Origin of the sequence: Pseudomonas sp. QD4 (genome assembly GCF_049199125.1) — a bacterium.
Lineage (GTDB): Bacteria > Pseudomonadota > Gammaproteobacteria > Pseudomonadales > Pseudomonadaceae > Aquipseudomonas.
Map to the genome: position 1 here is coordinate 324,562 of NZ_JBLZOM010000005.1, position 56,017 is coordinate 380,578.

A 56,017-nucleotide genomic window follows, 5' to 3' on the forward strand; every position below is an offset into this window, starting at 1 on the left:
CCCCCTCCGCCCCCCCCCCTCCCCCCCCCCCCCTTTACTGGCCAGTCGGCGGCGCGGCGGGGGCGGGGCCCCCCCCCCCCCGCCCCCCCCCCCGCCCCCCCCCCCCCCCCCGCCCCCCGCGACTGCATCTGAGAAGGCCGGACGAGTTACTGGACGATTTCCACCAGGTCGACATCGATCTCGCGCTTCATCAGGCTCTTCTCGACTTCACCGGTCAGTTTGACCCGGGTCTTTTCGTTGAACGCCACGGGCGGCAGGTCCTCGTCATCGATCTCGACGGTGATGGTGCCGCTGGCATCCTTGAATTCGTACTTGTCGTCATTGTTCAACTTCTTGGTCACGTGGCCCTGCAACACCACCGGCGTGTCGTCTGCGGCGTCGTTGGCCGCGGCAACGGTGGTGACCGCGTGCGCGCCCGGGCCGGTGTAACCGACAGCCAGAGCAGCGGTGCTGAACAGCGGAGCAAGCAGCAGAACGAGGTAACGGGTTTTCATGGCAGTGATCCAGTGTGGGTTTCGATGGAGCCAGGTTAACCAGTGATGCTGAATTGAAACTTAATCCACCGATCGGTTTACCCCGCCCATAAAAAAGCCCGGCACTGGCCGGGCGTTTTTTAGCGGATGACGCTTACTCGTGGTACTGCGCCGACAGCTCATGCACCGCACGCAGGAAGGCGCCGGCGTGTTCCGGATCGACTTCCGGGGTGATGCCGTGGCCGAGGTTGAACACGTGGCCGCTGCCTTTGCCGTAGCTGGCGAGAATGCGCCCGACTTCAGTGCGGATCGCTTCCGGGTTGGCGTAGAGCACGGTCGGGTCCATGTTGCCTTGCAGGGCGACTTTGTTGCCGACGCGCTCACGGGCGTTGCCGATATCGCAGGTCCAGTCCAGGCCCAGGGCATCAGCGCCAGCGTCGGCGATGCTTTCCAGCCACAGGCCGCCGCCTTTGGTGAACAGGATCACCGGAACCTTGCGCCCCTCGTGCTCGCGGATCAGGCCGCTGACGATCTTGCGCATATAGGCCAGGGAGAACTCCTGGTAGGCCGCCGCCGAGAGGCTGCCACCCCAGCTGTCGAAGATCTGCACCGCTTGCGCGCCGGCCATGATCTGGCCGTTGAGATAGGACGTCACCGACTGCGCGAGCTTGTCCAGCAGCAAGTGCATGGCTTGAGGGTTTTCGTAAAGCATGGCTTTGGATTTGCGGAAGTCTTTCGACGAGCCGCCTTCGACCATGTAAGTCGCCAGGGTCCAAGGGCTGCCGGAGAAACCGATCAGCGGTACACGGCCATTGAGTTCGCGACGAATGGTGCTGACCGCATCCATCACATAACCCAGGTCCTTGTGCGGATCCGGAATCGGCAGGGCTTCGATATCGGCCAGGGTGCTGACGACTTTCTTGAAGCGCGGACCTTCGCCGGTTTCAAAATACAGGCCTTGGCCCATGGCGTCGGGGATGGTCAGGATGTCGGAGAACAGAATCGCCGCATCCAGCTGCGGATAGCGGTCCAGAGGCTGCATCGTGACTTCGCAAGCGAACTCCGGGTTCATGCACAGGCTCATGAAGTCACCGGCCTTGGCACGGCTGGCGCGGTATTCAGGCAGGTAGCGCCCAGCCTGACGCATCATCCACACCGGGGTGACGTCTACGGGTTGCTTGAGCAGGGCACGAAGGAAACGGTCGTTCTTCAGGGCAGTCATGTCGGCATCCGGAAAAAAAGTGGGGGCATTTTCTCAGAGCGCGACGCAAAAGGCACGGCAAGAGCCGTTTCTTTATGTCTATGGGGGCAATTTGTCACAGAGGGGAGCAGCTGCAAGCTGCAAGCGCAAGCTTCAAGAGAGAGGCTGTATCGCCTCTAACTTGCCGCTTGCAGCTTGCCGCCGGCGTCGTCAGACGCCCAGGTAATCGAGGATCCCTTCGGCCGCATTGCGCCCTTCGAAGATCGCCGTCACCACCAGGTCAGAACCGCGCACCATATCGCCACCGGCGAAGATTTTCGGGTTGCTGGTCTGGTGTTTGTACTGGGCCTGTTCCGGGGCCACGACGCGGCCCTGGCTGTCGGTCTGGATGCTGAACTGCTCGAACCAGGGTGCCGGGCTCGGGCGGAAACCGAAGGCGATGACCACGGCGTCGGCCGGGATGATCTCTTCGGAACCCGGGATCGGCTCGGGGCTGCGGCGACCACGGGCATCCGGCGCGCCGAGACGGGTCTCGACCACCTTCACGCCTTCGACCTTGTCTTCGCCAACAATGGCGATCGGCTGGCGGTTGTAGAGGAACTTCACCCCTTCTTCCTTGGCGTTTTTCACTTCCTTGCGCGAGCCCGGCATGTTCGCTTCGTCACGACGATAGGCGCAGGTCACCGACTTGGCGCCCTGACGGATCGACGTGCGGTTGCAGTCCATCGCCGTGTCGCCGCCGCCCAGGACCACCACCCTCTTGCCTTTCATGTCGACGAAATCTTCCGGCGACTTTTCAAAGCCCAGGTTGCGGTTGACGTTGGCAATCAGGAAATCGAGCGCGTCATGCACGCCTGGCAGGTCTTCACCGGCAAAACCGCCTTTCATGTAGGTGTAGGTGCCCATGCCCATGAACACGGCATCGTATTCGGCGAGCAGTTGCTCCATGGTCACGTCCTTGCCCACCTCGGTGTTGAGGCGGAACTCGATACCCATGCCAGTGAAGACTTCGCGGCGATTGCTCAGCACGGTCTTTTCCAGCTTGAACTCGGGGATGCCGAAGGTCAGCAGGCCGCCGATTTCCGGGTTCTTGTCGAACACCACCGGGGTCACGCCGCCGCGCACCAGAACGTCGGCACAGCCCAGGCCTGCCGGGCCGGCGCCGATGATCGCGACGCGCTTGCCGGTCGGCTTGACCTTGGACATGTCCGGACGCCAGCCCATGGCGAAGGCGGTGTCGGTGATGTACTTCTCCACCGAACCGATGGTCACCGCGCCAAAACCGTCGTTAAGGGTGCAGGCACCCTCGCACAGCCGGTCCTGGGGGCAAACGCGGCCGCAGACTTCCGGCAGGGTATTGGTCTGGTGCGACAGCTCGGCGGCCTGGAGGATGTTGCCCTCGGCCACCAACTTCAGCCAGTTGGGAATGAAGTTGTGCACCGGGCACTTCCATTCGCAATACGGGTTGCCGCAACCCAGGCAGCGGTGGGCCTGGTCGGCCGAATGCTGGGGTTTGAACGGTTCGTAGATTTCCACGAACTCTTTCTTGCGTTGACGCAACAGTTTCTTCTTCGGGTCTTTACGCCCGACTTCGATGAATTGGAAGTCGTTATTCAGACGTTCGGCCATTATCAAAACCTCTTAGCAGCAGCTCGAAGCTACAAGCTTCAAGCTGCAAGACAATCACGTGTGCAGGCATATCGCGCACTGCTGTTAACTTGCGGCTTGAAGCTTGCCGCTTGCAGCTGCGTCGTTATTGCGGGTTGGCACGAGTACTGGTGAGCAGAGATTTCAAGCTCGCCGCCTTGGGTTTGACCAGCCAGAAACGACGCAAGTAGTCATCGAGGTTCTCGGCGAGATTACGTCCCCACTCGCTGTCGGTTTCCGCGACGTACTCGTCCAGCACACGTTGCAGGTGGCTGCGATAGGCCTCCATCGCTTCGCCGCTGATCCGCTGGATTTCCACCAGTTCGTGGTTGACCCGGTCAACGAAGGTGTTGTCCTGGTCGAGCACGTAGGCGAACCCGCCGGTCATGCCTGAGCCGAAGTTGTAACCGGTCTTGCCCAGGACGCAGACGAAACCTCCGGTCATGTATTCGCAGCAGTGATCGCCCGTGCCTTCAACCACGGTGTGGGCACCGGAGTTGCGCACCGCGAACCGCTCGCCGGCCGTACCTGCGGCAAACAGCTTGCCGCCAGTGGCGCCGTACAGGCAGGTGTTGCCGATAATCGCGCTGTCCTGGGTCTTGTACACGCTGCCTTTGGGCGGAACGATCACCAGCTTGCCGCCGGTCATGCCCTTGCCCACGTAATCGTTGGCGTCGCCTTCCAGGTACATGTTCAAGCCACCGGCGTTCCATACGCCGAAGCTCTGGCCTGCGGTGCCCTTGAAGCGGAACGTGATCGGCGCCTTGGCCATGCCCTGGTTGCCGTGGAGCTTGGCGATTTCACCGGAGATCCGCGCACCGATCGAACGGTCGCAGTTACAGATATCCAGGGCAAAATCGGCGCCGCTGAGGTCGTTGATGGCCGACCTCGCCATGTCGACCATCTTCTCGGCCAGCAGGCCTTTGTCGAACGGCGGGTTGCGGTCCACCTGGCAGAACTGCGGTTTGTCGGCCGGGATGTGATCACTGCCCAGCAACGGCGTCAGGTCCAGGTGTTGCTGCTTGGCGGTCTGGCCTTCGAGGATTTCCAGCAGATCGGTACGCCCGATCAGCTCTTCGAGGGAGCGCACGCCGAGCTTGGCCAGCCACTCGCGGGTTTCTTCGGCGACGTAGGTGAAGAAGTTCACCACCATGTCGACGGTGCCGATGTAGTGATCCTTGCGCAGTTTCTCGTTCTGCGTCGCCACGCCGGTGGCGCAGTTGTTCAGGTGGCAGATGCGCAGGTATTTGCAGCCCAGGGCGATCATTGGCGCGGTGCCGAAGCCGAAGCTTTCGGCGCCGAGGATTGCGGCCTTGATCACGTCGAGGCCGGTTTTCAGGCCGCCGTCGGTCTGCACCCGGACCTTGCCGCGCAGGTCGTTGCCGCGCAGGGTCTGGTGGGTTTCCGCCAGGCCCAGCTCCCACGGAGCGCCCGCGTACTTGATCGACGTCAGCGGCGAAGCGCCGGTGCCGCCGTCGTAGCCGGAGATGGTGATCAGGTCGGCATAGGCCTTGGCCACGCCAGCGGCGATGGTGCCAACGCCGGCTTCCGCCACCAGCTTGACCGAGACCAGCGCCTGGGGATTGACCTGCTTCAGGTCGAAAATCAGCTGCGACAAGTCTTCGATGGAATAGATGTCGTGGTGCGGCGGTGGCGAGATCAGGGTCACGCCCGGAACCGCATAGCGCAGCTTGGCGATCAGGCCGTTGACCTTGCCGCCTGGCAGCTGGCCGCCCTCACCGGGCTTGGCACCCTGGGCCACCTTGATCTGCAGCACTTCGGCGTTGACCAGGTACTCCGGGGTGACACCAAAACGACCGGTGGCCACTTGCTTGATTTTCGAGCTCTTGATGGTGCCGTAACGCGCCGGGTCTTCGCCGCCTTCACCGGAGTTGGAGCGCGCACCCAGGCGGTTCATGGCTTCGGCCAGGGCTTCGTGGGCCTCGGGCGACAGTGCGCCGAGGGAGATCCCGGCGGAATCGAAGCGCTTGAGCACCGACTCCAGGGGCTCGACTTCGCTGAGGTCGAGCGCGGTATCCAGGACCTTGACCTTGAACAGGTCGCGGATCATCGACACCGGGCGGTTGTCCACCAGCGCCGTGTATTCCTTGAACTTGGCGTAGTCGCCCTGCTGCACAGCGGCCTGCAGGGTGTTGACCACGTCCGGGTTGTAAGCGTGGTACTCGCCACCGTGGACGAACTTCAGCAAACCGCCCTGCTGGATGGCCTTGCGCGGGCTCCAGGCTTCGGCTGCCAGGGCTTTCTGCTCGGCTTCGATGTCGACAAAGCGCGCACCCTTGATGCGGCTTGGTACGCCACGGAAGCTCAGCTCGCAGACTTCCTCAGACAGGCCGATGGCCTCGAACAACTGCGCACCGCGGTACGAAGTGATGGTCGAGATACCCATTTTCGACAGGATCTTGAGCAGGCCCTTGGTGATGCCCTTGCGGTAGTTCTTGAACACCTCGTAGAGGTCGCCCAGCACTTCACCGGTGCGGATCAGATCGCCCAGCACTTCGTAGGCCAGGAACGGGTAGACCGCCGAAGCGCCAAAACCGATCAATACCGCGAAGTGGTGCGGATCGCGGGCAGTGGCGGTCTCGACCAGGATGTTGGAGTCGCAGCGCAGGCCCTTTTCGGTCAGGCGGTGGTGCACCGCGCCAGTGGCCAGGGAGGCGTGGATCGGCAGCTTGCCCGGTGCGATATGACGATCGCTGAGGACGATCTGGGTGCGGCCGGAGCGCACGGCTTCTTCAGCCTGATCGGCCACGTTGCGGATCGCCGCTTCCAGGCCAAGGCTTTCGTCGTAGTTCAGATCGATGATCTGACGCTCGAAGCCCGGGCGGTCGAGGTTCATCAGCGAACGCCACTTGGCCGGGGAAATGACCGGCGAGCTGAGGATCACGCGCGAGGCGTGTTCCGGCGACTCCTGGAAGATATTGCGCTCGGCACCGAGGCAGATTTCCAGCGACATGACGATGGCTTCACGCAGCGGGTCGATCGGCGGGTTGGTGACCTGGGCGAACTGCTGGCGGAAATAGTCGTACGGCGTGCGCACACGCTGGGACAGCACGGCCATTGGCGTATCGTCGCCCATGGAGCCGACCGCTTCGTAGCCCTGCTCGCCCAGTGGACGCAGCACCTGGTCGCGCTCTTCGAACGTGACCTGGTACATCTTCATGTACTGCTTGAGCTGGTCGACATCGTAGAAAGCCGAACCGTGGTCGTTGTCTTCCATGGTCGCCTGGATGCGCAGGGCGTTCTTGCGCAGCCATTGCTTGTACGGATGGCGGGACTTCAAGCGGTTATCGATGGCGTCGGTGTCGAGGATCTGCCCGGTTTCGGTGTCCACGGCAAAGATCTGACCCGGGCCGACACGGCCCTTGGCGATCACGTCTTCAGGCTGGTAGTTCCAGACACCGATTTCCGAAGCCAGGGTGATGAAACCGTTCTTGGTGGTGACCCAGCGCGCCGGGCGCAGACCGTTACGGTCGAGCAGGCACACGGCATAACGGCCGTCGGTCATGACCACGCCGGCCGGACCGTCCCACGGCTCCATGTGCATCGAGTTGTACTCGTAGAACGCACGCAGGTCCGGGTCCATGGTCTCGACGTTCTGCCACGCTGGCGGAATGATCATCCGCACGCCACGGAACAGGTCGATGCCGCCGGTGACCATCAGCTCCAGCATGTTGTCCATGCTGGAAGAGTCGGAACCCACGCGGTTGACCAGCGGGCCGAGCTCTTCGAGGTCCGGGATCAGGTCGTTGGCGAACTTGGTGCGACGGGCCTGGGCCCAGTTGCGGTTGCCGGTGATGGTGTTGATCTCGCCGTTGTGGGCGAGGAAGCGGAATGGCTGGGCCAGCGGCCATTTCGGCAGGGTGTTGGTGGAGAAGCGCTGGTGGAACACGCAGATCGCGGTTTGCAGGCGCGGGTCACCCAGGTCTGGATAGAAGGCGGCCAGGTCGGCCGGCATCATCAGGCCTTTATAGATGATGGTCTTGTGGGAAAAGCTGCAGATGTAGTGGTCAGTGTCGGCGGCGTTGGCCACCGAGGAGCGACGACGGGAGCTGAACAGCTTGATCGCGAAATCCTGATCGCTCAAGGACTCGCCACCGATAAACACCTGTTCGATCTGCGGCAGGCGCTCCAGGGCCAGGCGGCCGAGCACGCTGGTATCGATTGGCACTTTGCGCCAGCCGATCAATTGCAGGCCGGCAGCCAGGATCTCGCGGTTCATGTTCTCGCGAGCAGCCTGGGCTTTTACCGGATCCTGGTTGAAGAACACCATGCCCACGGCGTACTGCTTGGGCAGGTCATTGCCGAAGTGTTCCTTGGCGATGGCGCGCAGGAACAGATCGGGCTTTTGCATCAGCAGACCGCAACCGTCGCCGGTCTTGCCGTCTGCGTTGATCCCACCGCGGTGGGTCATGCAGGTCAGGGCCTCAATGGCCGTTTGCAACAGGGTATGACTGGGTTCGCCCTGCATATGGGCTATCAGGCCGAAACCACAGTTATCCTTGAATTCATCTGGTTGGTACAGACCTGCTTTCATAGACACTTTCTCACCAGGCTGCCTCTTGTTCGAGGCAAATTTCTTTTCAATTCAACCCGTTACCATCCGCGCCGAACGTACGCCAGCTTTGCGGGGGCAAAAGGGAGGTCATTGTACACACCGACACAGACGCTCACAAATTTGGCGACGAAATGTCGCAAATCTATGTCGCATTTATGAAAGGTTTAAAGCGATACGCTGTGCTAGTCAAAATATTTTTAATGTTGACCGCTACGACTCAAAAGCCACTGTGACGCAGACACCACAAGGCACGCGGCCTGGAAGGCAGCATGCCCTTGTGATTTTTTTTGAGGTGCCGGGAGAGGCGGCCTGGGTAAGGCCGCCGAATCTTCAGCGAGTTGTTGCCAGTTCTTGTTGGACGCTGGCGACAGTGCGAGGCCAAGGTTTACCAGCCTGAACCTTCGCTGGCAAGGCTTTGATGGCGTTTACAGCTGCATCACGGCTGGAGAAGTTGCCGTAAGTGATCACGTAAAGCGGCTTGCCGTTGAGGACTTTCTTGAAATAACGGTACTCGCCACCCTGCTCCTTGACGAAGCTCTGGGCTGCGGTTTCCGAGCTGGTGCCGAGGATCTGCACCACGTAGTTGCCCGGCGCCTGGCCGGCGTACCAACTGCCACCGGTGGCCTTGGCCACCACCACTGGTTTCTCGACAGGTTTGGCAGGCGCAGCCGGTTTGGCGGCGGCGACCGGTTTCTCTGCGGGCTTGGCAGCAGGTTTGGCGGTGGCGACCTGGGTCGGTGCCGGGGTCGGACGCGCGGCCGGAGTCGGCGCCGGGCCCGCTGCCATGCCGCTAGGCGGCGCGGTGGTGGTCACGGTCGGTGGCGTGGCGCTGGAGCCTTCGACCGGCACGCCATCGTCGCCTTCGCTGATGCCACCTGCCGCCTCGGCCAGAGGGCCGCGCATGACCGGTTGCGACTGGCCTACCAGCGGCAGCGGCATTGGCTGCGAAGAGCCGGCGAATTCGACCGCCGGGCTTCCACCACTGTTAGGTGTCGGTTTCTGCCCCAGGGGCAGCTGCGCTTGTTCAGTAGCAGGTGCGCCGGTCGCCGGCGCTTTGCTGCGACCCGGCATCAACCAGGCAGCGGCCACCGCGACAACCACTACTGCGGATATCGCCAATACGTGTTTCTTCGGCATGTTGAACCCCATACTTGGACGCTTGACCGCTGAGCGGCTGGCAATCATGGCTTCGATCATTGCATCGCGAGCGACCTGGTTGATGTTGCCAGGCCAGCCATCGGAGCTTTCGTGAATATCAGTGATCTGATCCGCAGAGAAAAGTTCGATCCCCTGGCCTGCCCCCTCAAGACGCTGGGCCAGGTATTCGCGGGTTTCTTCTTCGCTGTAGGGCTGCAATTCGATGACGTGGAAGCGCTCTTCCTCGGTGCTCAATTGCTCCAGGGCGGCAATCAGCGACGACTCGCCAAACAGGAACACATGCGGCCGACCTTCCGGCGCGCCAGCGGCCAGGGCCAGCAAGGCTTCCAGGGCTGACTCGTCGAGTTGCTCGGCATCATCCACCAGCAGATAGACTTCCTGGCCAGTCAGTGCCAGTTGCACCACCTGGGACAGGATCGGCCCGACCTCGGCCTGGGCCACATTCAACGCCTGCGCCACCTGGCGCAACACGCCGGCCGCGTCGCCGGCGCCACGGGCGGAAACCACCACGCTCTGCACCGATTGCTTGTTGGTGCTGGCCACCAGGGCCTGGCGCAACAGGGTCTTGCCACTGCCTTGGGGGCCGGTAACCACCAGCAACAGCTGGCTATAACGCGCCAGGTGATGCAACTGGCCCAACACCGGTTTGCGTTGGGCAGGGAAAAATTTGAAACCAGGGACCCGCGGTGCAAAAGGGTCGTGGCTTAACTGGTAATGGCCGAGGAAAGCCTCGTCGGCGTGCAAACTAGTCATGGGGATCTTATTAACCTTTAAGCTGAGCCAGAACGCGGTAATCCGCTCCCAGCGTGGCCTGTAAAACCTCTTTCGGATAATCGTCGGTCACTACGGCTTCGCCCATGCGGCGCAATAGCACCAGACGCAAACGACCGTCGATCACTTTCTTGTCAATTGCCATATGTTCGAGAAAATCCGCTTCGGTCATCTCCTCAGGGGGGATGACCGGCAAGCCCGCGCGCTGGAACAGGCGAATGCCGCGGTCGCGTTCCTGGGCGGAAATCCAGCCCAGGCGCGCGGACATTTCGAGGGCCATGACGGTGCCCGCAGCCACCGCCTCGCCATGCAGCCATACGCCATAACCCATGTGGGTTTCGATGGCGTGGCCAAAGGTGTGGCCCAGGTTGAGCGTGGCGCGTACACCGGACTCACGTTCGTCGGCGCCGACCACGGCCGCCTTGGCCGCGCAGGAGCGTTCGATGGCGTAAGTCAGCGCTTGTTGGTCCAGAGCTCGCAGCCGGTCGACGTTTTCTTCAAGCCAGGTGAGAAAAGGCTCATCGCAGATCAGCCCGTACTTGATCACTTCCGCCAGGCCTGCCGATAGCTCGCGCGCCGGCAAGGTGTTGAGACTGGTGGTATCGATCAGCACTACATTGGGCTGATAGAACGCCCCAACCATGTTCTTGCCCAGCGGATGGTTGATTCCGGTCTTGCCGCCGACCGAGGAATCCACTTGCGACAGCAGGGTGGTGGGAATCTGGATGAAGTCGACACCGCGCTGATAGCAAGCTGCGGCAAAACCGGCCATATCGCCGATAACCCCGCCACCCAGGGCGATGACGGTGGTCCGCCGATCATGCCGCGCGGTCAGCAGGCCGTCGAAAATCAGCTGCAGGGTTTCCCAGTTCTTGAAGGCTTCGCCATCCGGAAGAATCACCGAGATCACGGAAAACTGCCCGAGGCTGCGGGTCAGACGCTCAAGGTACAGCGGCGCGACAGTTTCATTGGAAATGATCGCCACTTGCCGCCCGGCGATATGCGGTACCAGCAGCTCGGGTTGATCCAACAAACCTTCGCCAATATGAATCGGGTAGCTGCGCTCGCCCAGGTCGACCTTAAGTGTCTGCATGTGTCCCCACAGTGAAGATGGAAGCAGGCGCCGAGCCCTGTATCAACGGCTGGCATTGCCTGGTGTTCTGACGCTCTCTGATGGCTCTACGCCACGACCTCAGGCGGTCAAAGCGCGACGCCGAGGATAGCGCATTTCGCTCGGCGCATTAACGGGGAGGAAGCTGCTGCAAGCGCTCCAGTATGTCCAGAACCACCATTCGCGGCGGCCGCTCATCGGTTTCCACCACCAGATCGGCGATTTCCCGATAAAGCGGGTCGCGGATGGTCAGCAGGTCGCGAAGGGTTTTCGCCGGGTCGGCAGTGCGTAGCAGCGGACGGTTGCGGTCCCGTGCGGTACGCCCCACCTGCTGCTCCACCGAAGCATGCAGATAGACCACGCGCCCGCCTTCGTGCAGGGCTCGACGATTGGCTTCACGCATGACCGCGCCGCCGCCGGTGGCCAGCACCACGCCGTCGGATCCACAGAGTTCGGCAATCATCGCCTGCTCGCGGTCACGAAAGCCGGGCTCGCCTTCCTTATCGAAGATCCACGGGATATTGGCGCCCGTGCGCAGTTCAATTTCCTTATCGGAATCTTTGAATGGCAGGCGCAGCTCTTTGGCCAGCAAGCGACCGATGGTGCTTTTTCCAGCCCCCATCGGCCCAACAAGAATCAAATTTCGCACAGAATCAACGACTCACAGCAATCGCCTGGTTATTCATGATACGCGGAGTGAGAAATACCAGCAGCTCGGATTTTTTCTCCGACACCACGTCACGCCGGAAAAGGCGGCCAAGATACGGCACATCGCCAAGAAATGGCACTTTATCTACAACCTTGCTTTGCGTATTCGAGAAAACCCCACCGATGACGATCGTCACCCCGTCGTTGACCAGAACCTTGGCGTTGACCTCGTTTTTCCTGATGGGCGGCACATCCTGAACCCTGTTGAGGTAGTCCGGCTCATCCTTGGTGACCTTGACCTCCATGATGATGCGGTTGTCCGGGGTGATCTGCGGCGTCACCTCCAGCGATAACGAGGCCTCCTTGAATGCCACCGAGGTGGCGCCACTGGAGCTGGCCTCCTGGTAGGGAATCTCGGTGCCCTTGAGGATCTTGGCGGTTTCCTTGTCGGAAGTGACCACCTTTGGTTGCGAGACAATTTCCCCGTTGCCGGTCTTTTCCATGGCGGTCAGCTCCAGGTCGAGCAGCACGTTATCGGTGATGTAGGCGATGCCGATCCCCGAGGTGTTGGCCACCGCCCCCAGGTCGACGAAGGGCGCGTTGCTGCTGGTGCTGCCCGGCGTGCCGATGGTCGACGAACCATTGGCACCGTTCTGTACCCCGGAGGCATTCCAGTTGCCCTGGTTCTGCACCGAGCCACCCCAGCGCACGCCCAGGCTTTTGTCGTAGTCGACGTTGGCTTCGACGATGCGCGCCTCGATCATCACCTGGCGCACCGGGATATCCAGCTGCGCCACGATCCGCCGCAGCTCGTCGAGGCGCTCCTGGGTCTGGTAGGCAATGATGTTGTTGGTCCGGTCATCGACCGTGATCGAGCCTCGTTCGTCGGCCTTTTCTTCAACGCTGGTGACCGACTGGAACAGCTTGGCAATATCCGCCGCCTTGGCGTAGTTGACCTGCAACAGTTCCCGACGCAGCGGCGCCAGGTCTTCCAGCTGCTTCTGCGACTCCAGTTCCTGGCGTTCGCGGGCGGCGATTTCATCCGCCGGCGCCACCAGCAGCACGTTGCCGATCTTGCGCTGGTCCAGCCCCTTGGTCTTGAGCACCAGGTCCAGCGCCTGATCCCAGGGCACATTTTGCAGGCGCAAGGTAATGCCGCCCTGCACCGTATCGCTGGCCACCAGGTTGAGCCCGGTGAAATCGGCGATCAGTTGCAACACGGAACGCACTTCGATGTTCTGGAAATTCAGCGACAGCTTTTCACCGCTGTAGGCTGGCGTCGCGGCACGTTTTTGCCGGTCTTTATCATTCAGGGGACGAACGCTGACCGTCAGCAGGCGGTCGGTCTGATAGGTCGAAAAATCAAATTCGCCGCCGGCGTCGATGCTGATGGTCACCTGATCGGCTTTGGCCGTGGCGTTGACGAACTGCACCGGGGTGGCGAAATCCTTGACGTCGAGGCGCACACGCTGCCGCTCGGGCAATTGGACCCGGCTGAACCTGAGGACGATCTTGCCGTCCTGGCGCTGGACGTCCGCGCTGATGCCCGGGTCGGACAAGCGGATCTGCACATTGCCTTCGCCACGATCGCCACGCTGGAAATCCAGGCTGTTGATGGCGCGCCCCTGGGCGGAGGCATCCTGGGTCTTGGGGCTGGCAGCGAAGGCCATGGGCGACAGCAGCGCTATCCATAGCGCGGTGCCGAAGGCTGAAAGAATCCTGTTCATTATTCGAGTTCCACTAAGAGTGCTCTTTCAAGGGGATCGTCCGTGGTCGCTCCAGCCAGGCTCCCGCTCCATCGGGAACAATCTCGACCACCTCGATCTGTGAATCGCTGATAGCGATGACTCGGCCATCGTTGCGCCCCAGGTAGTCACCGACTTTCAGCCGGTACACACCACCCGCACCGCGCAGCAATGCAAAGGATCCGGAAGCATTGGAAAGGGTCCCGACCATCTCGAACTGTTCAATGCCGAACCCTTCGAGAAACTGCTTCACCCGGGCCGGGTCCGGCGCCACGTTGCTCGAACCCCAAAGTCGTCCCGCCGGATCGACCCTGAGTGGCGGCTGGAACGGGCTGCGCAACGACGCTGCGTCATAGGTGAATGATGGGTAAGACCGGATTGCCGGCGTTGGTTCAATCTGCGCCGGCGGCTGCAGGCGCATCTGATTCATGTAGGCGTCCAGATCATTGAAATCATCGCGGCCATCGCAGCCGCTCAAACTGCCGCCCAGCATCACCATCACGCCCCACTGCCGCACGTTCATCGCTGCGGCTCCTGGCCGTTGTAGCGATAGGTCCGGGCCTGGATGCTCATGCGCAACCGGGAGCCGTCGCCCGCCGCCAGCGGTTTGATCTCGAAATCATGCAGGGTCACGATGCGCGGCAGTCCGGAGACACCGCTGACGAAGGTTGCCAGGTCATGGTAGGCACCGATCACGGTGATCTGGATCGGCAGCTCGATATAGAACGGCCGCGTCACCTCCGGCAGCAGTTTGATCTCCTCGAATTCCAGGCCACTGCCCAGTCCGGTCCGGCTGATGTCTTCCAACAGGCCGGGCACCTCGGTATCGCTGGGCAGTTGCCGCAGCAAGAGCCCGAAGGCGTTCTGCATGACATGCAGCTGCTCGCTGTAGCGCTCAAGGTTCGCAGCCTGGCGGGCCTTGCTGGCGAACTGCTGCTTGAGCTGCACCTCCTCCCCGCGCTTGTGCTCCAGATGTTCCAGCGAACCGCTGAGATAAAGGTTGTAGCCCGTCGCCAGCACCACCAGCAGCACCAGGCCGGCCACGGCCGTCTTGACCGTGATCGGCCAGGAGCCAATGTTGTGGGTACCCAGCTCGCCCCATTCCGTCTTGCGCAACGCGGCAAACCAACGGCTGATGCTCACTGCTGGTCCTCCGGCGCGGCAGCCCGGGTCTGACGCACGCTCAGCTGGAAGCGGCTGGCCTGGTTCGCACCTTCGGCCGCCGTTCCCTTGACCTCGCCAAGCACCGGCGCGTCAAACCACTCGGAGCGGTCCAGCTGACGCATCAGCTCGGAGATCCGGTCATTGGACTCGGCGGACCCGGAGATCGCCAGCGTAGTACCCACCTGGGAGACGTCGGTGAAATACACCCCGTCAGGCAGGGTCCGCACCAACTGGTCGAACACCCGCGCGCTGATCGAGCGGTTACCTTGCAGGTCCTCGATGATCTTCATCCGCTCCATCAGTTGCTGGCGATGGGCCTTGAGTTCGTTGATCTGCACGATCCGCTGATCGAGGTGGGCGGCCTGCTGGCTCAGGTGGTTATTGCGGGCCAGTTGTCGCTCGATCGCGGCATCAATGTAGCGCTCGGCCACCAGCACCACGGCCAAGCCGCCCACCAGCACTGCGCCCAGGGTCAGGAAAAAACGCTTGCGCCGCGTCTCGCGCAACTCTTCGCGCCAGGGCAACAGATTGATCCGCGCCATCAGTCGAGCCCTCGCAACGCCAGGCCGCAGGCAATCATCAACATCGGCCCGTCACGCTGCAGGGCCAACGCATCGACCTTGTCACCGATGGCCATGCCGGCGAAGGGATCGGCCAGCCGAACCGCAACACCCAGCTCCCGGCCCAAGACCTCCGCCAAACCCGGCAACCCGGCACTACCGCCCGCCAGCAGCAGGTCATCCAGCGCCCGAGCCTGGGGCGATTCGGCAAAGAACTGCAGGGAACGTGCGACCTGTTGCACCAGCTCCTGGCAAAACGGCTGCAGGACCTGATCGGGGTAGTCGTCCGGCAAACGCCCATCATGCTTCGCCCGCTCGGCCTCATCGGCCGACAGGCCATAAAGCCGCTGGATGGCTTCACTCAACTGGCGCCCGCCAAACAATTGTTCGCGGCTATAAATGACTCGACCGTCGTGCAGCACGCTGAGGGTGGTCATGCTGGCGCCGATATCGACCAGCGCCGAAGTCCGCCCCGGCACCGCGACCTGCAACGCCAGGACGCGCTCGAGTGCGGCGACCTCGATATCAACCACCCGCGCCGTCAGTCCCGCCAGCGCCAGGACCGCTTCCCGCGCCTCGACGTGCTCCTTGCGACAAGCCACCAGCAGCACGTCCACCTGGTCCGGGTGGTGCGCAGAACAGCCCTGGACCTCAAAGTCGATGGCGACCTCGTCCAGGGGGTAGGGAATATATTGTCCGGCCTCGACCTTGAGCTGGTTTTCCAACGCTTCGTCGGAAAGTCCGGCGGGCATCTGGATAAGTTTGCTGATGACTGCCGATCCGGCCATCGCTACCGCTGCGCCCTTGCCGAGCGAATCGGCCTTGAGCACTACTCGCGAGAGGGCCTGCCCGACCACCTCAAGCTCGGCGATCCGCTTCTCGACCACCGCACTGTGAGGCAGCGCCTCCACGGCGTAGGCCTCGACCCGGTGGCGATCGCCGACGCGGCTCAATTGGACCAGCTTGACCGAGGTGGAGCTGATATCGATTCCCAGGAGGGAACTCGTCTTTTTACTGAAGAGTCCTAGCACTACCCATTCCCTATGACTTTCCGTGAGTTACGGACTCCCTAATGCCCATTGCGTTCAATCACCGCGCCTTGACAGACCGGCAAATGACGCCCTTGGCGGAAAATGCTTATAATGCCCAGCGTTTTTTTCCGCTTTGCCTGCCGCGTGGGTCGATCCCATTTACCGTGAATACTTGCCGTGAATGCCCTGACGCCTAATTCATTCCTTTCTCTGGAAATCCAAAAGCCTTGATTCGTCTGCTGAAGTTTTTCGGGTGGTCCATCGTCGCTGTGTTCTGCGGGCTGCTTTTGGCTCTGTCCGGCGCGTTTCTCTATCTTAGTCCTGGGTTACCGTCCGTAGAGGCGCTCAGAAGTATCCAGTTGCAGATTCCCCTCCGGGTCTACAGCAGCGACGGCAAGTTGATCGCAGAATTCGGCGAAATGCGCCGTACACCGATACGTTTCGCCGACATTCCCCCCAACTTCATCAATGCGTTACTAAGTGCTGAAGACGACAACTTTGCTAACCATTACGGTGTTGACCCCAGCAGCCTGATGCGTGCCGCGACCCAATTGGTCAAGAGTGGCCACATCCAGTCGGGCGGCAGCACCATCACCATGCAGGTCGCAAAAAACTTCTTCCTGACCAGCGAACGCAGCTTCTCGCGCAAGACCACGGAAATCCTCCTGGCCCTGCAGATCGAACGCCAGCTGACCAAGGACGAAATCCTTGAGCTGTACGTCAACAAGATCTATCTGGGTAACCGTGCCTACGGCATCGAGGCGGCGGCGCAGGTGTATTACGGCAAATCGATTCGTGACGTGAGCCTGGCGCAGATGGCGATGATTGCCGGCCTGCCCAAGGCGCCGTCACGCTTCAACCCGCTGGCCAACCCGGCCCGCAGCAAGGAGCGACGCGACTGGATCCTGGGCCGCATGTACAAGCTCGGCAAAATCGACGAAGCGGCGTACACCACCGCGATCAACGAGCCGCTCAACGCCAGCTACCACGTACCGACCCCTGAAGTTAACGCACCGTACATCGCCGAAATGGCCCGTGCCGAGATGGTCGGGCGCTACGGCAGCGACGCCTACACCGAAGGTTTCCGCGTCACCACCACGGTGCCGAGCAACCTGCAGGAAATGGCCAACACCGCCGTTCATGAAGGCCTGATCAGCTACGACCAGCGTCACGGTTACCGTGGCCCGGAATCGCGCCTGCCCGGCAAGACCCAGGCAGCCTGGGCCTCGGAGCTGACCAAACAACGTCCTATCAGCGGGCTTGAACCCGCCATCGTCACCCAGGTCGACAAGACCGGCGTGCAGGTCCTGACCCGCACCGGTGAAGAGCATGTGAGCTGGGACAGCATGAAATGGGCCCGCCCTTTCCTTAACACCAACAGCATGGGCCCGGCGCCCAAGCAGCCATCGGACGTGGCCCAGGTCGGCGACCTGATCCGCGTGCAACGCCAGGCTGACAACTCGCTGAAATTCAGCCAGCTCCCCGTGGCCCAGGGCGCCCTGGTGTCCCTGGACCCACAGAACGGGGCCATTCGGGCACTGGTTGGCGGCTTCGCCTTCGAGCAAAGCAACTACAACCGCGCCATGCAGGCCAAGCGCCAACCCGGCTCGAGCTTCAAGCCGTTCGTCTATAGCGCTGCCCTGGATAACGGCTACACCGCCGCCAGCCTGGTGAACGATGCGCCGATCGTGTTCGTCGACGAATACCTGGATAAGGTCTGGCGTCCGAAAAACGACACCAACACCTTCCTCGGCCCGATTCGCATGCGCGAAGCGCTGTACAAGTCGCGCAACCTGGTATCGATCCGCCTCCTGCAAAGCATGGGGGTCGACCGCACCATCGACTACATCAGCAAGTTCGGCTTCAACAAGCAGGACCTGCCACGCAACCTATCCCTGGCCCTGGGCACCGCGACGCTGACCCCGATGGAAATCGCCACCGGCTGGAGCACCTTTGCCAATGGTGGCTACAAGATCTCGCCGTACATCATCGACAAGATCGAAAGCCGCAACGGCGAGAACCTGTTCACCGCCAACCCGCCCAGCGTGCCCAACAGCGTCAGCGCCAGCAGCGGCATAGCGGCGCCAAGCGAGCAGACCTTCACCGTCAACCAGGTTGGCGGTGAAAACCCGGCTCAGCCAGTGGCCCAGACCCCGGCCGTTGCCGAGCGGATTGTCGACGGGCGCACCACCTACATCCTCAACAGCATGCTGCAGGACGTGATCAAGCTCGGCACCGGGCGCCGCGCCCTGGCCCTGGGCCGCACCGACCTGGCAGGCAAGACCGGTACCACCAACGAGTCCAAGGACGCCTGGTTCTCCGGCTACAACGCCGATTACGTGACCACCGTGTGGACCGGCTTCGACCAGCCGGAAAGCCTCGGCCGCCGCGAATTCGGCGGCACCGTGGCCCTACCGATCTGGATGAACTACATGGGCGCCGCGCTCAAGGGCCGGCCACCACACACCCAGCCCGAACCGGAAGGCATCCTCAGCCTGCGGGTCGACCCGGTCAGTGGCCGCGCCGCCACCCCAGGTACGCCAAACGCCTACTTCGAGCTGTTCAAAAGCGAAGACAGCCCACCGTCGGTCAACGAACTGGGCAACGGCAGCGTGCCGGGCAGCCCACTGCCAGCTGACGAATCAGCGCCAGCCGACTTGTTCTAAGGGGGCAGCGGCAAGCTTTTAGTTTCAAGCGGCAAGAGAGAAGCAGTACACACTGCTTCTCTCTTGCCGCTTGTAGCTCAAAACGCCCATAAAAAAACCCGGCTCAAAGGCCGGGTTTTTTATGGGCTGCTGTTAACCGTTGAACACGTCATCCACGCTTTTCAGCGGGTAGTTCTTCGGATACGGCAGGGTCGCTACGCCAGTCTCGATCGCGGCCTTGGCCACGGCATCGGAGATCACGGTGATCAGGCGGGCGTCCATTGGTTTCGGGATGATGTACTCACGACCGAATTCCAGCTTGATGCCGCCGTAGGCGTCGCAGACTTCCTGTGGCACTGGCAGTTTGGCCAGTTCACGCAGGGCGTTGGCTGCGGCGACTTTCATTTCTTCGTTGATGCGCTTGGCGCGAACGTCCAGGGCACCACGGAAGATGAACGGGAAGCCCAGTACGTTGTTGACCTGGTTCGGGTAGTCGGAACGACCGGTGGCCATGATCACGTCGTCACGAGTGGCGTGGGCCAGCTCAGGAGCGATTTCCGGATCCGGGTTCGAGCACGCGAACACGATCGGGTTGGCGGCCATCGACTTCAGGCCTTCAGCGCTCAGCAGGTTCGGGCCGGACAGGCCAACGAACACGTCAGCGCCTTGCAGGGCATCAGCCAGGCTGCGCTTGTCGGTAGCGTGGGCGAACACCGCCTTGTACTGGTTCAGGTCGTCACGGCCGGAGTGGATCACGCCGGTACGGTCAACCATGAAGATGTTTTCGATATTGGCGCCCATGCTCACCAGCAACTTCATGCAGGAGATGGCCGCAGCGCCTGCACCGAGGCAGACGATTTTCGCTTCAGGCAGGGTTTTGCCAGCGATTTCCAGGGCGTTGATCATGCCGGCCGCAGTAACGATCGCGGTGCCGTGCTGGTCATCGTGGAATACCGGAATGTCGCACTGCTCGATCAGAGCACGTTCGATCTCAAAGCACTCAGGTGCCTTGATGTCTTCCAGGTTGATGCCACCGAAGGTGATGGAGATACGCTTGACGGTGTCGATGAAGGCTTGCGGGCTTTCGGAGTCGACTTCGATGTCGAACACGTCAATGCCGGCGAAACGCTTGAACAGCACGCCCTTGCCTTCCATCACTGGCTTGGAAGCCAATGGACCGAGGTTACCCAGGCCGAGAATCGCGGTGCCATCGGAAATGACTGCAACCAGGTTGCCCTTGCCGGTGTATTTGTAGGCCAGTTCAGGATCGCGGGCGATTTCGCGTACTGGTTCGGCTACGCCGGGGCTGTAGGCCAGCGACAGGTCGCGAGCGGTAGCAGTGGCCTTGGTGAGCTCGACACTCAGCTTTCCTGGACGAGGATGGGCATGATATTCGAGAGCGGCAGTTTTCAAATCAGACATGTGGGCATTCCGCTTTTTACTGTTGGACAGACGGACCGCCGAGGATACGCGTGTCGCAAAGTCCCTACAAGACTGACCAGTCACCCCTGTCAAGGGCCCTGGCATACGACTTTGGCCCAAGAGCCACGGAACACAAGGCCTACAACTGTTCACAATCCAAATAAAAAATGTCTACAATTTTTATTTATCAGAACATTCCGAGCATCGTTGGGTCGGTCAGCGGCAACATCCAGCGAGCCTGACCAGGCTTGACCGGTGCTTTTCGCGCGCGATCCACGACCCAGCCCCGCGCCTCGATTTCCCGACCCTGGAGGCGATCCAGCAGCGAAGCATCGAAATTCGCCAGCAGTTTGGGCGCAATGTGCAATACAACCGAACCCTGCAACTCAATCCAAACCCCACCGCGATTGCGTTGCACCTTGCTCACACGCCCACTGAGCACGGCAAAGCCCGAGGCCCTGATCTGCTGCGCTTTCAGTACAGATGCCTGGCGCCACAGGCCCAACCGAGCCTGGCGCGCGCTGTCTTCGGCAGCCCGCTGGCAGGACGCCAGGGCGACGTTGGGCGCAATCGCAATCTGATAGGCCAGGCCCTCGGCCAGCAAACGCGCGGCCAGGTTACTGCCATCGGCACCGTAGACGTAGGCCAGGGTCCGGCCGTAACGGTCCCTGGTCTCGGCCCCGAGCCGCAAGCCCACTCGCCCTGCGCCTTGCTTGACCAACGCCTGCAAACGCGCACGCGCCGCCGCCGCGAAAGGCTCGGCAGGACGACCTTGGCGCGCCAGCTCGGGCGCATTGAGGCCGATCAGGCGCACGCTGCGACCGTCTTTCAGGCGCAGGGTGTCGCCATCGACCACGCGCTGCACCACGGCCGGCGTCAGGCCGCTGGGGGTTGGGCAAAATGCCTGGGCGGCTGTCAGCCAAATCGCAGACACAAAAAAGGCGCCCACCAGGGACGCCTTTTTCATCAGCGAGGAAAGGCCGTATTGGCTTTCCAGAACGATCAGCCTTAGGCTTTTTTCGTTGCGCCGAAAGCACCGAAGCGCGACTTGAACTTGTCGACACGGCCGCCAACGTCCAGAGTTTTTTGCTTACCGGTGTAGAACGGGTGGCACTCGTTGCAAACGTCCAGGCTCAGAGGCTTGGCCAGGGTGGAGCGAGTTTCGATGACGTTACCGCAGCTGCAAGTAGCGGTAATGGCTTCGTATACTGGATGGATATCGGCTTTCATGGTGTCTTCCTCAGGCTAGCGTGCCGCCACCCAACACTATTGTTGAATACCGCACGTAATTAGGCCGCGGATTCTACCAGAGCGCGTCAATCACGCAAGCTGTCCCTTACACCGGTCGTCTGCTAGGCTCCGGGCCTTCTTTACCGCCCGTTCATGAGATTTCCCCGCGTGCCCGACGCCATCTTGCGCCTCGCCCTGCCTTCGCCCCTGCGCCGCCTGTTCGACTACCGTGCCCCGGCCGGCGTCCTGCGAGCCCAGTTGCACCCGGGCATGCGCCTGCGAGTGCCCTTTGGTCGCCGGGAGATGATCGGCATCCTGGTGGAGATCGCCGACAGCAGCGAAGTCCCCGCCGAGAAACTCAAACCGGCCCTCGCCCTGCTCGACGCCACCCCGCCGCTGCCGCCCGCGCTGTTCAAGCTGTGCCTGTGGACCTCGCAGTATTACCAGCACAGCCTCGGCGACACCCTGAGCTGGGCACTGCCGGTGCTGCTGCGCCAGGGCGAGTTGGCCGAGGCGCGCCAGGAGCGCTTCTGGTCGGTCAGCCCCGGCGCCAAGCTGGACGATCCGCGTATCGCCCGCGCGCCACGCCAGCGGGAAGCCCTGGCGACCCTGGCCCAGCACCCCCACGGCGTCGCCCATCAGTTGCTGAGCAAGTTGATGCTGAGCAAGGACAGCCTCGACCTGCTGCTGGCCAAGGAGCTGGTCCAGGTCGAGATCCGCAAGCACGCCCCCGAAGCGCGCCATGAACACTGGCTGGCGCAGCCGGAACTGCCCCTCAACCATGAGCAGCGCGCCGCCTACGAGGCCATCCGCGCGGGTTTCGACAGCTACCACGCGTTTCTACTAGCAGGCGTTACCGGCAGCGGCAAGACCGAGGTCTACCTGCAACTGATCCGCGAAACCCTGGAAGCCGGCAAGCAGGCCCTGGTGCTGATCCCGGAGATCAACCTCGGGCCCCAGACCCTGGCGCGTTTCGAACAGCGCTTCAATGCACGCATCGCCCTGCTGCACTCGGCCGTCAATGACCGCGAACGCCTGGACGCCTGGCTGGCGGCGCGGGACGGCGATGCCGACATTATTATCGGCACCCGCTCGGCGCTGTTCACGCCGATGAAGAACCCCGGGCTGATCATCATCGATGAAGAACACGACGGCTCCTATAAACAGCAGGAAGGCCTGCGCTACCACGCCCGCGATCTGGCCCTGGTGCGCGCGCGCCAGGAAAACATTCCGATCGTCCTCGGCTCCGCCACGCCGTCCCTGGAAAGCCTGCACAACGCCTACACCGGCCGTTATGGCCTGCTGCGCCTGACCGAGCGCGCCGGCGGCGCCAAGCAACCGCGCTTTTTGCGCCTCGACGTCAAAAGCCGCCCTCTGGACAGCGGCATCTCCGGGCCGATGCAGCAGGCCATCGGCCAGACGCTTGCCGCCGGCCAGCAGGTGCTGGTGTTTCTCAACCGCCGCGGCTTTGCGCCGACCCTGCTGTGCCACGACTGCGGCTGGATGTCCGAATGCAACCGCTGCGATGCGCGGATGACCGTGCACCAGCGCTCCGGAGAACTGCGCTGCCACCATTGCGGCCATGTCGAGCGGGTTCCGCGGCACTGCCCGCAGTGCGGCAAGGTCGATTTGCGTCCGGTGGGCGCCGGCACCGAGCGCGCCGAGGAGCGCCTGGGGATTCTGTTTCCCGATTTCCCGGTGCTGCGGGTGGATCGCGACAGCACCTCGCGCAAGGACGCGATGAACCAGTTGTTCGCCACCATCCAGAAGGGCCACCCGTGCATCCTGGTGGGCACGCAGATGCTCGCAAAGGGCCATCACTTCCCCCGGGTGACCCTGGTGTCGATCCTGGATGCTGACGGCGGGCTGTTTTCCGGCGACTTCCGCGCCAGCGAACGCATGGCCCAGTTGATCGTCCAGGTCGCCGGCCGTGCCGGACGCGCCGAGGAGCCGGGCAAGGTGATCATCCAGACCCACCTCGCCGACCACCCATTGCTGGTGCAACTGACCGAACAGGGTTATTTCGCCTTTGCCGAACAGGCCCTGAGCGAGCGCCGCGCCGCCGGACTACCGCCCTTTGCGCACCTGGCGCTGCTGCGGGCCGAAGCCCACAAACCGGGGCAGGCCGAGGGGTTTCTCGATGAAGCCTGCAGCGAAGCCGAACGCCTGCTCGCCGAGCACAACCTGGGCGGCATCGAGCTGTTGGGCCCGGTACCGGCGCCGATGGAGCGCCGTGCCGGGCGTTATCGCGCGCAGCTGCTGCTGCAGGCCAACGCCCGCGCGCCCCTGCACCGCCTGCTGAGCAGTTGGCTGCTGGTGCTGGAGCAGATGCCCAGCGGGCGCCAGGTGCGCTGGTCGCTGGATGTGGATCCCGTCGATCTATATTGATAAGCCTGTGGCGCGGGAGCTTGCTCCCCCAGCACCGGTTAATCGTCCGTCCGGGGCGTGCGAAGGTTGGCAAGCCTGCCCCGGCAACGGATAATGCCCAGTTTTTCCACCTGCGCATCGAAGCGCCGCCGCGCCTGCGGTCGAAAGAGAAGACCATGAAAGACACCATTCGCCAGCTCATCCAGCAAGCCATCACCCAACTCGTCAACGACGGTGTGTTGCCAGAAGGCCTGACGCCGGCGATCCAGGTAGAAAACACACGCGACAAGACCCACGGCGATTTCGCCAGCAATATCGCCATGATGCTGGCCAAGCCGGCCGGCATGAAACCGCGAGACCTGGCGGAAAAAATCATCGCCGCGCTGCCGGCCGATGACAGTGTGACCAAGGCCGAAATTGCCGGCCCAGGCTTCATCAACTTCTTCCAGAACACCCAGGCCCTGGCCAGCCGGCTGGATGCGGCCCTGGCCGATGAGCAGGTTGGCGTACGCAAGGCTGGCCCGGTACAACGCACGGTGGTCGACCTCTCGGCGCCAAACCTGGCCAAGGAAATGCACGTTGGCCACCTGCGTTCGACCATCATCGGCGACGGCGTGGCGCGGGTCCTGGAGTTCCTCGGCGATACCGTGATCCGCCAGAACCACGTTGGCGACTGGGGCACCCAGTTCGGCATGCTGATGGCCTACCTGCAGGAAAACCCGATCACCAGCGAAGAGCTGTCGGACCTGGAAAACTTCTACCGCGCCGCCAAGCAGCGCTTCGACGAGTCTGCGGAGTTCGCCGACCGCGCCCGTGGGCTGGTGGTCAAGCTGCAAGCCGGCGACCCGGACTGCCTGGCGCTGTGGACCAAGTTCAAGGACATCTCGCTGTCCCACTGCCAGAAGATCTACGAACTGCTCAACGTCAAACTGACCATGGCCGACGTGATGGGCGAAAGCGCCTACAACGACGACCTGATCAACGTGGTCAATGACCTCAAGGCCAAGGGCATGCTGGTCGAGAGCAAAGGCGCCCAGTGCGTGTTCCTCGACGAGTTCAAGGACGCTGATGGCGAGCCGCTGCCGGTGATCATCGTCAAGGCCGACGGCGGCTACCTCTACGCCACCACCGACCTGGCCGCCGTGCGTTACCGCAGCGGCGTGCTCAAGGCCGACCGCGCGCTGTATTTCGTCGACCAGCGCCAGGCCCTGCACTTCCAGCAGGTGTTCGCGGTAGCACGCAAGGCCGGCTTCGTGACCCACCCGATGGAAATGGAGCACATGGGCTTCGGCACCATGAACGGCGCTGACGGCCGTCCATTCAAGACCCGTGACGGCGGCACCGTGAAGCTGATCGACCTGCTGACCGAAGCCCGCGAGCGCGCCTACACCCTGGTCAAGGAAAAGAACCCGGAACTGGCCGAGAACGAACTGCGCAACATCGCCCGCGTGGTGGGTATTGGCGCAGTCAAATACGCCGACTTGTCCAAACACCGCACCAGCGACTACAGCTTCAACTTCGACCTGATGCTCAATTTCGAAGGCAACACCGCGCCTTACCTGCTGTACGCCTACACCCGTGTCGCTGGCGTATTCCGCAAGCTGGGCAAGGACTTCAGCCAGGTCGAAGGGCAGATCGTGCTCGAAGCCGCTCACGAGCAGGAACTGGCGGCCAAGCTGGCGCAGTTCGGTGAAGTGCTCAACAGCGTTGGCGAAAAAGGCACGCCGCACATTCTCTGCACCTACCTGTACGATGTGGCCGGCCTGTTCTCCAGCTTCTACGAGAACTGCCCGATCCTGAACGCCGAAACTCCGGCTCAGATGCAGAGCCGCTTGCGCCTCGCCGCACTGACCGGCCGCACACTCAAGCAAGGCCTGGAACTGCTGGGTCTGGAAACTCTGGAGCGCATGTAAGTTGGCTGCCAAGAAAAAACCTGCACCCAAGCGTGGCGCCAGCCGTTACCAAGCTCCTGCGAAGAAACCGATCCCGGGCTGGCTGTGGCTAGCCATCGGCCTGACCGTCGGCGCGTTTATCGTGTTCCTGATGAAGCTGGAGCCAGGCAAGGGCGACAACGTCAAACGGGAAAAGCTGGAACAGCAAAAGGCCAGCAAGATCGCCGAGGCCAACAAGACCCCGCCGAGCCCGCAGCAACCAGTGAAGCCGAAATACGACTTCTACACCCTGCTGCCGGAATCGGAAGTGATAGTGCCGCCTGAGGCCGTGCCGGAGAAAACCCTGCCGACGCCGCAGACCACTCCCACCACTCCGGTCACCCCAGCCGAAGCGGCGAAGATCGACACCGCCCGCGCCCAGGCGGCGCTGGCCGGCATCACCCCGCCGCCGCCACCGCCCGTGGCCAAGGCCGCAGCGGTCACCAAGTTCTTCCTGCAGGCGGGCTCGTTCCGCAAGGAAGCCGACGCCGACAAGGTGCGCGCACAGATCATCCTGCTCGGGCAGTCGGTGGCCGTGGAGTCGGGCACGGTCAAGGACGAGACCTGGTATCGGGTGCTGGTCGGTCCGTTCAGCAACCGCGAGCAACTGACCACCGCACAGAAACAACTGGCCGGCGCCGGCTTCAGCAACCTGCTGCTGCAACAGCGCCAAAGCCGCTAAGCCAATCCGTGGCGGGGGTATGGCTCAATACCCTCACCACCGTATTCGCCCGTAGCCACTGCCGAGACACGAAGCAGCGCTGGCCATCAGGACCGCCGCTGGAGCATCAGTGAAAGCCACGCAGTCCCTCCCGCCTGCGGCAGCGGCTACAACGTGCGGCTGCGCTGTCTGGCAAGTCACACTCTGTGACATTAGACCCGTCTCACCGCTCGTCTCTATCCCCGCCCCACGGTTGAAAAACCTCTCACCACCCCCATATGAGTTTCCATCAGGGCATTTTCGCCCCGCAGCGTGGAGACTCTCCCTTGACCACCATCGTTTCAGTTCGCCGCCACGGCAAAGTCGTCATGGGCGGCGACGGCCAGGTTTCTCTGGGCAATACCGTGATGAAAGGCAACGCCAAAAAAGTGCGCCGCCTGTACCACGGTGAAGTCATTGCCGGCTTCGCCGGTGCCACCGCTGACGCCTTCACCCTGTTCGAGCGCTTCGAAGGCCAGTTGGAAAAACACCAGGGCCATCTGGTCCGCGCCGCTGTCGAGCTGGCCAAGGAGTGGCGTACCGACCGTTCCCTGAGCCGCCTGGAAGCCATGCTCGCCGTGGCCAACAAGGACGCTTCCCTGATCATCACCGGCAACGGTGACGTGGTCGAACCCGAAGACGGCCTGATCGCCATGGGTTCCGGCGGCGCCTTCGCCCAGGCCGCAGCCAGCGCCCTGCTGAAGAAAACCGACCTGTCGGCCCGGGAAATCGTTGAAACCGCCCTCGGCATCGCCGGCGATATCTGCGTATTCACCAACCACAACATCACCATTGAGGAGCAGGATCTCGCGGAATAAATCCGCTACAGGCCCAGGGCCACGGTATTTATTCTTGCTTGAGGACCGCCAACTACTATGTCCATGACTCCCCGCGAAATCGTCCACGAACTCAACCGCCATATCATCGGCCAGGACGATGCCAAGCGCGCCGTCGCCATCGCCCTGCGTAACCGCTGGCGCCGGATGCAACTGCCGGAAGAGCTGCGCGTTGAAGTAACCCCCAAGAACATCCTGATGATCGGCCCGACCGGCGTCGGCAAGACCGAAATCGCCCGCCGCCTGGCCAAGCTGGCCAATGCACCGTTCATCAAGGTCGAAGCGACCAAGTTCACCGAAGTCGGCTACGTCGGCCGCGATGTCGAGTCGATCATTCGTGACCTGGCCGATGCCGCGATCAAGCTGTTTCGCGAGCAGGAAATCATCAAGGTTCGCCATCGCGCCGAAGATGCTGCCGAAGAGCGCATTCTCGACGCCCTGCTGCCTCCGGCACGCATGGGTTTCAGCAGCGACGACGCTCCCGCCCAGGACTCCAACACCCGCCAGCTGTTCCGCAAGCGCCTGCGCGAAGGGCAACTGGATGACAAGGAGATCGAGATCGAAGTGGCGGAAAGCGCCGGCGTCGATATCTCCGCGCCACCGGGCATGGAAGAAATGACCAACCAGCTGCAAAGCCTGTTCGCCAACATGGGCAAGGGCAAGCGCAAGAACCGCAAGCTCAAGGTCAAGGAAGCGCTGAAGCTGGTGCGCGACGAAGAAGCCGGGCGCCTGGTCAATGATGAAGAATTGAAAGCCAAGGCCCTGGAAGCGGTCGAGCAGCACGGCATCGTGTTCATCGACGAAATCGACAAGGTCGCCAAGCGCGGCAACTCGGGCGGCGTCGACGTCTCCCGGGAAGGCGTACAGCGCGACCTGCTGCCGTTGATCGAAGGCTGCACGGTCAATACCAAACTGGGCATGGTCAAGACCGACCACATACTGTTCATCGCCTCCGGTGCTTTCCACTTGAGCAAACCGAGCGACCTGGTCCCCGAGTTGCAAGGCCGACTGCCGATCCGCGTCGAACTCAAGGCCCTGACCCCTGGCGACTTCGAGCGCATCCTCAGCGAGCCCCATGCTTCGTTGACCGAGCAGTATCGCGAGTTGCTGAAAACCGAAGGCCTGGCCATCGAGTTCCTGCCCGACGGCATCAAGCGCCTGGCGGAAATCGCCTGGCAGGTCAACGAGAAGACCGAGAACATCGGTGCGCGCCGCCTGCACACCCTGCTCGAGCGTCTGCTCGAAGAGGTGTCGTTCAGCGCCGGTGACCTGGCCAGCGCCCATGGCGAAGAGCCGATCCGCATCGACGCCGCCTACGTCAACAGCCACCTCGGCGAATTGGCGCAGAACGAAGACCTGTCGCGCTACATTCTTTAAGCGACCCGTGAGGAGCGCCAAGCTGCAAGTTGACCCCGGTCATCTTGTGGCTTGCAGCTCGCAGCTTTAAGCTGCCCCCCATGACCAAACTCCCGACTGCCATCAACCTGCATAAAGCCTCGAAAACCCTGACCCTGACCTATGGGCCGGACGAGGTCTATCACCTGCCCGCGGAGCTGTTGCGCGTGCACTCTCCTTCCGCCGAGGTCCAGGGCCACGGCAAACCCATCCTGCAATGGGGCAAGATCAACGTCGGCCTGACCAAGGTCGAACCGGCCGGCCAGTACGCACTGAAATTGACCTTCGACGACGGTCATGACAGCGGCCTGTTCACCTGGGACTACCTGTACCAGCTGGCTGTGCGCCAGGACACGCTGTGGAACGATTATTTGGCCGAGCTCAAAGCGGCTGGAAAATCCCGCGATCCGAGCGAGTCGATCGTCAAGCTGATGCTCTAACTCAAGCCTCCAACTGATTAGAACGCATTTTCTAATTTCATCTGTTTGAATGCTTGGCCGCAGTGCCATGCATTGGCCTGCTTGCGAAAAAAATTAAACTCGGGTAACCAATGGAGCTGGCAAGTTCCCTGCAATGCTTTGTGCAGCAACAAAGCAGCGATGTGGAATCAACGGTCACCCGAGCAGTAGTACCTGGCATCTTTGCTGTGTGACTACACAGCAGGTCTGGTACTCGTCTCAGGACAATGGAGCGTCGTAGATGAGTAACAAGAATAACGATGACCTGAAAGCCCAAGCCTCGGAAAACACCCTGGGGCTAAATCCGGTCATTGGCTTGCGTCGAAAGGATCTTCTTGGCTCTGCTCGCATGGTGCTCACCCAGGCCATCAAACAACCGCTGCACAGTGTCAAGCACGTCACCCATTTCGGTCTTGAACTGAAAAACGTACTGTTCGGCAAATCGCAATTGCAACCGGCTGGCGATGACCGCCGCTTCAATGATCCGGCCTGGAGCCAGAATCCGCTCTACAAGCGTTACCTGCAAACCTACCTGGCGTGGCGCAAGGAGCTCCACGACTGGATCGACGACAGTAACCTCTCGCCCAAAGACATCAGCCGCGGGCATTTCGTGATCAACCTGATGACCGAAGCCATGGCCCCGACCAACAGTGCGGCCAACCCGGCGGCGGTCAAGCGCTTCTTCGAAACCGGCGGCAAGAGTCTGCTCGACGGCCTGTCCCATCTGGCCAAGGACCTGGTGCACAACGGCGGCATGCCCAGCCAGGTCAACATGGACGCCTTCGAGGTCGGCAAGAACCTGGGCACCAGCGAAGGTGCGGTGGTGTTTCGCAACGACGTGCTGGAATTGATCCAATACCGCCCGATCACCGAACAGGTGCACGAGCGCCCGCTGCTGGTGGTGCCGCCGCAGATCAACAAGTTCTATGTCTTCGACCTCAGCCCGGACAAAAGCCTGGCGCGCTTCTGCCTGCGCAACAATGTGCAGACCTTTATCATCAGTTGGCGCAACCCGACCAAGGCCCAGCGCGAGTGGGGCCTGTCGACCTATATCGAGGCGCTCAAGGAAGCGGTCGATGTGGTCACCGCGATCACCGGCAGCAAAGACGTGAACATGCTCGGCGCCTGCTCCGGCGGCATTACCTGCACCGCCCTGCTCGGGCACTACGCCGCGATCGGTGAGAAGAAGGTCAACGCCCTGACCTTGCTGGTGAGCGTGCTCGACACCACCCTGGACAGCGATGTGGCGTTGTTTGTCGACGAGCAGACGCTGGAGGCGGCCAAGCGCCACTCCTACCAGGCCGGTGTCCTGGAAGGGCGCGACATGGCAAAAGTCTTCGCCTGGATGCGTCCCAACGACCTGATCTGGAATTACTGGGTCAATAACTACCTGCTGGGCAACGAGCCGCCGGTGTTCGACATCCTGTTCTGGAACAACGACACGACCCGGCTGCCGGCGGCATTCCACGGCGACCTGATCGAGATGTTCAAAAACAACCCACTGATCCGACCCAATGCACTGGAAGTGTGCGGCACGCCGATCGATCTGAAACAAGTCACCGCCGACATCTTCTCCCTGGCCGGCACCAACGATCACATCACGCCGTGGAAGTCCTGCTACAAGTCTGCCCAGCTGTTTGGCGGCAATGTCGAGTTCGTGCTGTCCAGCAGCGGCCATATCCAGAGCATTCTCAACCCACCGGGCAACCCCAAGTCGCGTTACATGACCGGCACCGGGATGACCGACAAAGCCGACGACTGGCAGGAAAACTCCACCAAGCACACTGACTCCTGGTGGCTGCACTGGCAGGCCTGGCAGGCCGAGCGCTCGGGCAAGCTGAAAGCGTCGCCGACCGCCCTGGGCAACAAGAAGTTCGCCGCCGCCGAAGCCGCACCCGGCACCTATGTCCACGAGCGGTAAACCGTCCGCCGGCAATGACCAACCCGGCACCTGGAGGTGCCGTCAGCCTTACTTTTCGACGAGGCGGATACCCACCTCGGGTCATCCGGATTCAGCCACGATGGCGGCTCCGGCGGTTTAATTCACAGGGTCCAGGCATGCCTCAACCGTTCATATTTCGTACCGTCGATCTGGATGGACAGACCATCCGCACCGCCGTACGCCCAGGCAAGCCTCACTTGACCCCGCTGCTGATTTTCAACGGCATCGGCGCCAACCTGGAGCTGGTGTTTCCGTTCGTCCAGGCCCTGGACCCGGACCTGGAAGTCATCGCGTTCGATGTGCCAGGCGTCGGCGGTTCCTCGACGCCCAGCCACCCTTACCGCTTTCCCGGCCTGGCCAAGCTCACCGCGCGCATGCTCGATTACCTCGACTATGGCCAGGTCAATGCGGTGGGCGTGTCGTGGGGCGGCGCCCTGGCCCAGCAGTTCGCCTACGACTATCCCGAGCGCTGCAAGAAGCTGGTGCTGGCCGCTACCGCCGCCGGCGCCTTCATGGTCCCGGGCAAGCCCAAGGTGCTGTGGATGATGGCCAGTCCACGGCGCTACATTCAGCCCTCCCACGTGATTCGCATCGCGCCGATGATCTATGGCGGCGCCTTTCGTCGCGATCCGTCCCTGGCCGCAGAACACGCGGCCAAGGTGCGCTCGGCGGGCAAACTGGGCTACTACTGGCAATTGTTCGCCGGCATGGGCTGGACCAGCATCCACTGGCTGCACAAGATCCATCAGCCGACCCTGGTGCTGGCCGGTGACGACGACCCGCTGATCCCGCTGATCAATATGCGCCTGCTCGCGTGGCGCATCCCCAATGCTCAGTTGCACATCATCGACGACGGCCATCTGTTTCTGATCACCCGGGCCGAAGCGGTTGCACCGATCATCATGAAGTTTCTCCAGGAGGAGCGGCAGCGGGCCGTGATGCATCCGCACCCGACGCCTTTCAGCGGTACGTGAGAAGGCGCACGTCGAACAGGACTTCGCGCGCAAGTTGGCCCGGGACCGACTATGTTGTCTGTCTTGGATTGGTGTGCTTGTTGATGGTGACGAAGGAGTGTTGACTCATGCGAGAAAAACCAGCGACAGGCTCGTTGACGACGCCCGCCGCGTTTATCAATGCTCAAAGCGCGATCACCGGCCTGCGCGGTCGAGATCTGTTGTCGACGCTGCGCAACGTGGCCGCTCACGGCCTGCGCAACCCCCTGCACAGCGCCCGGCACGCCCTGGCCCTGGGCGGCCAATGGGGTCGGGTACTGCTGGGCGAGACCCTGCACAAACCCAACCCCCAGGACAGTCGGTTCGCCGACCCGACCTGGAGCCTGAACCCCTTCTATCGGCGCAGCCTGCAGGCTTACCTGAGTTGGCAAAAGCAGACCAGGAACTGGATCGACGACAGTGGCATGAACGACGACGACCGCGCCCGCGCGCATTTCGCCTTCACCTTGCTCAATGACGCCATCGCCCCCTCCAACACCTTGCTCAACCCGCTGGCGATCAAGGAGCTGTTCAACTCCGGCGGCAACAGCGTGGTTCGCGGTCTTGGCCATCTGGTGGACGACCTGTTGCACAACAACGGCCTGCCCAGCCAGGTCACCAAACAGGCTTTCGAGATCGGCAAGACCCTGGCCACCACTCCAGGCTCGGTGGTGTTTCGCAACGAGCTGCTGGAGCTGATCCAGTACAAGCCGATGAGCGAGAAACAATACGCCAAGCCCTTGCTGATCGTGCCGCCGCAAATCAACAAGTACTACATTTTCGACCTCAGCCCGGCCAACAGCTTCGTCCAGTTCGCCCTGAAAAACGGCTTGCAGACCTTCATGATCAGTTGGCGCAACCCGGATATCCGCCACCGAGAATGGGGGCTTTCAAGCTACATCGAAGCAGCCGAAGAGGCGATGAATGTGTGCCGGGCGATCACCGGCAGCCGCGAAGTGAACCTGATGGGCGCCTGCGCCGGTGGCCTGACCATCGCTGCCCTGCAAGGCCACTTGCAGGCCAAGCGCCAATTGCGCCGGGTGTCCAGCGCCAGCTACCTGGTCAGCCTGCTCGACAGCCAGATGGACAGCCCGGCAACCCTGTTCGCCGACGAACAGACCCTGGAAGCCGCCAAGCGCCGCTCCTATCAGCAAGGGGTGCTGGACGGCCGGGACATGGCCAAAGTCTTCGCCTGGATGCGCCCCAACGACCTGATCTGGAATTACTGGGTCAACAACTACCTGCTGGGCAAAGAGCCACCGGCTTTCGACATCCTCTACTGGAATAACGACAACACCCGCCTGCCGGCCGCGCTGCACGGCGACCTGCTGGACTTCTTCAAGCACAACCCGTTGAGCCATGCCGGGGGCCTGGAGGTATGCGGCACACCGATCGACCTGCAGAAGGTCAATGTCGACAGCTTCAGCGTGGCCGGGATCAACGATCACATCACGCCCTGGGACGCGGTGTATCGCTCGACCCTGCTGCTGGGCGGCGAGCGGCGCTTCGTGCTGTCCAACAGCGGCCACGTGCAGAGCATCCTCAACCCGCCGAGCAACCCCAAGGCCAACTACGTTGAAAACCCCAAGCTCAGCAGCGACCCGCGCGCCTGGTACTACGACGCCAAGCACGTCGATGGCAGTTGGTGGACTCAGTGGCTGGGCTGGATTCAGGAGCGTTCCGGCGTCCAGCGCGAAACCCAGATGACCCTCGGCAACCAGAACTATCCACCCATGGAAGCGGCACCCGGCACTTACGTGCACGTACGCTGAACAACCCTGGCGCCACGCCCGCCAGCGGGCCGTGGCCTGACGGAACAATCAAGAAGACTGGATGAAAACCCGCGACCGGATCCTCGAATGTGCCCTGCAATTGTTCAACCAAAAGGGCGAACCCAATGTCTCGACCATGGAAGTTGCCAATGAAATGGGGATCAGCCCCGGCAACCTCTACTACCATTTCCACGGCAAGGAGCCGTTGATCCTGGGCCTGTTCGAGCGCTTCCAGAACGAGCTGACCCCCTTGCTGGACCCGCCCGCCGACGCGTTGCTGGCTCCAGAAGACTATTGGCTGTTTTTGCACCTGATCGTCGAGCGCCTGGCGCACTACCGCTTCCTGTTCCAGGACCTGTCGAACCTGGCCGGTCGCCTGCCGAAACTGGCCAGGGGCATTCGCAACCTGCTCAATGCCCTCAAACGCACCCTGGCGTCCTTGCTGGCCCGACTCAAGGCGGCCGGTCAATTGGTCAGCGACACCCAGGCCCTGGGCCAACTGGTGGAACAGATCACCATGACCTTGCTGTTTTCCCTGGACTACCAGCGAATCCTCGACCGCGAAGGCGAGGTGCGGCTGGTGGTGTACCAGATCATGATGCTGGTGGCGCCGCACTTGCTGCCGCCGGCCAAGATGGCAACCGAACAGATGGCACGCCAGTATCTGGACCAGCACGAATAAGCCACTGTCGGCAGTGCTGACCGGCAAGCAGTGCATTCAAGGATTCAAGCCCTGGCGGGCAGCAACAAAAACGCCCGACCTTTGCAGGCCGGGCGTTTTTGCAAAACTTGAAAAGATCAGGTTTGACTGGTTGGCGTCACTGGAGTTGGCGCGGCAGTCGGGGTTGCAACCGAGGTCGGAGCCGACGAGGAGTTCGCTGGGCTGACCGGGGCAGCAGGTTTCTTGGCTACCGGCTTTTTCGCCGCGGCCGGCTTGGTTGCCGGTTTGACCGCAGGCTTGGCAGCAGCTGCCGGTTTGGCGGCGGCTGTTTTAGCGGCGGGCTTCGCAGCAGGTTTAGCTGCTGGCTTGGCTGCCGGCTTGGCGGCTACTGGTTTGGCCGCGGGTTTGGCGGCAGGTTTCGCGGCGGCGGTCTTGGCGGCAGGTTTGGCTGCCGGTTTAGCCGCTGCGGTCTTGGCGGCAGGTTTTGCAGCTGGCTTGGCAGCTGGTTTAGCAGCAGCCTTGACCAGTGGCTTGGCGGCGGGTTTGGCAGCCGGCTTGGCCGCTGCAGTTTTAGCCGCAACGGGAGCCACCTTGGCACCTGTGAGTTTTTCGATTTGCTTGGTCAGGGTATCGACCTTGCTGTGCAGGGCCTTGACCTCATTGCGGCTTGGCACGCCGAGGCGCGAGATGGCACTGTTCAGACGCTTGTCGAACGCACCTTCGAGTTCGTCCCACTTGCCCAGTGCACGGTCTTTGACATCACTGATACGCGACTTGGCAGAGCTGGCGGAATCCTTGGCGGATTCAACTTTCTTGCCGACCGCACTTTTAGTCAGCTTCTCGGCTTTCTCGCCATCTTTGACCAGGGTCTCGAAGAGTTTGCTGCCGTCAGTGTCAATCTTCGAGTACACGCCTAAACCAGCAAGCCAGATTTTGCGGGAGTAGTCTTCGACTTTCCCGATCCACGAGCTGCCTTCTTTTTCAGTATTCTTTTTACCAGCCATCCCGTTCTCCTTAATGTTTACGCGCGACACGTTCGAGCAATGCCGTCAGCTCATCGAGCTTAGCAGAGAGTGTCTCAACGTCATGTTTAGACGGAATGCCGATGCGATTCAAGGCACTTGCGACGCGCGTGTCAAAAGCCTTTTCGACTTTATCCAGTTGCACTTCAACTTTGCCTTTGAGACTGGTGACATCACCCTTGACGTTGTCGATTTGACTGTTGGCAGCATCAAGTTGTTCAGTCACAACTTTTTTGCCCTTCTTTTCAACAACTTGACCTTCCTTGATGAGCTCCTGGAAGTACTCGCTGCCTTCCTGCCCGACCTTGGCGTAGGCACCCAGGCCTGCCAGCCAGATCTTGCGGGCATAGGATTTGACTTCACTCAGAGCAGTCGACGAAACATCAACTTTTTTCTTCAGAATTACTTTGGCCATGGTGCACCTCACGCGCAGAAGGTTGGAGGAACTGCCCACAGAAAATGGGGCTGAAGCACAAAGTAGTGAGAAAAATTAGAATCGGCACCCTAACCACTGCAACAAAACAGTGAAGCAACTTGATAGGGGTGCTGGCTTACCGGTGGTGTTCAATCAGCGCCATTGCAACGCCTGCGATGGCCGGCAAGCCAGTTGCTGTAACAGCCAATCAGGCCAGGGCTTTATCCAGAGCCTTTTCGATTTCCGACTTGATGGTGCCGCTCATGGCGGACATCAACAGGCCCAGTTCAACATCAATCCGGATCAACTCCTCGCCCACGTGCACCGTGCCTTTGACTCCGGAACGCTTGAGGTTCAGGGTGTCGCCCGACCACTTGGGTTCCAGGCCATATTGATCGGCCAGTTTCTGCGCCAGTTGCTCAGCCTTTTCACGGGCTGCTTCCTTGCCCAGGCCATGGGCACGTTCAACAGTAATACGGGCCATTAAATAACTCCTGATTTATCGGGACTTGCCTGAAGCATCTTGACCGTGGCTGCGTCAAAACGTCTCGGCGGCGCACTATCTTACATTCAGCCTTGCCAAGACAAAGGCCGCCACCGGGATTAGAATGTCCCGCATTCTCTTTTGGTGACAGCGATATGACTGATCAGCGCAAAGGCAGCGATGCCGAACCCACCACACACTTCGGCTTCAAGAACGTTCCAGAAAGCCAAAAGGCGGAAAAAGTCGCTGAGGTGTTCCACTCGGTAGCCGCCAAGTACGACCTGATGAACGACCTGCTGTCGGGCGGGATGCACCGTTTGTGGAAGCGCTTTGCCATCGAGCTGTCGGGCGTACGCAGCGGCAACCGCGTATTGGACATCGCCGGTGGCACTGGCGACCTGACCAAGAAGTTCTCGCACCTGGTTGGCCCGACCGGCCAGGTAGTACTGGCTGATATCAACGCATCCATGCTCAAGGTCGGTCGCGACCGTCTGCTGGACCTCGGTGTGGCCGGCAATGTCGAATTCGTCCAGGCCGATGCAGAAAAACTGCCGTTCCCGGACAACCATTTCGACTGCGTGACCATCGCCTTCGGCCTGCGCAACGTCACCCACAAGGAAGACGCCCTGCGCTCGATGCTGCGCGTACTCAAGCCCGGTGGCCGCCTGCTGGTGCTGGAGTTCTCCAAGCCGACCAACGCGCTGATGTCCAAGGCCTATGACGCGTATTCGTTCGCCTTCATGCCGTTGATGGGCAAGCTGATCACCAATGACTCGGAAAGCTACCGTTACCTGGCCGAATCGATCCGCATGCACCCGAATCAGGAAACCCTGAAATCGATGATGGTCGAGGCCGGTTTCGACCGCGTGACCTACCACAACATGACCGCGGGCATCGTCGCCCTGCATCGCGGCATCAAGCCCTGATGTTGCTCAGCGGCCTGCTCGCCAGCGTCGAACTCGGCGTCCATCGCGTGCTGCGCCTCGACAGCACGGCCCTGCCGCGTCTGCAACAACTGAGCGGCAAGGTGATCGCGGTTGACTGCCGCAACCCGGCGTTGCAGCTGTTTATCCTGCCCAGCGATGAAGGCCTGATGCTGGCCGCGCACTGGGCCACCGATGCCGACTGTACCTTGCGGGCCCCGGCCTCAAGCCTGCTAAAGCTGGCCCTGAGCAAAGACAAGACCACGATCCTGCATGGCCCCGAGGTCGAGCTGGAAGGCGACAGCGGCGTGCTCATGGAACTGGCGGCGATCCTCCAGGACCTCGACCTGGACTGGGAATACGAGCTGTCGCGCTGGCTTGGCCCGGTCGCCACCTCGCTGTTCAGCGGCCATGTGCGCAGCCGGGCCTGCTGGTATCAGCAAGGGTTCGCCAGCCTCAATCAGAACCTGGGCGAATACCTGGCCGAAGAATCACGCACCCTGGTAGGCCAGCGCGAAGCCGAAGCCCGGTTTAGCGAGCTGGACCAGATCAAACTCGACCTGGAACGTCTTGAGGCGCGCTTCGAGCGCCTTTCCCGATCCCTTGATCCAAGCGATAACGCATGAAGCTGCTCGCCGTCCGCCGTTTGTTGCGCATCCAGCGCGTCGTGATTCGTTACCGCCTCGATGACCTGCTGTTTGCCCTGCCCCTGCCCTGGTTTCTCCTGGCCCTGCGCTACGCCCTGCCCTGGCGCTGGCTGCCGCGCAAACCGCTGGAGCTGAGCCGGGGTGCGCGCTTGCGCCTGGCACTGCAGGACCTTGGGCCGATCTTTATCAAGTTCGGGCAGATCCTCTCCACCCGCCGCGACCTGCTCCCCGAAGACATCGCCGATGAACTGATGCGCCTGCAGGACCGCGTGCCGCCGTTCGACTCGCAAAAGGCCGTGGCGCTGATCGAGCAGCAGTTGGGCAAGAAGATCAGCGACGTCTTCAGTCGCTTTGATATCGAGCCCCTGGCCTCAGCTTCGGTGGCGCAGGTGCACGCCGCGCAGCTCAAAAGTGGTGAAGAGGTGGTGGTCAAGGTCATCCGCCCGGGCCTCAAGCCGATCATCGCCCAGGACCTGGCGTGGCTGTTCATCCTGGCCCGCACTGCGGAAAAACTCTCGGCCGACGCACGCCTGCTGCACCCGGTGGACGTGGTCAGCGACTACGAAAAAACCATCTACGACGAACTCGACCTGCTGCGCGAGGCGGCCAACGCCAGCCAGCTCAAGCGCAACTTCGAGGGCTCGTCGCTGCTGTATGTGCCCCAGGTCTACTGGGACTGGTGCCGCCCCAAAGTGCTGGTGATGGAGCGTATCTACGGGATCCAGGTCACCGACCTCGCGACCCTGGCCGACCAGCGCACCGACATGAAGATGCTCGCCGAGCGCGGTGTGGAGATTTTCTTCACCCAGGTGTTCCGCGACAGCTTCTTCCACGCCGACATGCACCCGGGCAACATTTTTGTCAGCACCGTCAACCCGTGGAGCCCGCAATACATAGCGATCGACTGCGGCATCGTCGGCAGCCTGACGCCCGAGGACCAGGACTACCTGGCGCGCAACCTGTTCGCCTTTTTCAAGCGCGACTACCGCCGCGTGGCCCAGTTGCACATTGACTCCGGCTGGGTGCCGGCGGAAACCAAACTCAACGAATTCGAAGCGGCGATCCGCACCGTGTGCGAACCGATCTTCGAAAAACCGTTAAAGGATATTTCCTTCGGCCAGGTGCTGATGCGCCTGTTCCAGACGGCGCGGCGCTTCAATATGGAAGTCCAGCCGCAACTGGTGCTGCTGCAAAAGACCCTGCTCAACATCGAGGGCCTGGGCCGCCAGCTGTACCCGGACCTGGACCTGTGGAACACCGCGCAGCCTTTCCTCGAACGCTGGATGCGCGAGCGGGTCAGCCCGAAAACCCTGCTGGGCAACCTCCACAGCCAGGTCGAACAACTGCCGCACCTGGCCAACATGACCCGCGACCTGCTCGAACGCATGTCCCAACCCCACGCCAAGGACCCGCCGCCGCCCTGGCATCAGCGCAAGGACGACTGGTTCCTGCGCCTGCTGGGCTGCGCCCATCTGGCCGGCGGCGCGATCCTGGCAGTCGGTGGCCCGTTGAACGAACTGGGGCACTGGCCGGCGGGAATCATGATTGCGGTCGGCCTGTATCTGGTCGTTCGCCGATAGCCAGTGACGCAGTCGGCTGGCAAACTGTTCAAATCGCCGAGGCGCAACCATCGGGTTGAACCTGGTAGTCGGAGTCGAAGATGAAAGATTGGCTGGACGAGATTAAATGGGACGCTGACGGCCTGGTGCCGGCCATCGCCCAGGATCACAAGACCGGGCGCGTGCTGATGATGGCCTGGATGAACCGCGAGGCCCTGAGCCTGACCGCCGCCGAGAACCGTGCCATTTACTGGTCACGTTCGCGCGGCAAACTGTGGCGCAAGGGCGAAGAGTCCGGGCACGTGCAGAAGCTCCACGAAATGCGCCTGGACTGCGACGCCGACGTGATCATCCTGATGGTCGAGCAAGTCGGCGACATCGCCTGTCACACCGGCCGCCATAGCTGCTTCTACCGCGTTCACCAGAACGGCGAGTGGAAGACCGTCGAACCGGTCCTCAAAGACCCGCATGCGATTTATTCGGCAGGACACTGAACATGAATGACACCCTGAACCGTCTGGCACAGGTGCTGGAAGAGCGCAAAGGGGCCGCGGCCGACAGTTCCTATGTCGCCAGCCTGTACCACAAGGGTCTGAACAAGATTCTGGAGAAAGTGGGCGAAGAGTCGGTCGAAACCATCCTTGCCGCCAAGGACGCCGCCATCAGTGGCGACTGCAGCGATGTGATCTACGAAACCGCCGATTTGTGGTTTCACAGTATGGTCATGCTCGCCCAACTGGGGCAGCATCCGCAGGCCGTTCTCGATGAGCTGGATCGTCGCTTCGGTTTGTCCGGGCACGCCGAGAAGGCCTCGCGCCCATCCGCCTGAACCACACTTTAGAGAGGAAAACGCAGCATGGGCATTTTTGACTGGAAACACTGGATCGTCATCCTGGTTGTCGTGGTACTGGTATTCGGCACCAAGAAACTGAAGAACCTGGGCACTGATGTCGGCGAATCGATCAAGGGCTTTCGCAAGGCCATGAACGACGATGAAAAGCCTGCCGAGCCTGTGGTACCGCCGACCGCGCAGCCCGTGCCACCGGTGCAACCACACACCACCGCGCCGCTGAGCCAACCGCACACCATTGACGTGCAGGCCCAAAAAGTCGAAGAGCCGACCCGCAAAGACTCGTGAGCACTGACTAATGTTTGGTATCAGCTTCTCTGAACTGCTGCTCGTCGGCCTCGTGGCCCTGCTGGTCCTGGGCCCTGAGCGCCTGCCGGGTGCTGCGCGGACCGCCGGTCTCTGGGTCGGGCGCCTGAAGCGCAGCTTCAATGCGATTAAACAGGAAGTTGAACGGGAAATCGGTGCCGACGAGATTCGCCGGCAACTGCACAACGAACACATTCTGTCGTTGGAGCAGGAAGCGCGGAAGATCCTGGCACCGACCCAGCTGGAAGCCACCCCGCCGCCACCGGTGGCCGAACAACCGGCCCCGGCTGCGAGCGACGCTCCGCCAGTGGCCAGCGCCCCGGCGCCAGCACCGACCGCCCCCGTCGAGCCGGCCACGCCCCAGACGCTGACTGAACCTGCACCTGCCGCGGCGGCTCCAGCCACGCCCGCGCCCCATGACCCTACTTTGCCGCCGCGAGCCCCATGAGCGATATTCCGGAAAACGACCAACACATGCCGCTGGTGTCGCACCTCACCGAGTTGCGCACCCGCCTGTTGCGCTGCGTCGCGGCGATCTTCCTGATCTTTGCCGGGCTGTTCGCCTTCACCCAGCAGATCTACACCTTCGTCTCCACGCCGCTGCGCCAGTACCTGCCGGTGGGCGCGACGATGATCGCCACCGATGTGTCCTCGCCGTTCCTGACGCCGCTGAAGCTGACCATGATGGTCTCGCTGTTTCTGGCGATCCCGGTGATCCTGCATCAGATCTGGGGCTTTATCGCACCGGGCCTGTACAAGCATGAAAAACGCATCGCCGTGCCGCTGCTGGTGTCGAGCATCATGCTGTTCTACACCGGCATGGCCTTCGCCTACTTCCTGGTGTTCCCGCTGATCTTCAAGTTCTTTGCCGCCGCCACTCCGGCCGGCGTCGAAATGATGACCGACATCACCAGCTACCTCGATTTCGTGATGACCCTGTTCTTCGCCTTTGGCGTGGCCTTCGAGATCCCGGTGGCCGTGGTGCTGCTGGTCTGGATCGGCGTCGTCGACGTCAAATACCTGAAGAAGATCCGCCCGTACGTGATCATCGGCTGCTTCGTGGTCGGCATGATCCTCACGCCGCCGGACATTTTCTCGCAGACGCTGCTGGCCGTTCCCATGTGGCTGCTGTTTGAAATCGGCATCCTGTTCGGCAGCCTGATCAGCAAGCGTGGCGACCACGTGGACGATCAACCGGCCGACGATCACAACGACCAGCCGCCAGCGACCCAGGCGTGAACCTGCTGCTCCTCGAAGAGGCCGATTTCATCGCGCCGGACCGCGTGATCCTGCGTGACCGGCGCCTGACCCACATGCAGGAAGTGCATCGCGCCGCGGTCGGTGACAGCCTGCGGGTCGGGCGCATCGACGGCGCGATGGGTTCGGCCGAACTGCTGCGCCTGGAGGCCCATGAGGCCGAACTGCGGGTCAACCTCGACCTGTCGCCGCCCGCCAAGCTGCCGCTGACCCTGGTGCTGGCCCTGCCCCGGCCGAAGATGCTGCGTCGGGTGCTGCAGACCGTTTCCGCCATGGGCGTGCCACGGCTGATCCTGGTCAACAGCTACCGGGTCGAAAAGAGCTTCTGGCAAACCCCCTTCCTCGAACCTGCGGCCATTCGCGAACAGCTGATTCTCGGCCTTGAACAGGCCCGGGACACTGTGCTGCCGCAGGTGCTGATCGAAAAACGCTTCAAACCCTTTGTCGAAGACCGCCTGCCTGGCCTGGTTGAAGGCACGCGGGGCCTGGTCGGCCACCCGGGCCCCTACCCGGCCTGCCCACGCGGGCTGGACGAACCGGTGACCCTGGCCATCGGCCCCGAAGGCGGTTGGATCCCCTACGAAATCGACTTGCTGGGCAAGGCCGGCCTGCAACCGGTACAGCTCGGCGAACGCATCCTGCGCGTCGAAACCGCCGTCACCGCCCTGCTCGCCCGCTTGTTCTGAGGCTCGAGCAGGTGCTCGCCGGCGCCCTGCATCCAGCGCTACCCCCCTCTATTGCGCCATTGTCGGCAGGCCGTTGCCTACAGGAACGCCCGTGCCCGCCGATAGCGTATGGATAAACCCAATCGGCAAAAAAGGGAGTTCACACCATGTACCGCTGGCTCGCCCAAACCCTGGGGAATGTAAGCGTCAATAAAAAACTGGGCTTTGGCTTCGGCCTGGTGCTGCTCCTGACCCTGCTGATCACCGCCACCGGCTGGATGGGCCTGGGCAGCGTGATCGAGCGTGGCGACAAGCTCGGCTACATCTCCAGCCTCAACGAATTGACCAAGGACCTGCGTGCCGCGCGCCTGGATTACGAAATGCGCCGCGGCGAACAAGGCCCGGGGGCGGTCAGCGACCTGCTCAAGCAGCTCGACAGCGGCTTGCAGACTGCACGCGGCATGCTGGAGCAATCCGACAGCCTGACCCTGATTGACCAACAGCTGGCAGCGGTCGGCGAGTACAAGGCCGCTTTCAGCGACATGAACCGTGCCACCGACAGCCGTGAGGCCGCCCGCGGCAAACTCGGGGCCACCGCGGACAACGCCGTGGCCCGGGTTGCCGAGGTCGAGAAATCCCTGCTGCAGGGCGACAGCGTCGCCCAGTTCAACAGCGTCATCGATCTTTCCAAGCTGATCCAGCAGGCGCGCTTCCAGGTGCGTGGCTACACCTACAGCGGCAAGGCCGATGCCGAGCAGCCGGCCCTGGACGCCATCGACAACGCCCTGAGCAACCTGGCCAGCCTGCCGACCCGATTGCCTGAGCAACATATCGCCAACCTGCAACAGGCCACCGACTCCCTCAAAGGCTATCGCGCCGCCGTCAGCGAGTTCCGTGACTCGCAAGTGGCCAGTGCCGCAGCGCTCAAACGCATGGCCGATCAAGGCACGCGCCTGATGGACCTGAGCAAGCAGCTCACCAGCGCCCAGACTCTCAAGCGCGACAGCGACGCGACCCAGGCCCGGAACACGCTGATCATCGTCACCGCACTGGCCCTGCTCTTTGGCCTGATCGCCGCGTGGAGCATCACCCGGCAGATCGTCATTCCCCTGCAACAGGCGCTGAAAGCCGCCGAGCGGGTCGCCTCGGGGGATCTGAGCCAGAACCTCAACGTCGAGCGCCGTGATGAGCTGGGCCAGCTACAAGGCGCCATGCAGCGCATGACCCTGAGCCTGCGCGAGCTGATCGGCGGCATCGGCGATGGCGTGACCCAGATCGCCAGCGCCGCCGAGCAGCTGTCGGCCGTCACCGAGCAGACCAGCGCCGGGGTCAATAACCAGAAAGTCGAGACCGACCAGGTCGCCACCGCCATGAATGAGATGGCGGCTACCGTGCAAGAGGTCGCGCGTAACGCCGAGGAGGCCTCCGAGGCCGCTGTGGCTGCCGATCAACAGGCCCGCGAGGGTGATCGGGTGGTCAGCGAAGCCATCGCCCAGATTGAGCGCCTGGCGACCGAGGTCGGCAACTCCACCGACGCCATGAGCCACCTCAAGCACGAGAGCGACAAGATCGGCAGCGTGCTGGATGTGATCAAGTCCGTGGCCCAGCAGACCAATCTGCTGGCGCTCAACGCCGCCATCGAAGCCGCTCGTGCCGGGGAAGCCGGCCGTGGTTTTGCGGTGGTGGCCGACGAGGTGCGCAGCCTGGCCCAGCGCACACAGAAGTCCACCGAGGAGATCGAGGAGTTGATCGTCGGCCTGCAAAGCGGCACCCAGCAGGTGGCAACCATCATGGACAACAGCCGTGGCCTGACCGAAAGCAGCGTCGAGCTGACCCGGCGTGCCGGCGGCGCCCTGGAGAACATCACCCGTACGGTGTCGGCGATCCAGGCCATGAACCAACAGATCGCCACCGCCGCCGAGCAGCAAAGCGCCGTGGCCGAAGAGATCAACCGCAGCGTGCTGAACGTGCGTGACGTTTCCGAGCAGACCTCCGCCGCCAGCGAAGAAACCGCCGCCTCCAGCGCCGAACTGGCGCGCCTGGGCATCCACCTGCAAAGCCTGGTGGGGCGCTTTCGGGTCTGACCGGTAGCCGCAATGGCCTAGCAGGTGAGCGGGTGTGTCAGGGATGGACAGCGCAGCCTCGTCCCTCGGCAGCGGCTACATTTGTAGCCGCTGCCAGCAGGTTGCGCTCGGGGCCGAGTGAATCAGGAGCGGCTACAGCACCTGGCGCAAGAAGGCCTGGGCCCGGGGGTCCTGGGGGGCGTCGAAGAACGCCGCCGGCGCGGCGTCTTCCAGCAGTTTGCCGTGGTCGAAAAACAGCACCCGGTCCGCCACTTCCCGGGCGAAGCCCATTTCGTGGGTCACGCAGACCATGGTCATGCCTTCCAGGGCCAGGGTTTTCATCACGTCCAGCACTTCGCCGACCATTTCCGGGTCCAGGGCCGAGGTCGGCTCATCGAACAGCATGACCTTGGGCTCCATCGCCAGCGCTCGGGCAATCGCCACGCGCTGCTGCTGGCCGCCGGACAGGCGTGACGGAAACTCATTGGCCTTCTGCGCAATACCGACTTTTTCCAGCAGCGCCAGGGCCTTGGCCTCGCGCTCTTTCTTGCCGCGCTTGCGCACCACTTTCTGCGCCAGGCACAGGTTTTCCAGCACCGTCATGTGCGGAAACAGGTTGAAGTGCTGGAACACCATGCCCACTTCCCGGCGGTAGGCGTTCACATCGGTCTTGGGGTCGGCCAGTTGCAGGCCGTCGATGCTCACCGAGCCGGAGTCGAATTCCTCCAGGCCATTGAGGCAACGCAGGAAGGTCGATTTGCCGGAGCCGGACGGGCCGATCACCACCAGCACTTCGCCACGGGCCACCTGGGTGGTGACGTTATCCACCGCGCGCACCACTTGGCCGCGGGTGTCGAAGACTTTTACCAGATCGCGGACTTCAATCACTTTGCGCGAGCCTCCGCTCAAGCCGGCTGGCGATTTTCGACAGCGGCAGGTTGATCAACAGATAAAGACCGGCCACGCAGAACAGGATCTCGAACGGCGAAAACGAGGTGGTGATCACCTCGCGGCCGCTCTTGAGCAGTTCGGTAATGGCGATCACCGAGACCAGCGAGGTGTCCTTGACCAGGCTGATGAACTGCCCGGCCAACGGCGGCAGCACGCGCTTGAGCGCCTGCGGCAGCACCACATGACGCATCGACTGGCCACCGCTCAGGCCCAGGGAGCGCGCGGCTTCGTTCTGCCCGCGGGCAATGGACTGCACCCCGGCGCGAATGATTTCCGCCACATAGGCGCCGGTGAACAGCGACAGCGCGGCAATCCCGGCGAACTCCCGTGACAGATTGAGCACGGTGCCGATAAAGAAGTAGAAAATGAAAATCTGCACCAGCAGCGGCGTGCCCCGTACCAACTCGACATAAATCGTCGACAGATCACGCAGGGTCGGGTTGCTCGACAGCCGGCACAGGCCCGTTGCCAGGCCGATCAGCAGCCCGAGCACGCCGGACACCACCGACAGCCACAAGGTGGTCCACAGCCCCCACAACAGCGGCCCGGCCGCCCAGTGGTAAGTCATGCCAATCACATCGCCCTCGCCCACATCGTCGCCATTGGCCACTTGCAGGCTGGTCGCATCGACCGTCAGCACCTGCTCGTTGCCGCCGTCGTTGCGCAGGGAGACCTCGAACGTATCGCCCTTGCGCACCAGCTGGCTGACAGTGGAAACCTCCGCGGCGCGCTGGGGCTCTTCAGCCTGGTAGACGAAATACTGCGGTACGCGGTTCCAGCGCCATTCGTAAGACATCAGCGAGGTGGCGTAATACAGGGCGCCGGCCAGGCCGATCAGGACCAGTACGGTCAGGATGTGCCAGGGCCACTGGGCTTTTTTCTGCTTCATGGGTCGGTGAATCCATAGCGATCAAAGGACAGCCCCCCCCAACGGTAGGGGGACGCTGCCTTGGTCAAAGAGCGGGGCGCGGCGACGGCGCTGGCGGAACCGCAAAGCGGCCCGAAGAAAACCAGCGCCTTGGCTACAGGGTGCTTATTCCATGTCCTTGAGCCACTCGGTGCTCTTGAACCACTTGTCATGGATGCGATCGTAGGTGCCGTCTTCGTGGATCTGGTGCAGGAAGTTGTTGATGAAGTTGATGCTGTCGTAATCACCCTTCTTCAGACCGAAGGCCAGAGGCTCGTAGGTGAACGGCTTATCGAGGAACGTAAGCTTGCCGTTGCCGACCTTGCCCAGCGCCACTACGTTGTACGGGGCGTCGTAGATAAAGGCGTCGGCCTTGCCGTTGACCACGTCGAGCACCGCTTCCTGCTCATTGTCGTAGCCGTGGTACTTGGCTTTGGCGATCAGCTTCTTGGCGACCATCTCACCGGTGGTGCCGAGTTTGGAGGTGATACGGTAGTCGGCGCTGTTCAGGTCTTTATAGGACTTGATAGTGCCTTCGAGTTCTTTGCGGATCAGCAGGGTCTGGCCGACCACGATGAAGGGGTCGCTGAAGTTCAGGCGCAGGTTGCGTTCCTGGGTCAGGGTCATGCCGCTGCCGATCATGTCGAACTTGTCGGTCAGCAGGGCCGGGATGATGCCGTCGTAACCGGTGGAAACCATCTCCAGCTTGACGCCCATGGACTTGGCCATGGCTTTGAGCAGGTCGACTTCAAAACCGATGATCTCGCCACGCTTGTTGGTCATTTCAAACGGCATATAGGTCGGGTCCATGCCGACTTTCAATGTGCCGCGCTTGACCGCGTCGTCGATGGCGCCCGCCTGGGCTGCGTTGACTGCCATCAAGGCGCTGACGCCGAGCAGCAGCATCGAGAGATACTTCTTCATCTTCAAGTCCCCTGAACCGATTTTATTGTGATGCCTGCGCGTACTGGCGCCGGAAGGAAAATCTCCGGATATCAAGCCGTTGTCGTTCACGCGCAAGAATTTGCGGGAGCGATGCTAACGCACTCGGCCATTTGCACAAGGTTTTTTGTCAGCACGACAACCCCGTACGCAGGCCCCAGAGAGCACCGCAGAAGCACCAGAAAAAGTATGACCTGTAGCTGCTGCCGAGCCCGCGGGGCGGCGCTGGCCCTATGGGGCGCCGGAGCGTGTCAGGAAAAGAGGTGGCGCCAGTACCGGCCGGCGCAGCCTGCGGCAGCGGCTACGGGGTTGAAGGGTGGTGGTGCAATGTAAAACGCCCTTGAGTGGGAGCTCAAGGGCGTTGGCGTCAGGCCGGTTGCGGGGCCGCGATCAGCGGTTGCAACGGTAACAGCGGGGCATGGGGGTCGGCGTCTACCGACTGGCGCCAGGCACCGAGCCATTCACCGTGGCCTTCGCTCCAGACCTGCTCATGCAGGCGGGCCAGAGCCACCGGGTCGCTCAACAGCGCCAGGCGCTCGCTGTTGTTGAGGGCCGCCGGCCCGACTTTCAGCGCATGCCGCACGCGCTCGATACGCAGCCACTCGATCGGCTCGGCCTGACCGTGACGGGAGGTCGCCAGCGCACACGCCAGGGCGTTCTGCTGCGGGTCGACCACGGCACGGATAAAGCCGTCGTTGAGGGCGTGCCAGCGGTTTTCGTGGGTGTACTGATCAGTTGCCAGCAAGGCCTGCGGCGGATTGTATTCCTCGGGGATCAGGAACAGGCTCTCGTCACGGGACTTCAGGCCCAGGCCGACACGGCTGGAGATCACCGACACCGGGATCGACAGCATCAGCGAACCGACAATCGGCACCAGCCACCACAGGAAGCTCGGGTTCAGCCACACCACCAGCAATGCCCAGAAGAAACCCAGCAAGGTCTGCGGACCGTGGCGCTTGACCGCCTCGCTCCACGGCGTGGAGTCGTCGTCACGCTGTGGCGAGTTCCAGGTCGCAGCCCAGCCGAGGAACGCGGCCAGAACGAAGCGGGTGTGGAAAATCATCCGCACCGGCGCCAGCAGCATGGAGAACAGCATCTCCAGCAGCATCGACAGGGTCACCTTGAACTTGCCGCCGAACTCTTTCGCGCCCTTGGCCCAGATCAGGATGATGCTCAGCAACTTGGGCAGGAACAGCAGCACGATGGTGGTCGAGAACAGGGCCACGGCCTTGTCCGGGTGCCATTGCGGCCACAGCGGGTACAGTTGGCGCGGCTCCATGAAGTACTGCGGCTCCATCAGCGTGTTCACTGCCAGCAGGGCGGTGGACAACACCAGGAAGAAGAACCACAAGGGCGCCGACAGGTAGGACATCACGCCAGTGAGGAACACCGCGCGGTGCACCGGATGCATGCCTTTTACCAGGAACAGGCGGAAGTTCATCAGGTTGCCGTGGCACCAGCGACGGTCACGCTTGAGTTCGTCCAGCAGGTTCGGCGGCAGTTCTTCATAGCTGCCCGGCAGGTCGTAGGCAATCCACACACCCCAGCCGGCACGGCGCATCAGCGCAGCTTCGACGAAGTCGTGGGAAAGAATCGCACCGGCGAATGCACCTTTGCCCGGCAAAGGCGCCAGGGCGCAATGCTCGATGAACGGCTGCATGCGGATGATCGCGTTGTGGCCCCAGTAGTGGGATTCACCCAACTGCCAGAAGTGCAGGCCGGCAGTGAACAGCGGGCCGTAGACCCGGGTCGCGAACTGCTGCATGCGCGCATACAGCGTGTCCATGCCCGAAGCCCGTGGCGCGGTCTGAATGATCCCGGCGTCCGGCGTGGCTTCCATCAAGCGCACCAGGCTGGTCAGGCATTCACCGCTCATCACGCTGTCGGCGTCGAGCACCACCATGTACTTGTAGTCGCCGCCCCAGCGACGGCAGAAGTCGTCGAGGTTGCCGCTCTTGCGTTTGACCCGGCGACGACGGCGGCGATAGAAGATCTTGCCGAAGCCCTTGGCTTCACGGCACACATCCAGCCACGCCTGCTGTTCGGCGATGCAGATATCGGCATCGTTACTGTCGCTGAGCACGAAGAAGTCGAAGCGGTCGAGGTCACCCGTGGCGGCAACCGACTCGAAAGTCGCTCGCAAACCGGCGAATACCCGCGGCACGTCTTCGTTGCAGATCGGCATGACCAGAGCGGTGCGCGCGTCCCGAGGGATCGGCTCGTCACCGGCACTGGCGCCGGAGATACGGTATTTGTCATGCCCGGTGAGCAACTCGAGGAAGCCCATCAGCGCGGTCCAGAAGCCCGCCGAGACCCAGCAGAACAGAATCCCGAACAGGATCAGGATGCTGGTCTGCAGCGCATACGGCAGCACCTGGGTAGCGGTCTGCATCAAGGGTTGGTGCAGGACTTCTTCCAGGTCGACGAAGGCCCAGCCCTGGTACGGCATGATGCCTTTCATGTACCAGCCGGCGACGATGGTCTGGCCGAGCATCAGCACCAGCAGGATGTAACGGCGGATCGAGCCCACGGTACGCCAGCGCGCCGCCGGGAGCACCCGCTCATCCTTGGGTGGTGCCGGCGGGTTTGTGCGCCCGGTCAGGCGCCGCCAGCCACGGACCAGAATGTTGGTGCGCCACGGCTCCGGAACCACCTTGGTGCGACGGATCGGTGGCGTGGCCTTGAGGCAAACCCGGCCACTGGCGTCGAGCGCCAGCATTTCGGCGTCCTCCAGCTCTTCGGCGGTGCTCAGGGTCAGACGCCGGCCGACCGACGCCTGGGCGGCATCGGCAGGGGCATCGAAGGTTGCAGACGACAGCCGCTGGTGCAGCTCGCTGAAAGACTGGCAACCCGCCAGTTCAGCGCGCTGCTCGTCCGTCATTGGCAGGTGCGCCAGGTACTCGGCGAGAGTCTCTGGCTGTACTTGAGAGTTACTCATCGGCAGGCAACTGATAGCTCCAGGTCTCGGTCAGGACTTGCTCAGTCGGGACAGATTCCGGTGTGGCTGGGGCGGCATCGGCAGCGACAGGCTGCTTCGCGTCTTTGTTGTCCTTGGCGTCCTTGGCGTCTTTGGCCGGCTTGGCGTCAGCTTGCTTGGCCTCGGCCAGCTTGGCTTCCTTGTCCTTCTTCTCCTGTTGCTTGGCGGCAATCTTGTCAGCCTTGGCCACGGAAGAATTGGATGCCGGCAGGGTCGACTTGGCAGGTTCGGCCGGAGCCACGTTTCTCACCAGCGCCGCACGCATCTCGGTGGACTTGCCTGCGTCCTTGATTTTCATCCGCAGGGTCAGGCGCCAGCCTTTGGTTTCAGGGTTGTAGCGCACGCTGTTTTCGACCAGCTCGGCGTTATCGCCAACGCTGACCTGGCTGCGCACTTCGGCATCTTCCGGCAGGGCCGCCAGGGATGGGCCCTGGAAGTCCACCAGGTACGCCACGCTGCCGTCCGGCTGACGGATCAGGTTCGACTGTTTGACGTCACCCGTGGAACGCAGGGTCTGCTCGACCCAGGCGCTGTCCGGCGAATGCAGGGCGGCTTCGTCGATGGTCCAGTGCAGGCGGTAGGCGAAATCAAAGGCCTGGCCCGGCTCCGGCTGTTTCTCCGGGCTCCAGAAGGCAACGATGTTGTCGTTGGTTTCATCGGCAGTCGGGATCTCCACCAGATCGACGGTGCCCTTGCCCCAATCGCCTTTTGGCTCGATCCACGCGCTTGGACGCTTGTCGTAGCGGTCATCGAGGTCTTCGTAGTGGCTGAAGTCACGGCCACGTTGCAGCAAGCCGAAACCACGCGGGTTTTCGACCGAGAAGTTGCTCACAGCCAGGTGTTTCGGGTTGTTCAGCGGGCGCCAGATCCACTCGCCATTGCCGGCATGGATCGACAGGCCGCTGGAGTCATGCAACTCGCGACGGTAGTTGAGGACCTTGGACGGCTGGTTGGCGCCGAACAGGAACATGCTGGTCAGCGGGGCGATGCCCAGCTTGCCGACCTTGTCCCGCAGGAACACTTTGGCCTTGACGTCGACGATGGTGTCGCTGCCCGGACGCAGGGTCAGGCGGTAGGCACCGGCTGCACGCGGCGAGTCCAGCAGGGCGTAGATCACCAGGTGCTTGTCGGTCGGCTTGGGTTGCTGGATCCAGAACTCGCTGAAACGCGGGAACTCTTCGCCGGAAGGCAAGGCGGTATCGATCGCCAAGCCACGGGCGGACAAGCCGTAGGTATGGCCCTTGCCCACAACGCGGAAGTAGCTCGCGCCGAGCATGGTCATGATCTCGTCTTGCTTGTCGGCCTTGTTGATCGGGTACAGCACACGGAAACCGGCATAACCCAGCTTCTCGGTGGCCTTGGGATCGAACTTGACGTCGCCGAAGTCGAAGCGACTTGGGTCGTATTTGATCTCTTCGACGGTGTTGGCCGTGATTTCGTTGATTTTCACCGGCGTATCGAAGTGCATGCCCTGGTGATAGAACGACAGCTTGAAGGGGGTTTTCTGATTGGCCCACTCAGCTTTTTCAGTGAGGAAGCGGATTTTTTGATAATCCGCGAACTTCATGTCACGAAATTCGTTCGGCAGGTTACTGCGCGGGGCCTCGTACTTCTGCCCGGCCAGCTCTTTGGCTTTGGCCGATACATCATCCAGATTGAAAGCCATGAGCGGACCGGCGCCAAGCAGGCAAAGCAGGGCAGAGCCTGTCAGCAGCGCGTTTCGTAACCGTTTGGCAGACAATTTTGGTGCATTACAGGGACTAACAATCACGAGCAACCCTCGCCGAAAACAGATCAAAAAACCAACGGCCAGCTATCTATATGCCAGGTTGGCGAGCATTGTTCCGACTCCGATGGGGCGAAATGATTCCCCAAGCGGTCACGGACAAGTCTCTACCTAAGTCAAAATGGACCAACGAACGCTGATCCCCGTAGCGCGCGATTATCTAGTAGGCCGCGTTACAACGCATCAGGGGGAACAAAGTATTTATTGGGTAAAACAGCTGTTTTCGACCTAAATCGGCGGAAAAAGATGTTTCAAGCACTTTCAGGTCTGTAACAGGAAGGTTACCGGGCCATCATTGACCAGATGCACCTGCATGTCCGCACCGAAACGTCCCGATGCCACTTTGCCATGTAACTGTTGCGCCTTTGCTAATAGATAGTCGAAAAGCTCTTGGCCCAGGGCTGGCGGCGCGGCCGTGGAAAAGCTCGGACGCAAGCCGCTTCTGGTGTCGGCGGCCAGGGTGAACTGCGACACCAGCAGCAGACCGCCATCGACCTCGGCCAGGGACAGATTCATCTTGCCCTCGGGATCACTGAACACCCGATAGTTAAGCAGCTTGTGCAGAAGTTTGTCGGCGCTGGCCCGGGTGTCGTCGGGTTCGACCGCCACCAGCACCAGCAACCCCTGGTCGATGGCGCCTACCACCTCCCCCGCCACTTCCACCCGTGCACCACGCACCCGTTGCAGCAGGCCCTTCATGCTTCTTCAAGCGGCAGGTCGAGCAGGCGCCTGGCCATCTGGTCGGCGGCGCGCACCAGGGCGTCGGTGATCCCTGGCTCGGAGGCCGCGTGGCCGGCGTCGCGGATGACTTGCAGCTCGCTGTTGGGCCAGGCCTGGTGCAGCTCCCAGGCGTTGTCCAGGGGGCAGATCACGTCGTAGCGACCGTGGACGATAACCCCCGGCAGGTGGGCGATCTTGCCCATGTCGCGAATCAGCTGGTCGGGCTCAAGGAAGGCATTGTTGGTGAAGTAGTGGCATTCGATCCGGGCAATCGACAGCGCGCGCTGCGGCTCGGAGAAGCGGTCCACCACCAACGGGTTCGGGCGCAGGGTCGCGGTGCGCCCCTCCCAGGTCGACCAGGCCTTGGCCGCATGCATCTGGGCAATCTGGTCGGTGCCGGTCAGGCGTTTGTGGAAGGCGTTGAGCAGGTCGTGGCGTTCATCCTGTGGGATGGGCGCCACGTAGTCCTGCCAGTAATCCGGGAACAGACGGCTGGCGCCGTTCTGGTAGAACCACTCGATTTCCTGCGGACGCGCCAGAAAGATCCCGCGCAGAATCAGACCGTGCACACGCTCTGGATGGCTTTGCGCGTAAGCCAGCGCCAGGGTCGACCCCCATGAACCGCCAAACACCACCCACTTTTCGATCCCCAGGTGCAGGCGAATCCGCTCCAGGTCGGCGACCAGGTCCCAGGTGGTGTTGTTTTCAAGGCTGGCGTGGGGGGTGGAGCGACCGCAACCGCGCTGATCGAAGGTGATGATGCGGTACAGGTTCGGGTCGAAGTAGCAGCGGCTCTGGGCATCGCACCCGGCTCCCGGGCCACCGTGGATAAACACCACCGGCAGGCCTTCCGGAGAACCGCTTTCATCGACGTACAGCACATGCGGTTCGTCGACAGCCAGATCGTGCCGGGCGTAGGGTTTGATCTGCGGGTACAAAGTCTGCATTGCGCGCTCCGTAAGGGTCGGGTTCATCCCTGGGGGGACTTCAATTATTCTGCCGTCCGGCATCATAAACCCGAATTACGCAATCGGCATGCCCTTGAGAAAAATGGGGTTGTCAGCCCCATTCATGCACATGAACCCTGCCCCCTCAGGGGTTTGCCGCCAGGGCGCGCACCCTCACTTGCCGTAACGCTGCCGGCCCCAGGCGAGCAACCCTTGCAGCAACTCCTTGAGCACCACCTGGGTCGGCGCCGCCAGGTCCGGGCGATAGCGGAACGGTTCGAACTCTTCCATGTAGGTGCTCTGCGCCAGCTCCAGTTGCACCGCGTGGATATGCTCGGCCGGGTTGCCGTAATGGCGGGTGATATGACCGCCCTTGAAGCGCCCGTTCAACACATGGCTGTAGTCGCCATGGCCGGCGCAGATAGCCTCCAGCTGGTTGGCCAGTTGCGGGTCGCAGCTGGCGCCGTTGAAGGTGCCGAGGTTAAAGTCCGGCAGCCTGCCCTCGAACAGATGGGGGATCAGCGAACGGATCGAGTGGGCATCGAACAGCAAGGCGTAGCCAAACTCGTCCCGCAGCCGCGCCAGTTCTTCCTGCAGGGTGCGGTGATACGGCCCCCAGACCTTTTGCAGGTAACTCACCCGTTCCTCGGCCGACGGCTCATGGCCCTCCTTGAACAACGGCACGCCGTCGAACAGGGTGGCCGGGTACAGGCCGGTGGTGGCCCCGACATATAAAGGTGTGTCGTCGGACGGGCGGTTGAGGTCGATGACAAACCGCGAGTACTCGGCAGCCAGGGTGCTGGCCCCCAGTTCCTGGGCAAACTCGTAGAGCTGCGGGATGTGCCAGTCGGTGTCCGGCAGGCTTTGCGCCTCGGCGATCAGCCCGGCCTCCACGGCGGGCGTCAGGCGCACGCCGGCATGGGGCATGCTGATCAGCAGCGGCACCCGGCCTTGTTTGAAGTTCAGCACCTTATCCACAAGCATTCTCCTAAACAGTCACTTCCACGCCGTGACGCACGACGCGTTTTTCCAGGTCGCCGCCCAGCCAGTAGGCCAGGTCGGCCGGACGATCAATCTGCCAGGCGACAAAGTCCGCGACCTTGCCGACCTCCAGCGAACCATGGGTCTGTTCCATGCCCAGCGCCTTGGCCGCGTGCAGCGTGACGCCGGCCAGGGCTTCTTCCGGGGTCATGCGAAAACAGGTGCAGGCCATGTTCAGCATCAGGCGCACCGACAACGCCGGCGAGGTGCCGGGGTTGAGGTCGCTGGCCACGGCGATCTTCACCCCATGCTTGCGCAGGGCCTCCATCGGCGGCAGTTGGGTTTCGCGCAAAAAGTAGAACGCCCCCGGCAACAACACCGCCACCGTGCCGGACTGGGCCATGGCGATGGCATCGTCTTCGGTCATGAATTCCAGGTGGTCGGCCGACAGCGCGTGGTAGCGCGCGGCCAGGCTCGAACCGTGCAGCGACGACAATTGCTCGGCGTGCAGCTTCACCGGCAAGCCAAGTGCCTGCGCGGCAATAAACACCCGTTCCACCTGGGCCGGCGAAAACGCCAGGTATTCGCAGAACGCATCCACTGCATCCACCAGCCCTTCGGCGGCCAGCGCCGGAAGCATCTCGTGGCAGATATGGTCGATATAGTCGTCAGCGCGGTCGGCGTATTCCGGTGGCAAGGCGTGGGCCGCCAGGCAGGTGCTGCGCACACTGACCGGCAACTCGGCGCCCAGGCGGCGGATAACCCGCAGGATCTTGCGCTCGCTGGCCAGGTCCAGGCCGTAGCCGGACTTGATCTCGACACTGGTGACGCCGTCGCGCAGCAGGCTTTGCAGACGCTTTTTGGCACTGGCGAACAGCTCGTCCTCACTGGCGGCGCGGGTCGCGCGCACGGTGCTGGCGATACCGCCACCGGCGGCGGCGATCTCGGCATAACTCACGCCCTGCAGGCGCTGCTCGAATTCACCGCTGCGGTTGCCGCCGAAAACCGTATGGGTATGGCAATCGATAAAGCCCGGGGTTACCCAGGCTCCAGCCAGGTCCTTGACCTGGGCGTAGTCGCGGGGGGGGGCCCCCCCCCCCCCGCGCCAACCCACGAAGATAGAGCCGACCCAAACCAACAACCCCCCCCAGAAGAAAAAGAATAAGACAGAAGCGCAAC

At 62.2% G+C, this 56,017-nt stretch carries 47 protein-coding genes and 2 pseudogenes; 22 read left to right on the forward strand and 27 right to left on the reverse strand.

From position 1 onward, the window contains the following. Positions 1-146 precede the first annotated feature (146 nt). The 12 genes and pseudogenes from ACOZJV_RS27105 to ACOZJV_RS27160 all read right to left on the reverse strand — a co-directional run bounded on the left by ACOZJV_RS27105 (position 147) and on the right by ACOZJV_RS27160 (position 16,085). Positions 147-494, reverse strand: a complete 348-nt coding sequence (locus tag ACOZJV_RS27105) for a YgiW/YdeI family stress tolerance OB fold protein (RefSeq protein ID WP_078469462.1) — start codon at positions 492-494, stop codon at positions 147-149. Between the two features lie 133 nt (positions 495-627). Continuing rightward, a complete protein-coding gene (hemE, locus tag ACOZJV_RS27110; RefSeq protein ID WP_078469461.1) occupies positions 628-1,695 on the reverse strand; it encodes a uroporphyrinogen decarboxylase in 1,068 nt (355 codons plus the stop codon). Positions 1,696-1,884: 189 nt separating this feature from the next. Next, complete coding sequence (locus ACOZJV_RS27115) at positions 1,885-3,303, reverse strand: FAD-dependent oxidoreductase (RefSeq protein WP_078469460.1); 1,419 nt, start codon at positions 3,301-3,303, stop codon at positions 1,885-1,887. Between the two features lie 124 nt (positions 3,304-3,427). Then, complete coding sequence (gltB, locus tag ACOZJV_RS27120) at positions 3,428-7,876, reverse strand: glutamate synthase large subunit (protein WP_078469459.1); 4,449 nt, start codon at positions 7,874-7,876, stop codon at positions 3,428-3,430. Positions 7,877-8,227: 351 nt separating this feature from the next. Continuing rightward, the gene (locus ACOZJV_RS27125; RefSeq protein ID WP_421548904.1) at positions 8,228-9,808 is read right to left on the reverse strand and encodes an AAA family ATPase; all 1,581 of its coding nucleotides are present in this window, start codon (positions 9,806-9,808) and stop codon (positions 8,228-8,230) included. A gap of 10 nt (positions 9,809-9,818) precedes the next feature. Then, the gene (gene aroB / locus ACOZJV_RS27130; protein ID WP_078469457.1) at positions 9,819-10,919 is read right to left on the reverse strand and encodes a 3-dehydroquinate synthase; all 1,101 of its coding nucleotides are present in this window, start codon (positions 10,917-10,919) and stop codon (positions 9,819-9,821) included. A gap of 148 nt (positions 10,920-11,067) precedes the next feature. Beyond that, positions 11,068-11,586, reverse strand: coding sequence for a shikimate kinase AroK (gene aroK, locus ACOZJV_RS27135; protein WP_078469456.1), 519 nt, complete (start codon positions 11,584-11,586; stop codon positions 11,068-11,070). A gap of 4 nt (positions 11,587-11,590) precedes the next feature. Continuing rightward, positions 11,591-13,213: pseudogene (locus tag ACOZJV_RS27140) on the reverse strand (type IV pilus secretin PilQ); the annotation flags it as partial. Between the two features lie 112 nt (positions 13,214-13,325). After that, positions 13,326-13,853, reverse strand: coding sequence for a pilus assembly protein PilP (locus ACOZJV_RS27145; RefSeq protein ID WP_421548905.1), 528 nt, complete (start codon positions 13,851-13,853; stop codon positions 13,326-13,328). After that, positions 13,850-14,473: a type 4a pilus biogenesis protein PilO gene (locus ACOZJV_RS27150; protein WP_421548906.1), complete on the reverse strand. Its 624-nt coding sequence runs from the start codon at positions 14,471-14,473 to the stop codon at positions 13,850-13,852. Before ACOZJV_RS27150 ends, ACOZJV_RS27145 begins: the two co-directional genes overlap by 4 nt. Beyond that, positions 14,470-15,036, reverse strand: coding sequence for a PilN domain-containing protein (locus tag ACOZJV_RS27155; RefSeq protein WP_201129127.1), 567 nt, complete (start codon positions 15,034-15,036; stop codon positions 14,470-14,472). The genes ACOZJV_RS27150 and ACOZJV_RS27155 overlap by 4 nt, the downstream gene beginning before the upstream one ends. Further along, a complete protein-coding gene (locus ACOZJV_RS27160; RefSeq protein WP_421548907.1) occupies positions 15,036-16,085 on the reverse strand; it encodes a pilus assembly protein PilM in 1,050 nt (349 codons plus the stop codon). The genes ACOZJV_RS27155 and ACOZJV_RS27160 overlap by 1 nt, the downstream gene beginning before the upstream one ends. Before the next feature lie 230 nt (positions 16,086-16,315). Between ACOZJV_RS27160 and ACOZJV_RS27165 the strand changes: the two genes are divergently transcribed. Continuing rightward, positions 16,316-18,751, forward strand: a complete 2,436-nt coding sequence (locus ACOZJV_RS27165; protein ID WP_421548920.1) for a penicillin-binding protein 1A — start codon at positions 16,316-16,318, stop codon at positions 18,749-18,751. Positions 18,752-18,883: 132 nt separating this feature from the next. Here the strand turns inward: ACOZJV_RS27165 and ACOZJV_RS27170 are convergent, their stop codons facing one another. The 3 genes from ACOZJV_RS27170 to rpmE all read right to left on the reverse strand — a co-directional run bounded on the left by ACOZJV_RS27170 (position 18,884) and on the right by rpmE (position 21,382). After that, entirely contained in the window at positions 18,884-20,152 is a 1,269-nt protein-coding gene (locus ACOZJV_RS27170) for a malic enzyme-like NAD(P)-binding protein (protein ID WP_078469449.1), read from the reverse strand. Positions 20,153-20,339: 187 nt separating this feature from the next. Continuing rightward, positions 20,340-21,119: a thermonuclease family protein gene (locus ACOZJV_RS27175; RefSeq protein WP_421548908.1), complete on the reverse strand. Its 780-nt coding sequence runs from the start codon at positions 21,117-21,119 to the stop codon at positions 20,340-20,342. A 41-nt stretch (positions 21,120-21,160) separates the two neighbouring features. Further along, positions 21,161-21,382, reverse strand: a complete 222-nt coding sequence (gene rpmE, locus ACOZJV_RS27180) for a 50S ribosomal protein L31 (protein ID WP_011058815.1) — start codon at positions 21,380-21,382, stop codon at positions 21,161-21,163. Positions 21,383-21,550: 168 nt separating this feature from the next. On the opposite strand from rpmE, the gene ACOZJV_RS27185 reads away from it, so the two are divergent. The 10 genes from ACOZJV_RS27185 to ACOZJV_RS27230 all read left to right on the forward strand — a co-directional run bounded on the left by ACOZJV_RS27185 (position 21,551) and on the right by ACOZJV_RS27230 (position 34,457). Next, positions 21,551-23,770 carry a primosomal protein N' gene (locus ACOZJV_RS27185; protein ID WP_078469447.1) on the forward strand — a complete coding sequence of 740 codons (2,220 nt, stop codon included), beginning with the start codon at positions 21,551-21,553 and terminating at the stop codon, positions 23,768-23,770. 155 nt (positions 23,771-23,925) lie between these two features. Then, on the forward strand, positions 23,926-25,662 hold the full coding sequence (gene argS / locus ACOZJV_RS27190) for an arginine--tRNA ligase (RefSeq protein WP_078469446.1): 1,737 nt from the start codon (positions 23,926-23,928) through the stop codon (positions 25,660-25,662). 1 nt (position 25,663) lies between these two features. Further along, positions 25,664-26,362 carry an SPOR domain-containing protein gene (locus tag ACOZJV_RS27195; protein ID WP_078469445.1) on the forward strand — a complete coding sequence of 233 codons (699 nt, stop codon included), beginning with the start codon at positions 25,664-25,666 and terminating at the stop codon, positions 26,360-26,362. Positions 26,363-26,667: 305 nt separating this feature from the next. Further along, a complete protein-coding gene (gene hslV, locus ACOZJV_RS27200) occupies positions 26,668-27,198 on the forward strand; it encodes an ATP-dependent protease subunit HslV (protein ID WP_020299467.1) in 531 nt (176 codons plus the stop codon). 57 nt (positions 27,199-27,255) lie between these two features. Beyond that, complete coding sequence (hslU, locus tag ACOZJV_RS27205) at positions 27,256-28,593, forward strand: ATP-dependent protease ATPase subunit HslU (RefSeq protein ID WP_020299468.1); 1,338 nt, start codon at positions 27,256-27,258, stop codon at positions 28,591-28,593. An 80-nt stretch (positions 28,594-28,673) separates the two neighbouring features. Next, the gene (locus ACOZJV_RS27210) at positions 28,674-29,051 is read left to right on the forward strand and encodes a gamma-butyrobetaine hydroxylase-like domain-containing protein (protein WP_078469444.1); all 378 of its coding nucleotides are present in this window, start codon (positions 28,674-28,676) and stop codon (positions 29,049-29,051) included. 259 nt (positions 29,052-29,310) lie between these two features. Beyond that, the gene (gene phaC, locus ACOZJV_RS27215) at positions 29,311-30,990 is read left to right on the forward strand and encodes a class II poly(R)-hydroxyalkanoic acid synthase (RefSeq protein WP_078469443.1); all 1,680 of its coding nucleotides are present in this window, start codon (positions 29,311-29,313) and stop codon (positions 30,988-30,990) included. Between the two features lie 137 nt (positions 30,991-31,127). Next, entirely contained in the window at positions 31,128-31,985 is an 858-nt protein-coding gene (gene phaZ, locus ACOZJV_RS27220) for a poly(3-hydroxyalkanoate) depolymerase (protein ID WP_078469442.1), read from the forward strand. A 107-nt stretch (positions 31,986-32,092) separates the two neighbouring features. Then, positions 32,093-33,775, forward strand: coding sequence for a class II poly(R)-hydroxyalkanoic acid synthase (phaC, locus tag ACOZJV_RS27225; RefSeq protein WP_201129117.1), 1,683 nt, complete (start codon positions 32,093-32,095; stop codon positions 33,773-33,775). 61 nt (positions 33,776-33,836) lie between these two features. Then, positions 33,837-34,457, forward strand: a complete 621-nt coding sequence (locus ACOZJV_RS27230; RefSeq protein WP_078469440.1) for a TetR/AcrR family transcriptional regulator — start codon at positions 33,837-33,839, stop codon at positions 34,455-34,457. Between the two features lie 116 nt (positions 34,458-34,573). Here ACOZJV_RS27230 and ACOZJV_RS27235 read toward each other — a convergent pair whose 3' ends face one another. The 3 genes from ACOZJV_RS27235 to ACOZJV_RS27245 all read right to left on the reverse strand — a co-directional run bounded on the left by ACOZJV_RS27235 (position 34,574) and on the right by ACOZJV_RS27245 (position 36,357). After that, entirely contained in the window at positions 34,574-35,440 is an 867-nt protein-coding gene (locus tag ACOZJV_RS27235) for a phasin family protein (RefSeq protein ID WP_421548909.1), read from the reverse strand. A 10-nt stretch (positions 35,441-35,450) separates the two neighbouring features. Then, positions 35,451-35,873, reverse strand: a complete 423-nt coding sequence (locus tag ACOZJV_RS27240; RefSeq protein WP_020299475.1) for a phasin family protein — start codon at positions 35,871-35,873, stop codon at positions 35,451-35,453. A 208-nt stretch (positions 35,874-36,081) separates the two neighbouring features. Next, positions 36,082-36,357, reverse strand: a complete 276-nt coding sequence (locus tag ACOZJV_RS27245; protein WP_201129115.1) for a polyhydroxyalkanoic acid system family protein — start codon at positions 36,355-36,357, stop codon at positions 36,082-36,084. Between the two features lie 155 nt (positions 36,358-36,512). Here ACOZJV_RS27245 and ubiE point away from each other — a divergent pair, with 155 nt between their 5' ends. From ubiE to ACOZJV_RS27300, 11 genes and pseudogenes are all read left to right on the forward strand, one after another. Beyond that, positions 36,513-37,283 carry a bifunctional demethylmenaquinone methyltransferase/2-methoxy-6-polyprenyl-1,4-benzoquinol methylase UbiE gene (ubiE, locus tag ACOZJV_RS27250; protein ID WP_020299477.1) on the forward strand — a complete coding sequence of 257 codons (771 nt, stop codon included), beginning with the start codon at positions 36,513-36,515 and terminating at the stop codon, positions 37,281-37,283. Continuing rightward, on the forward strand, positions 37,283-37,906 hold the full coding sequence (locus ACOZJV_RS27255) for a ubiquinone biosynthesis accessory factor UbiJ (protein ID WP_421548910.1): 624 nt from the start codon (positions 37,283-37,285) through the stop codon (positions 37,904-37,906). The genes ubiE and ACOZJV_RS27255 overlap by 1 nt, the downstream gene beginning before the upstream one ends. Beyond that, complete coding sequence (gene ubiB, locus ACOZJV_RS27260; RefSeq protein WP_201129113.1) at positions 37,903-39,507, forward strand: ubiquinone biosynthesis regulatory protein kinase UbiB; 1,605 nt, start codon at positions 37,903-37,905, stop codon at positions 39,505-39,507. The genes ACOZJV_RS27255 and ubiB overlap by 4 nt, the downstream gene beginning before the upstream one ends. Before the next feature lie 80 nt (positions 39,508-39,587). Beyond that, positions 39,588-39,980 (forward strand): phosphoribosyl-AMP cyclohydrolase, encoded by a 393-nt coding sequence (hisI, locus tag ACOZJV_RS27265; protein WP_201129112.1) that lies wholly within the window; start codon positions 39,588-39,590, stop codon positions 39,978-39,980. A gap of 2 nt (positions 39,981-39,982) precedes the next feature. Then, entirely contained in the window at positions 39,983-40,315 is a 333-nt protein-coding gene (locus ACOZJV_RS27270) for a phosphoribosyl-ATP diphosphatase (protein WP_020299481.1), read from the forward strand. Between the two features lie 27 nt (positions 40,316-40,342). Next, positions 40,343-40,624, forward strand: coding sequence for a twin-arginine translocase TatA/TatE family subunit (locus ACOZJV_RS27275; protein ID WP_078469434.1), 282 nt, complete (start codon positions 40,343-40,345; stop codon positions 40,622-40,624). Positions 40,625-40,634: 10 nt separating this feature from the next. Beyond that, positions 40,635-41,090 (forward strand): Sec-independent protein translocase protein TatB, encoded by a 456-nt coding sequence (tatB, locus tag ACOZJV_RS27280; protein WP_421548911.1) that lies wholly within the window; start codon positions 40,635-40,637, stop codon positions 41,088-41,090. Next, entirely contained in the window at positions 41,087-41,881 is a 795-nt protein-coding gene (gene tatC, locus ACOZJV_RS27285) for a twin-arginine translocase subunit TatC (protein WP_078469432.1), read from the forward strand. The genes tatB and tatC overlap by 4 nt, the downstream gene beginning before the upstream one ends. Continuing rightward, positions 41,878-42,585, forward strand: coding sequence for a 16S rRNA (uracil(1498)-N(3))-methyltransferase (locus tag ACOZJV_RS27290; protein WP_078469431.1), 708 nt, complete (start codon positions 41,878-41,880; stop codon positions 42,583-42,585). The genes tatC and ACOZJV_RS27290 overlap by 4 nt, the downstream gene beginning before the upstream one ends. 257 nt (positions 42,586-42,842) lie before the next feature. Further along, positions 42,843-43,793, forward strand: a pseudogene (locus tag ACOZJV_RS27295) (methyl-accepting chemotaxis protein); the annotation flags it as partial. Positions 43,794-43,934: 141 nt separating this feature from the next. Then, positions 43,935-44,648: a methyl-accepting chemotaxis protein gene (locus tag ACOZJV_RS27300; protein WP_371106547.1), complete on the forward strand. Its 714-nt coding sequence runs from the start codon at positions 43,935-43,937 to the stop codon at positions 44,646-44,648. 132 nt (positions 44,649-44,780) lie between these two features. On the opposite strand, the gene ACOZJV_RS27305 is transcribed toward ACOZJV_RS27300, so the two are convergent. From ACOZJV_RS27305 to hutI, 9 genes are all read right to left on the reverse strand, one after another. Further along, complete coding sequence (locus tag ACOZJV_RS27305; RefSeq protein WP_078469429.1) at positions 44,781-45,515, reverse strand: amino acid ABC transporter ATP-binding protein; 735 nt, start codon at positions 45,513-45,515, stop codon at positions 44,781-44,783. Beyond that, positions 45,508-46,467: an amino acid ABC transporter permease gene (locus ACOZJV_RS27310; protein WP_078469428.1), complete on the reverse strand. Its 960-nt coding sequence runs from the start codon at positions 46,465-46,467 to the stop codon at positions 45,508-45,510. The genes ACOZJV_RS27305 and ACOZJV_RS27310 overlap by 8 nt, the downstream gene beginning before the upstream one ends. Before the next feature lie 144 nt (positions 46,468-46,611). Beyond that, the gene (locus ACOZJV_RS27315; RefSeq protein WP_421548912.1) at positions 46,612-47,409 is read right to left on the reverse strand and encodes a transporter substrate-binding domain-containing protein; all 798 of its coding nucleotides are present in this window, start codon (positions 47,407-47,409) and stop codon (positions 46,612-46,614) included. A gap of 385 nt (positions 47,410-47,794) precedes the next feature. Next, positions 47,795-50,365, reverse strand: a complete 2,571-nt coding sequence (gene mdoH / locus ACOZJV_RS27320) for a glucans biosynthesis glucosyltransferase MdoH (RefSeq protein WP_078469426.1) — start codon at positions 50,363-50,365, stop codon at positions 47,795-47,797. After that, positions 50,358-52,175, reverse strand: a complete 1,818-nt coding sequence (locus ACOZJV_RS27325; RefSeq protein ID WP_201129106.1) for a glucan biosynthesis protein — start codon at positions 52,173-52,175, stop codon at positions 50,358-50,360. The genes mdoH and ACOZJV_RS27325 overlap by 8 nt, the downstream gene beginning before the upstream one ends. Positions 52,176-52,451: 276 nt before the next feature. After that, positions 52,452-52,889, reverse strand: coding sequence for a D-aminoacyl-tRNA deacylase (dtd, locus tag ACOZJV_RS27330; RefSeq protein WP_421548913.1), 438 nt, complete (start codon positions 52,887-52,889; stop codon positions 52,452-52,454). Beyond that, positions 52,886-53,857, reverse strand: coding sequence for a prolyl aminopeptidase (gene pip, locus ACOZJV_RS27335; RefSeq protein WP_078469424.1), 972 nt, complete (start codon positions 53,855-53,857; stop codon positions 52,886-52,888). Before pip ends, dtd begins: the two co-directional genes overlap by 4 nt. Positions 53,858-54,031: 174 nt before the next feature. After that, complete coding sequence (gene hutG, locus ACOZJV_RS27340; protein ID WP_421548914.1) at positions 54,032-54,835, reverse strand: N-formylglutamate deformylase; 804 nt, start codon at positions 54,833-54,835, stop codon at positions 54,032-54,034. A 10-nt stretch (positions 54,836-54,845) separates the two neighbouring features. Then, positions 54,846-56,017, reverse strand: a 1,172-nt coding sequence (hutI, locus tag ACOZJV_RS27345) for an imidazolonepropionase (RefSeq protein ID WP_421548915.1), incomplete at its 5' end; no start/stop codon positions are given.

Excerpts from the sequence above, each read along its gene's own strand:
- ACOZJV_RS27105 (WP_078469462.1), bottom strand. The coding sequence starts at position 494 with ATGAAAACCCGTTACCTCGTTCTGCTGCTTGCTCCGCTGTTCAGCACC.
- hemE (WP_078469461.1), bottom strand. The coding sequence starts at position 1,695 with ATGACTGCCCTGAAGAACGACCGTTTCCTTCGTGCCCTGCTCAAGCAA.
- ACOZJV_RS27115 (WP_078469460.1), bottom strand. The coding sequence starts at position 3,303 with ATGGCCGAACGTCTGAATAACGACTTCCAATTCATCGAAGTCGGGCGT.
- gltB (WP_078469459.1), bottom strand. The coding sequence starts at position 7,876 with ATGAAAGCAGGTCTGTACCAACCAGATGAATTCAAGGATAACTGTGGT.
- ACOZJV_RS27125 (WP_421548904.1), bottom strand. The coding sequence starts at position 9,808 with ATGACTAGTTTGCACGCCGACGAGGCTTTCCTCGGCCATTACCAGTTA.
- aroB (WP_078469457.1), bottom strand. The coding sequence starts at position 10,919 with ATGCAGACACTTAAGGTCGACCTGGGCGAGCGCAGCTACCCGATTCAT.
- ACOZJV_RS27145 (WP_421548905.1), bottom strand. The coding sequence starts at position 13,853 with ATGAACGTGCGGCAGTGGGGCGTGATGGTGATGCTGGGCGGCAGTTTG.
- ACOZJV_RS27155 (WP_201129127.1), bottom strand. The coding sequence starts at position 15,036 with ATGGCGCGGATCAATCTGTTGCCCTGGCGCGAAGAGTTGCGCGAGACG.
- ACOZJV_RS27170 (WP_078469449.1), bottom strand. The coding sequence starts at position 20,152 with ATGTCTGATTTGAAAACTGCCGCTCTCGAATATCATGCCCATCCTCGT.
- ACOZJV_RS27175 (WP_421548908.1), bottom strand. The coding sequence starts at position 21,119 with ATGAAAAAGGCGTCCCTGGTGGGCGCCTTTTTTGTGTCTGCGATTTGG.
- rpmE (WP_011058815.1), bottom strand. The coding sequence starts at position 21,382 with ATGAAAGCCGATATCCATCCAGTATACGAAGCCATTACCGCTACTTGC.
- argS (WP_078469446.1), top strand. The coding sequence starts at position 23,926 with ATGAAAGACACCATTCGCCAGCTCATCCAGCAAGCCATCACCCAACTC.
- hslU (WP_020299468.1), top strand. The coding sequence starts at position 27,256 with ATGTCCATGACTCCCCGCGAAATCGTCCACGAACTCAACCGCCATATC.
- ACOZJV_RS27210 (WP_078469444.1), top strand. The coding sequence starts at position 28,674 with ATGACCAAACTCCCGACTGCCATCAACCTGCATAAAGCCTCGAAAACC.
- phaC (WP_078469443.1), top strand. The coding sequence starts at position 29,311 with ATGAGTAACAAGAATAACGATGACCTGAAAGCCCAAGCCTCGGAAAAC.
- phaZ (WP_078469442.1), top strand. The coding sequence starts at position 31,128 with ATGCCTCAACCGTTCATATTTCGTACCGTCGATCTGGATGGACAGACC.
- phaC (WP_201129117.1), top strand. The coding sequence starts at position 32,093 with ATGCGAGAAAAACCAGCGACAGGCTCGTTGACGACGCCCGCCGCGTTT.
- ACOZJV_RS27230 (WP_078469440.1), top strand. The coding sequence starts at position 33,837 with ATGAAAACCCGCGACCGGATCCTCGAATGTGCCCTGCAATTGTTCAAC.
- ACOZJV_RS27235 (WP_421548909.1), bottom strand. The coding sequence starts at position 35,440 with ATGGCTGGTAAAAAGAATACTGAAAAAGAAGGCAGCTCGTGGATCGGG.
- ACOZJV_RS27240 (WP_020299475.1), bottom strand. The coding sequence starts at position 35,873 with ATGGCCAAAGTAATTCTGAAGAAAAAAGTTGATGTTTCGTCGACTGCT.
- ACOZJV_RS27245 (WP_201129115.1), bottom strand. The coding sequence starts at position 36,357 with ATGGCCCGTATTACTGTTGAACGTGCCCATGGCCTGGGCAAGGAAGCA.
- ubiE (WP_020299477.1), top strand. The coding sequence starts at position 36,513 with ATGACTGATCAGCGCAAAGGCAGCGATGCCGAACCCACCACACACTTC.
- ACOZJV_RS27255 (WP_421548910.1), top strand. The coding sequence starts at position 37,283 with ATGTTGCTCAGCGGCCTGCTCGCCAGCGTCGAACTCGGCGTCCATCGC.
- ubiB (WP_201129113.1), top strand. The coding sequence starts at position 37,903 with ATGAAGCTGCTCGCCGTCCGCCGTTTGTTGCGCATCCAGCGCGTCGTG.
- hisI (WP_201129112.1), top strand. The coding sequence starts at position 39,588 with ATGAAAGATTGGCTGGACGAGATTAAATGGGACGCTGACGGCCTGGTG.
- ACOZJV_RS27270 (WP_020299481.1), top strand. The coding sequence starts at position 39,983 with ATGAATGACACCCTGAACCGTCTGGCACAGGTGCTGGAAGAGCGCAAA.
- ACOZJV_RS27275 (WP_078469434.1), top strand. The coding sequence starts at position 40,343 with ATGGGCATTTTTGACTGGAAACACTGGATCGTCATCCTGGTTGTCGTG.
- tatB (WP_421548911.1), top strand. The coding sequence starts at position 40,635 with ATGTTTGGTATCAGCTTCTCTGAACTGCTGCTCGTCGGCCTCGTGGCC.
- tatC (WP_078469432.1), top strand. The coding sequence starts at position 41,087 with ATGAGCGATATTCCGGAAAACGACCAACACATGCCGCTGGTGTCGCAC.
- ACOZJV_RS27300 (WP_371106547.1), top strand. The coding sequence starts at position 43,935 with ATGAATGAGATGGCGGCTACCGTGCAAGAGGTCGCGCGTAACGCCGAG.
- ACOZJV_RS27310 (WP_078469428.1), bottom strand. The coding sequence starts at position 46,467 with ATGAAGCAGAAAAAAGCCCAGTGGCCCTGGCACATCCTGACCGTACTG.
- ACOZJV_RS27315 (WP_421548912.1), bottom strand. The coding sequence starts at position 47,409 with ATGAAGAAGTATCTCTCGATGCTGCTGCTCGGCGTCAGCGCCTTGATG.
- mdoH (WP_078469426.1), bottom strand. The coding sequence starts at position 50,365 with ATGAGTAACTCTCAAGTACAGCCAGAGACTCTCGCCGAGTACCTGGCG.
- dtd (WP_421548913.1), bottom strand. The coding sequence starts at position 52,889 with ATGAAGGGCCTGCTGCAACGGGTGCGTGGTGCACGGGTGGAAGTGGCG.
- pip (WP_078469424.1), bottom strand. The coding sequence starts at position 53,857 with ATGCAGACTTTGTACCCGCAGATCAAACCCTACGCCCGGCACGATCTG.